Below are 57671 nucleotides of genomic sequence, written 5' to 3'. Positions count from 1 at the left end.
CCACCACCAGTTCGCCCCGCCTGATGAGGCCCCGGTTCACCGCCCGGGCCAGGCCAGCGAACCCCGCTGCGGCCGCCGGCTCGGCAAACAACCCCTCGGTGGAACCCAAAAGACGCATGGCCTCCAGGATCTCCCGGTCGCTCACCGTGATAATCTCCCCGCCCGAACTCCTCACCGCTCGTAGGGCTTTCACCGGGTTTCGCGGTACCCCCACGGCGATGCTGTCGGCCAGCGTCTCCTCCGGTTCGGGCACGATTTCTTCCCGCCCCGCCCGGAAGGCGCGGTAGATGGGGGCACAACCTTCCGCCTGCACACCCAGCAATCGGGGCAATCGGTCGATAAGGCCACAGGCCAGGAGGTCTGAAAACCCTTTGCCTACACCTGCGATGGTGCACCCATCCCCCACGGAGACTACCACCCAGTCGGGTACCCGCCAGCCCATCTGCTCGGCGATCTCCAGCGATACTGTTTTCTTGCCCTCCACCAGATATGGGTTCAGGGCAGCATTACGGTTATACCACCCCCACCTGCGGATGGCCTCCATGGAAAGGCGAAAGGCGTCCTCGTAGTTGCCCTTTACGCTCACCACGGTGGCTCCGAACAAAAGAAGTTGCGCCAGCTTACCCTTGGGAGCCCTTTCCGGCACGAAAATGTAGCTGCGGAGCCCCGCCGAGGTGGCGTTGCCAGCCAGGGACGAGCCGGCGTTACCCGTGGACGAGCAGGCGATGGCCGTAGCCCCCGCTTCCTGCGCCTTCACCACCCCCAGGGCGGAAGCACGATCTTTAAGCGAGCAGGTGGGATTGAGACCGTCATCCTTGACGTACACCTCCCCCAGGCCGAGAGCGCGGGCGTACCGCTCCACCCGGTACAGAGGGGTCCACCCCACCCGCAGGGCGGGACGCGGGGAGGACGGTGCGCAGGGTAAGAGGGGCAGGTAACGCCACATGGTCAGGTCCTGATTGGCCCGCAGGGAATCGCGGGTCAGGCGGGAGCGCACGTAATCGTAGTCGAACAGCACGTCCAGGATGCCCCTGTCCCCGCAATAGGGGCAAGTGTAGACGTCGGGTGCAGCCTGGTGCACACGCCCGCACAGGGTACACTGCAGCCCCACCACATTTTCGGCCAAGGCGGTTCCCTCCCTGGTAAGCGTCACTTAACATCCTCCAGGCTAATTCAACGCCCCCATCGGGATTCCTCCCGGAAGGAAAGCACGGGGGGGACCGCGAATCATTCAGGCGATGCATATGCAGGCCTGCATAAAATGGGAGGGAGAGGAGAAATCGCCATGTCGCAGACAAGAGTCATCATCATGGGAGCAGCCGGTCGCGACTTCCACGATTTCAACACGGTCTTTCGGGACGACCCCCGGTACCAGGTGGTGGCGTTCACCGCCACCCAGATCCCGGACATCGCCAACCGTACTTATCCCGCCGAGCTGGCGGGGGCACTGTACCCGGACGGCATCCCTATCTACCCGGAAGAGGAACTTCCCCGACTGATCCGGGAGCTCCGCGCGGACGCGGTGGTGTTCTCGTACAGCGACGTCAGCCACCAGTACGTGATGCACCGGGCGTCGCTGGTGCTGGCCGAAGGAGCTGACTTCTGGCTGCTGGGCCCCAACCGCACCATGCTGCGGTCTCGGTGCCCCGTGCTGGCCGTGGTGGCCGCCCGCACCGGCTCGGGGAAAAGCCAGACTTCCCGCAAGCTCGTCCGCCTCCTCCGAGAAGCGGGATGGCGGGTGGTGGTGGTCCGTCACCCCATGCCGTACGGCGACCTGCGCCGCCAGGTCTGCCAGCGCTTTGCCTCTTATCAGGACCTGGACGAGCACCGGTGCACCATCGAAGAGCGCGAGGAATATGAACCGCACCTGGACCGGGGGGCCATCGTGTACGCAGGGGTGGATTACGGCCGCATCCTTCGCGCCGCCGAAGAGGAGGCGGACATCATCGTCTGGGACGGTGGCAACAATGACCTCCCCTTCTTCCAACCCGACTACACGGTGTGCGTGGTCGATCCTCATCGCGCCGGTCACGAGTTGAGCTACCACCCCGGCGAAACCAACGTGCGGCGGGCACAGGCGGTGGTCATCAACAAGGTGGATACCGCCCGCCCCGAAGATGTGCTGGCCGTGCGCAACAACGTGGTCGAGGTCAACCCTGGGGCCCTGATCATCGAGGCCGCCTCCCCCATATTTGCCAGTGACTCGTCCCGCGTACACGGCCGCCGGGTTCTGGTGGTCGAGGACGGGCCCAGCGTCACCCACGGGGAGATGCCGTACGGTGCGGGGACCGTGGCCGCCCGGCGCTGGGGCGCAGCCGAACTGGTGGACCCTCGCCCCTTCGCTACCGGGAGCATCCGGGACGTGTACCGCAAGTATCCACACCTGGAGCGGGTTCTGCCGGCTATGGGATACAGCCCGCAGCAGGTGCGGGAACTGGAAGCTACCATCAACGCCACGCCCGCGGACCTGGTAGTGGTAGCCACCCCCATCGACCTGGGTCGCCTGATCAGGATCGACAAGCCGGCCGTGCGGGTAAGGTACGAGCTCCAGGAAGTCGGCAAGCCCGACCTGAGCGACGTGGTGGCAACCTTCGTGGAAACGCACCTGGCCCAACCGACCGCCGTTAGAAGCGGGCAGGGGTCATGACGGATACCACGACCAGTTCCTCCTCACCCCCGTTACGGATCAGGTGAGGCAGGCTGGCGTGGTAGTAAATGCAATCGCCTTCCTCAAGGGTGTACGTCTCATCGGCCAGATGGATGACCATCCTTCCTCTCAGGACCATCGTCCACTCTTCGCCCTCGTGGCTAATGGGCACTTCTGAGGTTTGGCCCCCCGGCTGCACGGTGGTCATGATGGCCTCCATCTGGCGGTTCAGGTCAGGTACCAGCAACTGGTAGGTGAGTCCGGAGCCGGGCAGGTGCACCATGCGGCGCGTGTGCTTCCGCACCACAGGGCTCTGCCCGGCTGAGTTCACGAAAAGGAGAAATACCGGCACGGAAAGCGCCTCGGCGATACGGCGCAGGGAGGTAATGGAGGGTTCAGCCAGGTCTCGCTCCACCTGACTCAGGAAGCTGGGCGTGAGTCCCGTGGCCTGGGCCAGGGCACGCAGGCTGATCCCCTTCTCCAGGCGCAGCCGCCTGAGCCTGGCCCCCAGACTGCCCTCACCGCCCTCTTTCACCGCGCCCGACAGCGGTTCCAAGGCCTCCCCCTCCCCCCTGTCTTACGTCACCAACAAGCGCGCGTGCCTTTGGCCGCCCCCAGCCTGACTGCGTCGATCACATCGAATGCCATCCCCTCAGACCTCCTCCTCTCCGGTCTGCGGGGACTCCCCCTGTTCCTGCCGGCAGCGGGGGCAGTACCCGTAGAAGCAGGAATCCTGGGCCCGGATGTCCCAGGCGGACCGGGCTGCCACTGCCCGTCCCAGCTGTTCGAGCAGGGGTCCCAGGTCGCCGTCACAATCTTCCACCCGCCCGCAGCCGCGGCACACCAGGTGCACGTGGGGAGCTACATTGGCGTCGTACCGGTAGACGTTCTCCTCCATGCTGATGCGCCGGAGCAGCCCCGCCTCCTCCAGGGCGTGGAGGGTCTGGTACACCGTGTTAAGACTCAGCCCCGGATAGACGGGCTTGAGTTCCCGGTACACCATCTCCGGGCTGGGGTGGGCCTTGCTGCCCCGCAGGAACCCGAGGATCGCCACGCGCTGAGGGGTGACGCGCAGACCCGCTGACCGCAAGATGCTCTGTTCAGCCCCTGCCGGCAATCTCATGTGGGATTACCCCCTCAGAACGAATACTGCCCTGTAACTGCACCAATACCGACGGGCGGCCACCCGTGAAACCCCATGGCAAGGTGGTCACCACATAGATGTTTGACAGCAGGGGCCCGAGATCCTGGCGATCAGGCGGGAATTTCTACTGCCACCGCGTGGGCGACAGCCGGAATCTCCTGACCCTGCTTCCACGAGGTCGTGCTGAACAGCGCCCCCGTGGGCACCAGCAGAAGCCGCCTGATTTCCTTTGCCACCAGCCGGGGGACCAGGTATGAGGCAAACACCACCGCCGAGCAGCCACAGCCGGAACCGCCCGCGTCCACCCGCTGTTTTTTGCGGTCGTAAATGAGGAGCCCGCAGTCCGTGAAGTTTTCCCCCAGGGCAACTCCCCGGTCGGCCAGCAGGCGCCCGCAGATGGGATGACCCACCGCCCCCAGGTCTCCGGTGGCGATGAGATCATAGTCGGCCGGCAGGCGGCCGGTGTCCTGCAGGTGCTGCCAGATGGTCTCCGCTGCCGCCGGGGCCATGGCCGAGCCCAGGTCGGAGGGGTCCTTCAGCCCCATGGAGATAACCTTTCCCACGGTGCAGTGGGTCAGCCGGGGGCCGGGGCCGGACAACCCGAGCAGCACCGCTCCCGCCCCGGTAACCGTCCACTGGGCGGTGGGAGGCCGCTGCACTCCCAGCTCGGTGGGGTAGCGGTACTGCCTCTCGGCGGTATCGTGGTGGCTGGCGCACGCGGTGAGCACGCAGGTGGCAAATCCCCCGTCCAGCAGCATCCCCCCCAGGGCGAGCCCTTCGGCCAGGGTGGAACAGGCCCCGAACAATCCCAGGAAGGGGACACCCAGGGTCTGGGCGGAAAAGCTGGCGGTGATGATCTGGTTGAGCAGGTCACCGGCCAGGAAAAAATCCACCCGCTGGGGAGTAAACCCCACCTTCTTGATGGCAAGGTCGCAGGCTTCCTCGCACAGCAGCTTTTCCGCCAGTTCCCACGACTTTTGTCCCAGCAGTCGGTCCTGCTTAACCACATCGAAATACTGACCCAGGGGGCCGTTACCCTCTTCGGGACCCACTACGCTGGCAGCGCTCAGAATGATCGGTGGTTGGGAAAACACCACCGTCTGCTGTCCCAGCCGCTTGGACAAACCGCCGACCTCCTCCCGCCATCCCCGCTTCAGGGGTGGCCCGTGATCAGCCACCTGGCCAGAACCACGAAGACAGCCGAAACCAGACCGTAGACGATGACGGGGCCCGCTACCGTGAACAGCTTGGCCCCCACCCCCAGGACGTAACCTTCCCGTTTGAATTCAAGGGCCGGGGAGACCATGGAGTTGGCAAACCCGGTGATGGGGAGAGCAGCTCCCATTCCTCCCACCCGGCCGATGACGTCGTACACGCCCAGGCCGGTCAGCAGCGCCCCCCAGAACACCATGAATCCGGAGGTGGCCGCCAGAGCCTCTTTCTGGGGCAGGCCACGGGCCGTGAGGTAGGAAAGGAAAAACTGGGCCAGGCCACAGATCGCGCCCCCTACCAGGAATGCCAGCACTGTGTTCTTAAAGATGGGACGTCGGGGCTGCATGGCCCGCGCCGTCTGCTGATAAACTTGCTGCGGGGATCTGGCCTGGCTCATGTTCAGGTTCCCGGCCTGATCTTCCGCTTTTGATTGTCCACCACGAAAGCTACCTTGACATTGGCCCGGTACTCGGAGACCTGCTGCCCCTGTACCTCGGCGGTCCAGTTGACCACCTCGACTCCCGTGATGTTTTCCACCGTGCGGGCAGCCTCCGTCACCGCATTCTGCACCGCTTCCTGAAAGCTGTTAGGCGAACTACCCACCAGTTCCAAAACCTTGACCACCGGCATGGCCATCACCCTCCTTTGCGGCTAGTAGTTTGTCTCGGTTGCAGCCGCTGGTATGCCATGCCAGCAGTTCGCGGAGTCGGAGCAGGGCCTTTCGCTCCAGCCGCGAAACCTGGGACTGCGAAATCCCCAGGCGGGCCGCCATCTCCTGCTGGGTGAGATCTTCGAGGTACCGCCCCTGGACGATGGCCCTCTCCCGCGGCTCCAGCCTGCCCAGGGCCAGGGCCAGATCGAGGCTGTCCTCATCGCCCGGCTCTCCCGGCCCAGGGACCGACCGCCCCCCCTCTTCCAGCGGACGGGGTGGGAGGCAGGCTTCCTGGGCGGCTACCAGGTCAGCCGGGTGCACTCCCAGAGTGGCCGCTACTTCCCCCAGGGAGGGTTCCTCTCCCCTTTCCTGGGCCAGACGGGCGCGGGTCTGCCCGGCCCGCAGCACCAGGTCCCGGGCCGACCGGGGGACCACCACCCCCCTCGACCCGCGCATATGGCGCCGCAGCTCCCCCAGGATAAAGGGTACGGCGTAAGTGGAGAAAGCAGTGCCCAGGTCGGGGTTGAATCTCTTCCAGGCCTTGACCAGCCCGAGGCAGCCGGCCGCGAAGAGATCCTCGCGCTCCGGCCCCCTCGCCCCCAGCCGGTTGACGAGCGACCACACCAGCGGGAAATGCTGCTCGATACCGGGCCATAACTCCCGTTCCACGATACCGGCTCACCCCTGACTCCGGCTGGGCCGCTTGGCCAGGGACACCCGCGTGCCCCGTCCTGGCTCCGACCATACCTCCACTTGGTCCATGAAAGACTCCATGAAGGTGAAGCCCAGGCCCATGCGCTCCGGATCGGTGGTGAAGCTGGTCTGGCGGGCCTGGGCCACGTCCGCGATCCCCACCCCCTGGTCCTCGACCTCGACGGCCAGAATCCCCCCGTCCAGCTGGGCCCGCACCTTCACCGGTCCTGGTCCCTTCGGGTAGGCATGGACCACGGCATTGGTGACTGCTTCGGATACGGCCACCTTGACCTCCTCCAGTTCGGCCCAGGTGAATTCTAGCTGGGCCGCGAAGGAGGCCACGGCCACCCGGGCCACTCCCACATTGGCGGGCAGGGCCGGGAATTCTATGTGCAGGTAGTTGTGCTGCCCGGCCTCCATCAGACCACCTCCCCCCCGCCTTCCCCGCCCAGTGCACCGGCCGCCTTGCGTTCCGAATCGAAAAGCGGGATGAGCCTGGATACCCCCGACACCTCAAGTACCGTCCTAACCCGTCCGGCCGCCCCGGCCACCACCATGCGCCCCCCCCGCTCCTGCAGCCAGCGATAGCGACCCAGGATGGCCCCCAGGCCCGTGCTGTCCAGGAAGGTCAGGTGGCGGCAAGCCAGTACCACCGCCCGGGCGCCCGCGTTGCGCATGGCCTCGTCAGCCTTCTGCCTGAAGGTACCGGCTGTGTACACGTCCAGCTCGCCGGACAGGCGCAGTACCAGCACCCGTCCCACCAGTTCCTCCTCGACCTGCAGGCCCGCAACTGTCAAAAACAACTCCCCCGTAGCGGGAGAAGTTCTCTCTCCGGAAAGTTTTTCCTGCTAGGGGTTGTCCGCTGGCGGCACAGGCAAGATGGGCTCGGGCCTTCCGCGCGGGAACGGCGAGTGGGAAAGGACTACGATGTCCACCCGGCGGTTGCGGGCCCGATTGGCCTCCGAATCGTTGGGAAACATGGGCTGGTATTCCCCGTAGCCCACGGCCAGGAACCGGCGGGGATCCAGGCCGTGCCGGTCGACGAAATAGCGCACCACGGTGGTGGCCCGGCGTACGGAAAGCTCCCAGTTGGTCGGGAACAGCGCCGTGTTGATGGGAAGGTCGTCCGTGGACCCCTCCACGCTCACGTAATTGGGGATGCGTGCCAGGGCGGCGGCCACCCGGTCGAGCACGGCTTCGGCCTGGGGTCGGATGTCCGCCTTGCCCAGGTCGAATAGCACCGCCCCGTACAGGCTGATCACCACTCCTCGCTCGGTCCGAAACACAGCCGCCTGGCCCTCCAGGCCCATCTCCGCCAGGGCACCCGCCACCTCCCGTCCCATAGCCTCAAGCGGCTCGGGCCGTGTTTCCGTACCCTGCAGGGGCAGATCGAAAAAGGAATTCCCGGCCAGGGCGCCGCGCAGGGAATGAGCCAGGGCCCGGTACTTGCCCACGTCTACGCTGGACATGGCGTACATGACCACGAAGAAGGCCATGAGGAGAGTGATGAGGTCGGCGTAGGTGAGCAGCCACCTCATCATGCCGGTGGCCCCGTGGTCGCCACCGCCTCCCCCTTCCTCCCCAAGCCGGCGAGACCGCCTCAAGCTGCTTCCTCCCTGTGGACCGGACGCGAGCGGCCGTCCCGGGCCGTCTTCCGCCAGAACACCTCCAGCTTCTCCCTCACCATGCGCGGGTTTTCACCCGCCTGAATGGAGAGTATTCCTTCCAGCATGAGTTCCTTCTGAGCGACGAGCTTGCGCGCCCTTAGCTTGAGCTTGGCGGCGATGGGCAGCCAGATCAGGTTGGCGGAAGCAATGCCATAAAGCGTGGCCAGGAAAGCCACCGCGATGGCCGGCCCCAGCCGAGAGGTATCGTGCAGGTTGCCCAGCACGTGCACCAGCCCCATGACCGTGCCGATGATGCCCATGGTGGGGGCGTACCCCCCTGCCGTTTCGAATATGCCCGCCTCGGTCTGATACTCCTTCTCCTTGACGGCCAGATCAGTCTCCAGGATGCTGCGCACCATCTCGGGATCGGCACCGTCAATGACCAGGTTGAGGCCGCGCACCAGGAAGGGATCGTCACCCTCGTGCACATACTCCTGCAATACCAGCAGCCCCTCCCGCCTGGCTTTTTCCGCATATCCCACCAGGGTATCGATGACCTCTGCCATGGGTGGATCGCGGCCGAAGAAGGCCTGGGCCACCAGAGAAGGGATCTTGGCCAGTTCCGCGGGAGAGTACGACATCACGGTGGCCCCCAGCGTACCGCCCAGGATGATGACCAGAGCGGAAGGATTTAAGAGAGCCCCCAGGTGACCCCCTTCCATGAACACCGATACGATCAGCGCAGCGAAGGCAACCACCATACCCAGTCCGGTGGTCACGTCCAAGCGGCCAGCCTCCCTCCGGGCGGCAGACGCGAAAAGGCCCGGGCCGGACCCCGGGCCTGGGAAACCGCCCCTCTCTGGGCTGTTATCGGATGGAGAAGAAACGGGCGATAGTTTGCCCTATCATCCCCAGGAAGGTACTCTTTTCCACGCCCCGCGCAGCCACAAGGGGGATGCGGGCCAGTTCCCTACCCTCCAGATGGAGCGCCATGCTGCCCAGTTCGTCTCCGGCGCGCACAGGGGCATTCGCCCGGGGTTCCACCCGAACCACCTTTTCTACCTTTTCCGCCTTGTCCTTCTCCACCGAGAGGGCTAGGTCGGCGGCTGCCACCACGGGAAGCCACCGCTCCTTGCCCCGCACCACCTTCACCTGTGCCACCTCTTCCCCCTTCCGGGCTGCCACCACAGGGGTGAAGGTAGCGAAGGCGTAGTTCAGCAGTTGGGTGGCTTCCCGAAAGCGCGTGGCCGGATCCGGAGCCCCCAGGATGACGGCCAGGAACTCGCGGTCATCCCTCTTGGCCGAGCCCACCAGGCAGTACTGGGCCTTCGAAGTATGGCCGGTCTTGAGCCCGGTGGCACCCGGATAAGTCACCAGGAGCCGGTTACGGCTCACCAGCCAGCTCTTCTTGGGCGCATCCTGTCTGATCCAGGCTTCCCGCAGGGACGACAGCCGCACCACCTCGGGCAGGCCGAGGGCGTACCGGGAAATAAGGGCCAAGTCGTAGGCGGTGGTCTGTTGGCCTTCCTCGTCCAGGCCGTGGCTGTTCATGAAGGTGGTGTTCTGGCAGCCCAGGGCCCGCGCCTTCTCGTTCATCCACTCCACGAACTTTTGCTCAGAGCCGGCCAGGTACTCGGCCACTGCTACCGCCGCATCGTTGGCCGAACCCACCGCCACCGCAAGCAGGAGGTCCGAGAAGGGCATCTCTTCACCGGGCTCCAGCCAGATCTCCGAACCCCCCATTTCCCAGGCGTTTTCGCTGGCCACCACCACGTCCTCGGGCTTGACCTTCCCCTGCTCCAGGGCCTCGCAGGCCAGGGCCAGGGTCATGATCTTGGTCAGGCTGGCCGGCGGCCACTTCTTGTGGGGCTCCCTGGCGTACAGCACCTGCCCGGTGACCACGTCCATGAGGACCGCCGCTTCTGACTTGAGGGGGAATTCTATCCTGGTCGCGGCCTCGGCTAGTTCCCCGGTGGCCGTCTGGCCCTCTTCTTCGCCGGGAGGGCCGTCGGCAAGGCCAGTCTCGAGCGGCCACCAGGCACAGCCCAGAGATACCACCAGCAGCGCAATACCCACTATCGCGTGAAGGCGCACTTTCGCGCGCAATACCGCCACCTCCCCGGGCCTTTTTCCTTAGCTTGCCCGGGCACGGGAGCACGTACACCCGCGGAACAGCCGCCGCCGTGACGCCGCCCCCCCTTAGGCCAGGCTCACGGCGGCCATCTCAGCCGGGGTTGAACACTGCCACTGCCCCCGGGTGCCCGGTCAGAACGGCCGGGCGCCCGCGGCCGATAACCAGTCCACCTGGAATTGGCGGGCCAGGGTAGCAGCCACGTCGCTGAAGGTGTGCCTCACCCCCAGGCACCCTCGCTGCCGCCAGCCGGGGCCGGTCACCAGCACCGGTACCAGCTCCCGGGAATGATCCGTGCTGGGGGTGGTGGGATCACACCCGTGATCTGCAGTGATGACCACCTCGTCCCCTTCATCAAGACGAGGCAGAAAGTCCCCCAGCCAGACATCCAGTTCCTCGAGGGCGCGGGCGTACCCGGAAACGTCGTTGCGGTGACCGTAAAGCATGTCAAAATCCACCAGGTTGGCTACGATGAGGCCTCGCTCCAGGCCGGCGAACGTCTCTTCCAGGGCAGCCAGGATCTCTCTGTTGCCGCCAGCCGGGACGCGCCTGGTGATGCCCCGCCCCGCGTATATGTCGGGAACCTTGCCGATCCCCACCACCTCGTACCCCGCTTCGGCGAGGGCGTCCAGTACGCTACGCCCGGGAGGGGGCAAGGCCCAGTCGTGCCGGCCGGGTGTGCGCCGGAAGGAACCGGGGCTCCCGGTGAAGGGACGGGCGATCACCCGTCCCACCCGCAGGGGGCCCCGGTCGAGCAGGGCCCTGATCTGGGCACACCACTGGTAAAGGAGCGACGGGGGAACTACTTCCTCATGGGCAGCGACCTGCAGCACGCTGTCGGCGGAGGTGTAGACGATGGGACGTCCCGTGCGTAGGTGTTCTTCGCCCAGTTCGGAAATGATTACCGTCCCGGAGGCGGGCACGTTCCCCAGCACCGGGCGGCCAGTGATACGCTCCACTTCATCTATCAACCAGCGGGGAAAACCTCGGGGGAAGGTATCAAGGGGGGCGTCGATCACCACCCCGGCCAATTCCCAGTGGCCAATCATGGTCTCCTTGCCCGGGGAAAGGGGAGCCATGATCCCCCAGGCACCTGCTACCTGCCCGGCTGGCACCAGGGGGCTCCCCGGCACTTCGGTGCAATGGGTGAGGCCGAGGCCGGCCAGATGGGGGATGCGCAGCCCTCCTGCGGCGCGGCCCAGGTTCCCCAGGGTGTTAGAGCCCCGGTCGCCGTAGAAATCGGCGTCGGGAAGAGCCCCGACGCCCAGCCCGTCTATCACCAGCAGGATGGCACGACGGCAGGGAATCATGCCCTCGGGTGGGTGCGTGAGTATACCTCCTTCAGTCTCCCCTTGGTTACCTGGGTGTAAATCTGGGTGGTGGCGATATCGACGTGCCCCAGCATCTCCTGCACGGAACGCAGGTCGGCCCCGTTCTCCAGCAAATGGGTGGCGAAGGAGTGCCGCAGGGTGTGCGGGGTGATGTTCTTGCCGATGCCCGCCTGCTGGGCGTACTTCTTGATTATTTTCCAGAACCCCTGCCTGGTGAGGCGGGCACCCTGATGGTTCAGAAACAGGGTGTGCTCACCGGGATCACCCAGCAGCCGGGGACGCCCGTAGGTGAGGTATTCCTTCACCGCCTTGCGGGCCATACGTCCCAGGGGGATGATCCTCTCCCTGCCCCCTTTGCCCAGGCAGCGCACGTAGCCCAGGTTCAGGTTGACGTCTTCTACGCGCAGGTTAACAAGTTCGGAAACCCTGATCCCAGTGGCGTACAGAAGCTCCAGCATGGCCCGGTCCCGCAAGCCCGCCGGTGTGGCCGGGTCCGGCTGGGCCAGCAGCCTTTCCACTTCCCTGACCGTCAGCACGCGCGGCAACTTCCGTTCCAGGCGGGGAGACTCCAGGTTGTCCGTGGGATCGCTATCTATGTAGCGCTCGCGCACCATGAACTGGTAAAAAGCCCGCAGCGCAGCCAACCGCCGCGCCACAGTGGCCGTAGCCCGCCCCTGCTTTTGCAGCCACACCAGGTAGGAGACCACCGTGGCCCGGCTGGCGGTGGCCAGGCTCTGCCCCAGCTGGCTCAGGAACTGCTGGTACTGGTCCAGGTCGCAGCCGTACGATGCCAGGGTGTTCTGAGACAGGCCCTTCTCGGTCCGCAGGTAGTCTACAAAATGGGCGATCAGGTCGGGCACCGACATCGCCTTACCACCCTTTGTGCTGCGCCCTATGCTCCTCTGGGCCGCCTCCTGGGTATTCGGCGTAGGCAAGGGAATTCCTTTCTGCTTTGCCATCAGTCCCCGCCCCTCATAGCAATGTTCCCAACTCATAGTTATGTATTCCCCCGGCCCCCCAGAACGGGGGCCGGGGGCAGAACGGCCACGGTCGCAGGTCGACCCGGAAGATACCGGTGGGAATGCAGAATTCAGAGCAGCTCGGTCAGGGGCCGGCTCTGCAGGCCATGGGCCTCGGCCACCGCTGGGTATGTGATGTGGCCTAGGCAAACGTTGACCCCCCGCGCCAGGGCAGGCTCGTCCTGCACCGCGCGCCTCCAGCCCTTATCCGCCAGTCGTATGGCGTAAGGAATCGTCACGTTGGTGAGGGCCAGGGTCGACGTGCGGGGCACAGCCCCCGGGATGTTGGCCACGGCATAATGGACCACTCCGTGCTTCACGAACGTAGGATTGGAATGGGTGGTAACCCGGTCCATGGTGGCTACGATGCCGCCCTGGTCGATGGCCACGTCTACGATCACTGACCCAGGCTTCATGGACCTGACCATGTCTTCGGTCACCAGGTGAGGAGCGCGGGCCCCCGGTATGAGCACGGCCCCGATGAGCAGGTCGGCCCGGCTGACAGCTTGTCCGATGTTGTAGCTGTTGGACATGAGGGTGGTAACCTGACCGCCGAACAGGTCATCCAGATAGCGGAGCCGCTCGGCGCTGATGTCCAGGACGGTGACCCGGGCTCCCATGCCGAAGGCGATCTTGGCGGCATTTGTCCCCACCGTACCTCCGCCCACGATGACCACGTCCGCTGGGGGTACACCGGGTACCCCACCCAACAGCACTCCCCTTCCTCCCTGGCGCTTCTCCAGGAAGTGGGCCCCTATCTGCACCGCCATCCTGCCCGCCACCTCGCTCATGGGCGTCAGGAGGGGCAGGGAACCGTCCTCAAGCTGCACCGTTTCGTAAGCGATCGCGACCACCTCGCGCCTGGCCAGGGCAAGGGTGAGTTCACGTTCGGCGGCCAGGTGGAGGTAGGTGAACAGTACCTGGCCGGGCCGGAAGAAACCGTACTCTTCCGGCAGGGGCTCCTTCACCTTGAGAACCATTTCCGCACTCCAGGCCTCTTCCCGGTTGACGATGGTTGCTCCCGCCGCGCGGAAGTCCTCGTCAGAAAAGCCGCTTCCCTCTCCCGCACCGGACTCCACCACTACCCGATGCCCGTGCCCGGTCAGGGCCATGACCCCGGCGGGCGTGATGGCCACCCGGTTCTCATCTGCCTTGATCTCTTTGGGGACCCCGATTACCACGTGCACATCCCTCCTCACATTGGCACATCCCTGACAGCGGCCGTTGTTCCGCATGGTGAACCTCAAGAACAATACTTCCCTGCCGACCCGGATTCCTGCTTCCGGCAGGGAAAGCACCGGGTGACACCGGCACGGGATACCGCAACCGCATCAGCCCTTAACCAGCCCCCCCAGCAGCCTGATGAGGGCAGGGGTGATGTAGGCTTCTGCCAGGCTGGCCAGGCCCAGCAGGCACGCCACCACCATGCCTATCCCCAGGTAGGCCACCACGTCGCCTGCCAGAGCGCCTGTCCACCGGCGTCTGCGGGCACCCCACACCCTGCCGGCAAAAGAAAGGGAGCCAACGGCCGCCGCCCAGAGGGCGGGTACGGCCAGCAGGCTGTGGGGCAGCACGGCACCCAGGCTGAAGACCACCCCTCTCCAGCCCGCCTCACTGGCCAGGAAACCCACCGTGAAACCGATGGCAAACCCCCGCACCATGACGAGAAGGAGGGCCAGGGGAACGCCGATGACCAGCAACCCGCCCAACCACATGGCCGCCAGTGTGCGCAGGTTCTGCACAAGGGAAGCTCGCAGGATCTCCGGCCCGCTCTGGCCACCGGCGCCGTCTCCGATCACACGACCCAGTTCCTCTAGATATGTAACCAGCTCGGCACGCTGGGCGGCGTCCAGGGCCCGGACCGCCCACGCCCCCGCTCCCACACCCAGCGCGAACATCACCACCACCAGGACCGTCAAGCGCAGGTGGGCAACGAAGAAAGAGGCCACACCGCTGCGCGTGGCGGTTCACCCCTTCCCCCCGGGATTCCAGTAGAGGTTATGCCCCCTCTGCCGGTGGTATGTCCCCGTCCAGGTAGGAACGAGCCAGCACCAGTCCCAGGATGGTCTTGGCATCCCGGAAACGACCCTGCCTGATCCCCTCGAGGGCCTCCTCCCAGGGAACTTTGCTCACCTGCAAGTCCTCGTCTTCTTCCGGGCAAACCGTCCCCTCGGTCAGGTTCCTGGCCAGGTACAGCACCATTTTCTCCGTGCAGAACCCGGGGGTGGTATAGACCTCCGCCAGTTTCACCCAATTTTCCGCCCGGTATCCAGTCTCCTCCTCCAGCTCACGCCGGGCGGCTACGAGGGGTTGCTCGCCCGGTTCCAGAGTCCCGGCCGGGATCTCCCACAGCCACGCGCGGACGGCATGCCGGTACTGGCGCACCAGAACCACCTCACGCGCGGGCGTGATGGCCACCACCGCCACCGCCCCCGGGTGATGCACCACCTCTCTCTCCAGGGTGTGACCACCCACCCTCACCCGGTCCACCTGCACCTGCAGGAGCTTCCCGCGGAATACGGTCTTGCTTGAGCGGGGCAGAGGTGTCAACAGGGGACGGGGACTGGGCCCCACCACCCGGACGGGCTGGGCCGGGTCGGGACGGCGTACGTGCACCTCGGTGCCGTACGGTTCCACCGGCGGGATCTGGGGCTTGGGAATGCGGATGCGACTTCCTCCCCTCCTGATGGGTGAACGCGGACACTCCCGCGGGTGCGGCGGCTTTCCGGGAGATGGCAGCACGTCATCTCCGTCCCGGTCAGTCGTCATTGCCTTCTTCCCCTCCCGGTACCTCCGACCAGCGTCGGCGGGATTGTTGAGCACATGCCTTACCCAGACGCCGGTTGGCAGCGTCCAGGGTGGCCTTCACGAATGCTTCCACCCGTTCACCTCGCACCACCGCTGCTCCCGCCAGGGTCTCCTCGTCTCCGCGGGGCGTGAGCAAGACCAGCGATACTACGGCCACCTGCTCGCTCCCCGCCTCTACGCACGTAGCACCCTGAGGGGCAAACTCCCACCCCGGGTCCGCAAGTTGGTTGAGAGCCTGGACGGTGGCGCTGACCGCCGTGAACCAGATGGCCTGGGGCATATCCCCTCCTTCCGCACTCCCCCGGTATGTGAACACGGGCTCTCCGGTGGCCGGGTCCATGAGCCCCAGGCTAGTCTCTACCCGACAGGTGTGCCGAACGGCGTCGTTCAAAATATGAACGCCCAGCAGGCGAACACGGACGCCGAAAGGGGGTGGCTCCCTTGGGGTTAACTGGGCCACGCTGATGCACTTGTGGTCCACCACCAGCCCCCAGCGGGCCATAAGGCAGGATTCCACGTCCCGCACGATCTGTTTGGCAGGACGCTCACTCCCGGCCAGCACATGGATCTCCTCAATGGCCCCCCAGTCGGAGACCACCACCCGCACCGCCTGAACGGAGGGCAGCTGGCGGATGAGGTCCTCCACTTCTTCCACCGTGATGATCCGGCGCGGTTGTTCTTCCACAGTCTTCTCCCCGTTCCCGGCCCCCTCTATTACATTTTTCGCGGACTGTCGAGCGGCTCCTCTAGTGTCCCTGGGCCAGCTCTCTGCCGCGGCGCAGGGCGGCTTCGTTGACGGGGATGAGGTCGTGCCGGTGAACGGGAAGTACCTTCCGCAGGGATTCGCACACCGCTTGCACGGACACCGCCCCCGTGAGGGCCAAAAAAGCACCCAGGCACACCATGTTGGCCACCCGGCCTGAGCCCAGTTCTTCCGCTATCTGATTGGCGGGAATGGCAACCACCCTGACGTCGGTCCGCACCGGCTGCCGATCGATCAGCGAGGAGTTGTAGACCAGGATGCCGCCGGGCCGCACCGCCTTCTCGAAGCGGTCCAGGGAAGGGCGATTGAGGACGATGGCAGCCGTGGGTTCCGTCACCAGGGGGCAGGCCACCGGTTCGTCGGAAATCACCACATGACAATTGGCGGTGCCTCCCCGCATCTCGGGCCCGTAGGAGGGCAGCCAGGATACCTGCTTGCCGTCCAGCATGCCCGCGTACGCGAGCAGCGAACCCATGGCCATCACTCCCTGGCCTCCAAACCCGGCCATGAGCACCTCGTGCACCATGAGATCATGCCTCCCCCTGCCCGGGCGTCTTGAACTCCCCCAGGCGGTAGTAGGGGAGCATGTTTTGCTCGACCCAGCGGAGGGCTTCCACCGGTGTCATCCCCCAGTTGGTGGGACAGGCGGAAACAACCTCCACCAGGGAAAAGCCCAGGTTGTGAATTTGCACCTCGAAGGCCTTGCGCAGGGCCCGCTTGGCCCTGTTCACGTGCCCGGGGCCGTGCACCGAGACCCGGGCCACGTAGGCGGTTCCATCAAGGAGAGCCAGCATCTCCGACACCCGCACGGGATGGCCGTGGTAAGAGGCATCCCGGCCCCGCGGGGTCGTGGTGGTCTCCTGCCCCACCAGGGTGGTGGGGGCCATCTGACCGCCTGTCATGCCGTAGATGGCGTTGTTGATGAATACCACCGTGATGCGCTCACCCCGGGTGGCAGCGTGGATGATCTCCGCCGTACCGATGGCAGCCAGGTCCCCATCTCCCTGGTAGGTGAATACCACCGCGTCGGGTTGGGCCCGCTTCACCCCCGTGGCCACCGCCGGGGCGCGCCCGTGAGCGGCCTGGATCATATCGCAGTTGAAGTAGTTGTATGCGAATACGGCGCATCCCACGGGGGCGATCCCCACGGTTCTCTCCCTGACCCCCAGCTCGTCGATGCACTCGGCCACCAGACGGTGCACGATCCCGTGGGGACACCCGGGACAGTAGTGAAAGGGAACATCGGTCAGAGCCTGGGGACGGGTGAATATGCGCTGCATCAGAGCTCACCTCCCCGGCCTTCCACGATCATCTTCAGGCGGGACATCACTTCCTGGGGAGTGGGCACGGCCCCCCCGGTGCGTCCGAAGAAATACACCGGGCACCGCCCCGCCACAGCCAGCCTGACGTCCTCGACCATTTGCCCCGCCGACATTTCCACGGCCAGGAACGCCCGTGCCCGCTCCACCACCTGCTCGATGGCCACCTGGGGAAAAGGCCACAGGGTGATGGGACGCACCATACCCACGCGCAGCCCTTCTGCCTGCGCCCGCGCGATCACCGCCCGGCAAATGCGGGAACCGGTCCCGTACGCCACCAGGAAGTATTCCGCTTCGGGATCCACAAGCTCGTATCGGACCTCTTCCCGCTCTATTCGCCGGTACTTCTCCTGCAGGCGCTGGTTGTGGCGCTCACAGGCTTCTGCTTCGATATACAGGGAGTTGATGATATTGGGGTGCCCCCGTCCCCTGGTGCCGGTGGTGGCCCAGGGTTTAGGTTGGGGAGAAGGCGGTGGAGTATCGGGGAACCGCACGGGTTCCATCATCTGCCCCAGCATCCCGTCGCCCAGCACCACCACCGGGTTGCGATAGCGGTCGGCGATGTCGAAGGCCAGCATGGTCAGTTCCACTGCCTCCTGGATGCTACCCGGGCCCAGTACCACCGTACGGTAGTCACCGTGGCCTCCCCCCCGGGTGGCCTGAAAGTAATCGGACTGGGCGGGCTGGATGCTCCCCAGCCCAGGTCCCCCCCGGACCATGTTTACGATTACCCCGGGCACCTCCGCCCCGGCCAGGTAGGAAATTCCCTCCTGCTTGAGGCTTATCCCCGGCGAAGAAGAGGAGGTCATGGCTCGGGCCCCCGCCGAGCCAGCCCCGTACACCATGTTGATCGCCGCGATTTCCGACTCCGACTGGATGAAAGTACCCCCCACCTCGGGCATACGCCTGGCCATATATTCGCACAGCTCATTCTGGGGGGTTATGGGGTAGCCGGCGTAAAACCGGCACCCGGCCCGGATGGCCGCTTCGGCAATGGCCTCGTTTCCCTTCATGAGAACCAGTTCCGCCACCATCCCACCCCCTCACCGGTATACCTCGATCACCACATCCGGGCACATGAGCGCACATATGCGGCAACTGGTGCAGCGCTCCTGCTCCACCACCTCGGCCGGGTGGTACCCGGACGGGTTGATGCGGTCGGGAGCCAGCCGGATGATCTTCTGCGGGCAAAAGTGGACGCACAGCTCGCAGGCTTTGCATCTCTCTTCCGCAAAAACCACCCTCTTTTCCGTATCCACCGCCTCCCTTGACTTACTCCCACGGCAGAACAAGGTACCGCCGCAGGGGGAATACTTCCCGGCCCAGCATCTTCTCCACGGCAGGCGCAATGTCCTGTAACGCAGCGAGCATGACCACGGGCAGGCCCAGCAGGTGGGCCGCCTGTTCCACAACCAGGTGTCCCCGACCCACGGTCTCCACCGTGGTATGGGATCCCAGGTGAGGATTGGACACCACCCCGATGGGGTTAAGACGGCTGCTTTCGGCCACCTCGCGGGCCAAGGCGGCCAGCCGGGAAGGAGAATCGCATCCGGGCCGGTAGGGGTTGAACACCATCAAGACGCGCTGGTGACTCTCGACGAGCGGGCGCACGGATCCCAGCACCCGCGCCCCCGCGTCGCCTCCCCCCACGTCCACCACCCCGGGGCCCCCCTTCCGCAAGAGCCCGCTCAGGCCGGGGGGCAGAATGGGGAGGTCCCCGTCGCCCCAGGCAGGGTCGGCGGCCACCACATGCACTCCTTCCCGCTCCAGGCTATCTCGGGCGTCGCGGGCCCGGAAGTACGGGGTCACCAGGTCCAGGTCCGCCAGCCACACCGCCGGCACCTGACGGGCCAGCCAAACCGCATAATTGAGGGCGATCTCCGTTTTGCCGCTGCCGTACGGGCCCAGGAACACGGTCACCTGGTCCTGCGCCATCCCTCATCGCCCCGGCACGTATATCCGGTGCAGGCGACGGATGGCTGCGATGCGCTCCTCGGCCACCCGGTCCGCGGCCAGGAAAGTGGGGATCTTCTCCTCGCGGGCAACGGTGAAGATCCGCCACAGCTTGTCATAAATTGTTGCTATCTTAGCAAATGCCCGGTCCCGGTTGTAACCCCCTTCTTCGAACTCGTCGCTCACGTTAATTACGCCTCCGCCGTTGATAACGAAGTCGGGCGCATACAGGATGCCCCGCTCCTCGAGGGCGTAGCCGTGGCGCGGTTCGGCAAGCTGGTTGTTCGCGGCGCCCGCGATTACGGAACACCGGAACCTCCTCAGGGTGTCGTCATTCACCACTGCTCCCAGGGCGCAGGGGGAGAAGATGTCACACGGTACGTCGTAGATGGCGTCGGGCTCCACCACTTCCGCTCCCAGTTCTTGGCCGACGGCGCGGACCCGCTCGGAGTCCATGTCGGTGATCACCAGGTGGGCCCCCTCGTCCCGCAGGTGACGGGCCAGCACCGCACCCACCTTCCCCACTCCCTGCAAGGCCACGGTCTTACCCCGCAGGGATTCCGACCCCCACAGCCAGCGGGCGCAGGCCTTCATCCCCCTCCACACCCCAAAGGCGGTGGCGGGAGAAGGGTCGCCCGACTTCTCGCTCAGGCCGGCCACGTAAGGCGTCTCGTACCGCACCACGGCCATATCCCAAACCGTGGTGCCCACATCCTCGGCGGTGACATACCTTCCCCCCAGGGTGTGGACGAAGCGCCCGAAAGCCCGCAGCAGCGCTTCGGTCTTATCCCGGCGGGGGTCGCCTATGATGACCGCCTTACCCCCGCCCAGGTTGAGACCCATGGCCGCGTTCTTGTAGGTCATCCCCCGGGACAGCCGCAATACATCCCAGAGGGCTTCCTCCTCACTGCGGTACGGCCACATGCGACAGCCCCCCAGGGCCGGCCCCAGGGAAGTGTCGTGGATGGCGATGATGCTCCTCAGCCCCGACCCTTCGTCGTAACAGAACACGACCTGCTCATGCCCGTACTCGTCCATGGAGGTGAAAACTTCCATGGCGCCACCTCCTCACCTTGATGCGGCCCGGGGCACCAGGATGCGGCCCAGGGCCCCGAGCATCTCTAGCCTGCGTTCGATGTACACGTACGCCGCCCGGGCAGGGGAGATGTCCTGCTCGCGAGCGATCCGAAATACCTCCAGCAAGTGGTCGTAGATACCCGCCGCCTTGCGCAGGGCGCGATCGCGGTTGTAACCCCCCAGTTCGTCGGCGGCCTGGATCGCGCCGCCGGCGTTGATGATGAAGTCGGGCGCATAGAGGATGCCCCGCTCCTTGAGCATGTCTGCGTGCCGCAGCTCCTGGAGCTGGTTGTTGGCCGCCCCCGCCACCACCCGGCACCGCAGCCGGGGGATGGTGTGGTCGTTGAGGATCCCGCCCAGGGCATTGGGAGAGAAGATATCGCATTCTACGTCGTATATCTCCTCCTGGCTGATCTTTTCCAGCGGGATCCGGGACGCCACCTCGTCCAGCCGGGCCGGGTTGGCGTCACATGCCAGCAGGAGTGCCCCTTCTTCGTGCAGTTGACGGGCCAGGTGCCCCCCCACCTTGCCCACTCCCTGCAGGGCCACTTTCAGCCCCCGCAGGGAATCGGACCCGAAGACCACCCGGGCGCATGCCTTCATGCCCTTCCAAACAGCAAAGGCGGTGATGATCGAGGTATCCCCGCTCCCGCCGTACTCCTCCGGAAGAGCGACCACATATCGGGTTTCCGCAGCCGCCCACACGAAGTCCGCAGGGACCGTGCCCACGTCGGTGCCCGTGATGAACCGGCCTCCGAACCCTTCCACGAAGCGCCCCAGGGCCCGGAAGAGGGCCTCGCTCTTGTCCCGGGCCGGGTCACCCCAGATTACGCACTTTCCTCCCCCGTAATTGAGGCCCGCCGCCGTATTCTTTTCCGTCATCCCCTGCGACAGCCGCAGGACGTCGCGCACCACATCCTCCTCCGTCTCGTACTTCCACATGCGACAGCCCCCCAGGGCAGGCCCGATGGTACTGTTGTGGATCGCGATGACGGCCCGCAGCCCGGAAACGGGCTCCCGGCAAAAGGAAAGTTGCTCGTGGCCTGCCCGGGCCATGGCTTCGAAGATACCCATGCCACCACCTCCGCCCAAAAATTAGAGCCGCTCCTCTCGGGAACGGCTCTCAGGATATACACTGACCCCGGGTGCGCATCGCCACCAGGGGCAACAGCACAGGGAGCAAACTGCATCAGCTCCTCTTCGCGCCGTCTGACCAGTTACCTATTCTCCACTCCGCGGTCGTTTCCCTTCTCACCCGGGGTCGCCGGGCTTCGCCCTCACACCCCCTTTTGCCCTTTTCACACCGGTGGCGGCGTGCATGCCGTACTCCTGCGCATGCCACCTTAGCTGGCGCGCAGGGCGACGCGCATGCGGTCGGCCACCATGGCGATGAACTGGGCATTGGTGGGCTTGCCCTTGTCGCGGCTCACGGTGTAACCGAACATCTCCTCGATGGCCTCCAAGTTCCCCCGGTTCCACGCCACCTCGATGGCATGCCGGATCGCCCTCTCCACCCGGGAAGGCGTGGTGCGGTACTTTTGGGCGATCGCCGGGTACAGGCTCTTGGTCACCGCGTTGATGAGTTCCATGTCTTCGATCACCATGAGGATCGCATCCCGCAGGTAACTGTAGCCCCGGATGTGGGCGGGAATGCCCACCTCGCGGATCACCGAGGTAACCTCGGCATCCAGGTTCCGCGCCCGCGCTTGGGGCGCCGGCCGCGCCGGGGCACCTCTGGCTACTTCCCGGATGCGCGCTGCCAGCACGTCCAGGTCGAAGGGTTTCAGTACGCAGTAATCGGCCCCCAGTTCCGCGGCGCGCCCGGTCACGTGTTCGTGCCCGAAGGCGGTAAGCACCACCACCCGCGGCTTCCGGGGCAGATCGACCAGTTTCTCCAGCACGCCGATGCCGTCCAGGTGAGGCATGATGATATCCAGGAGGAGCACGTCCGGCCTGGTGTCCTGGAGGGAGACAAGCACCTGAGAGCCGTTGTGCACCATCTGCACGACCTGGAGGTCAGGCTGCTGGTCTATGTACTCGCGCAGCAGTTCGCAGAATTCCCGGTTGTCGTCGGCGATGAGAACCCTGATCTTCTCCATAAACGTGACCCCCTTCCCCAAACTCACCCTCGTGACCGCGCCCTCATCATTTCGCCGCCAGCGGGGTCGATTCCTACTTATTCCAGAAAAAACCTTTCGTCACCAACCGACAAAAGGGTCCAGCGGGACGTACGCGCCCGGCGCTCACAGAGGGTCTATGCGGGGCATGCCCGTCCGCGGGCACGCCGGTCTCACCGAGCCTGCCCGTCAGCACGCACGGTGGCCGCCTGCACCATCTCTTCCCACATCCACTGGGCCAGCACGCCGTACCCGCGGGTGGGGTCATTGACGAAGACGTGGGTCACCGCCCCTACCAGCCGGCCGTCCTGGATCACCGGACTCCCGCTCATGCCCTGCACGATACCCCCTGCCTGCTGCCGGAGCCGGGTGTCGGTGATCTTGACCACCATGCCCTTTCCCTCATAACGCCGATCCGCCCACACCTTCTGGATCTGGGCACTGAACGACTCAATAGTCTGGCCATCGACCACGGTGAGTACCTCCGCCGCTCCCTCCCGTACCGTGGCAGCGGCCGCCAGGGGCACCGGAGCGGCATAGAGGAGGTTGGAAAGGGGGCGTTGCAGTTCCCCCATGATGCCGCAAGGGGTGTTACGATCGATGCGGCCCAGGACATCCTGCTCGGGGAGGAACACGCCCACCTTCTCCCCGGGGTGACCCCGTCTGCCCTGGTGGACGGCCAGAATCCCCGCCAGGACGATGTGGCCCTCGTCCAGGCGCACGGGCCGCCCCGTCTCCGCATCCGTGACCATATGCCCCAGAGCGGCGAACCGCATGGTGGCGGGGTCCCACATGGTGAGGGTGCCCACGCCGGCGGTGCCGTCTCGCACGGCCAGCCCAATGCGGAAAGTGCCATCGGGCAGGGCCACGGGGGTAACCGTCACCGTGAATCGGCGGTCATCTCTTTCTACTTCCAAAACCAGGGCCTGTCCGCTCCTGCCCGCCTGCCCAACGCGGCGGGCCAGGTCTTCTTCGTCACGCACGGGTGCTCCGCCCGCGCTGAGGATAATGTCGCCGGGCAGGATGCCGGCATCCTGGGCGGGAGAGCGTACCCCTGCCGTCGTCCGCACTGGCCTGATCCCGGTGACCACCACCCCCCGGCTGGAGACCACCACTCCGATGGAGTGCCCTCCCACCATGACCCTGGTGTCGGGGATCACGCTCACCAGGACGGAACGCACGGGTAATACACCCAAAAGGCGGAATTCCAGGCGGGCCTTTCCCTGGGCCCGAGGACTCAGGGTGAAGCGGGTTCCACCCGTGAGCCAGCCGGCCAGGCTGTCGGGATACCCGGCAGTCACCTGCACCTGACCAGCGGGGTCAAGATACCCCCGAATACCGGCGGGCAGGCGCAGGTCGTGGGGTTGGCCAGCTACCAGCGCCAGTTCTTCCGGCAGTTCGGCCAGGGGGCGCACGGCGAAGCTGGCCAGGGTGGACAGGATTAGGGCAAGAAAGACGAGCGTTCTCTGGGCCACCCAGAGCCTTCCCGGCCTGGATGGGAAAAAGGTTAAGGGCCTGCGTTTCTCCACGACAGCAACCTCCGGAACTGTCAAATTCCGCTTGGAAGCGGGTTTGGTCCGGCTTAAGGTTGCCGCGTCGACACGTACATATGAAGACAGCTTATGCCTGCGGGGCCGCTTCCTGGCGCAGGCGGCGGGCGTGCTCCAGGGCTTCCCTGGTGACCTGGGCTCCTCCCAGCATGCGGGCCAGTTCCTGCAATCGCTGTTCTTCTCTTGCCAGCACGGTCACTTCGACGTCCGTGCGCGCGCCACTTACGGTTTTTTGCACGACAAGATGGTGACGGGCAAATGCCGCTACCGGGGCCAGGTGGGTAACCACCACCACCTGGCGGTGACGGGCCACTCGGGCCAGCTTGGCCCCCAGCACGTGGGCCGTCTGCCCCCCGATACCGGCGTCCACCTCGTCGAAAACCAGGGTGGGTATGCCGTCCAGGTCGGCCAGCACTGTCTTTAAGGCCAGCATCACCCGGGCCAGTTCTCCCCCCGAGGCCACCTTTTCCAGCGGCCGGGGTGGTTCACCGGGGTTGGCAGAAAAGAGAAACTCAACCTGGTCCATGCCGTGAGGTCCCATGGCCAGCCGCCGCCCACCGCAGGGGAGCCCTGCGGGATCCTCCCGCTGGGATACCGCCACCAGGAACTGGGCAGAACCCATGGCCAGCTCCCCCAGTTCGCCGGTCACCCGTTCGGCCAGACGGGAGGCTGCCTGGGAACGCAAAGATGAAACTTGCTGGGCCAGCCCCACCAGGCGGGTTTCCACCCGGGCCAGTTCCTTCTCCAGTTCCTGAGCCGATTCTTCCCCGTGGAGGAGCACATCTCTCTCCCGGGCGGCTTCGTCGCGAAACGCCAGGATCCCGGCCACCGTATCGGCATACTTTCGCTTCAACGCATCTATGATGGCGAGGCGAGCCTCCACCTGGGCCAGACGGGCAGGATCTCCCTCCACCCGGTCGGCATAAGCGGCCACCTCGCGGGATACCTCATCGACGGCCGTCAAGAGGTCTTCCACCTGCGCTGCCAGCGGACGCAGGCCCTCGTCAACACGGCAGGCTTCCCCCAGCAATGAGGCAGCCTCGGCCAGACGGTCGTGTACGGTTCCCTCCGTCCCTCCGTAAAGCAGTTCGTATACCTGCCGCGCACTGGCGACCAGCTTTTCGGCGGCTACCAGGATCTGACGCTCCCGCACCAGTTCCTCATCTTCGCCCACCCGCAACCGGGCGGCATCGATCTCCCGGATCTGGAACTCCAGCAGGTCCAGGCGGCGGGCCCTCTCCCGGGCCGAAGAACGGAGGTGCTCCAGATCACCCCTGATCTTAAGCCACCCGCGGTAAGTCTCTTCCATCTCCCGGCGTAACTGATCCAGCCCGGCGAAGCCGTCCAGAAAACCCAGGTGGCTGGAACGATCGAGCAAAAGTTGATGCTCGTGCTGGCCATGGAGTTCTACCAGGTAGCGGGTGAGCGCCCGCACCATGGCGACCGTGGCCGGACGACCGTTGATCCGGCAGAGGGAGCGCCCCGTGCGCTGCACCTCCCGGCTGAGCACCAGTTCTCCCGCCGCCCATCCCATTTCCTTCAACGCCGCCGCCGCCCGGGGATAGTGATCGGCATCTACCTCGAAGAGAGCCTCCACCAGCAGGCGGTCTTCCCCGGTACGGACGAGGTCGGGGGAAGCCCGCCCTCCCAGCGCCAGTTCCAGGGCGTCGATGACGATGGATTTGCCGGCTCCAGTCTCCCCCGTGAGCACATTGAGGCCGGCGTCCAGACTCAGCCGGACCCGGCCTATGATAGCCAGGTTCTCTATGTACAGCTCCCTGAGCACCAAGGGTCCCCCTACTCGATGAGTTGCCGCATCCGTTCCATCACCGTCTGTGCCCGCTCCCGTCCCCGTACCACCACCAGCACCGTGTTGTCCCCGGCCACCGTACCCACTATCTCCTGCCAGCGCAGGTTGTCCAGGGCTTCACCCACCGCCGGCGCCGCCCCGCTCAGGCACTTCACCACGATCAGGTTCTCCGATACATCCAGGCTCAGTACGCTATCGCGCAGGACGCGCCGCAACCTGTCGGTGTACCCGCTCATCACCTGCTCCTGGGGAAGGGCGTAACGCTGGCGGCCGTCCCCCGTGGGCACCTTGACCAGGTTGAGGTCCTTGATGTCTCGGGAGACGGTAGCCTGGGTCACGGGCATACCGAGCTTGCGCAACTCCTGGGCGAGTTCCTCCTGGGTCTCCACCGGGCGCTCCCGGATGATCTCCAGGATTTTCATCTGGCGTCGGGCCTTCATGCCTCCCTCCCACCCCAGCCGGTCCGACTATTACTTCTTCTCTTTTTCGTCATTTCCTGCTCGCCCACGTCCCCTTTAGGCCCTTCCTTCAACTTGCGCCGCAATACTTCGTAAAAGCTCCAGCCTCTCTGCCTGATAAGACGGGCTGTTTCCGACGCCTTGCTGACCTCCAGTTCGTCGCCGGGTTCCAGCCGGTAACCCCGCTGCCCGTCGATGGTCAGCGCCAGCTCGCGGTGGTTGGCCCATACCCTCACGCGCACCTGCTCGCGCTGGGATATGACCAGGGACCGGGAGTAGAGGGTGTGGGGGCAGATGGGCGTTATGATGAGCACTTCCAACTGGGGGCTCACGATGGGACCGCCTGCAGAAAGGGAGTAAGCCGTAGAACCCGTGGGGGTGGCAATGATCAGGCCGTCCGACCAGTACTCTTCCACGGGGCGGCCCCCGACGAGAAGCTCGAGCTGGATAAGGCGGGCGAATACCCCCTTGGATACGACCACCTCGTTGAGGGCCAAAAAGCGGGCTTCTTCCCGGCCCGAGCGCAAGACCCGGGTCTCGAGCATCATGCGCTCTTCCACCTCGAAGTCGCCGGCCAAGATGCGGGGGAGCACCTCCCACAACTGGGGTACTTCCACCTCCGTGAGGAATCCCAGGTGCCCCAGGTTGACGCCCAGAATCGGGGTTTCCGCCTGGGCCACCGCGCGCGCCGCCTGCAGCAGAGTACCGTCCCCACCCAGGACGATCAAGAATTCCGCTTCTTTGGCCCAGGCCGGCACTTCTCCGCCCAGCTCCGGCCGACCCAGCAGAAGTGCCACCTCCTGGGGGAGTAAGACCCCGACACTCCGGTCTTCCAGCCACTTAACCAGGCGACCCGTCACCTCGAGGGCGCCCGGCTTATCCAGGTTTGGGTAAATACCTGCCCTGCGCACTTCAGGCTTCCCCGCCTGCCGCAGCCTGGCGGTGAGAAACCAGCCCCCGTGCCGCGGCCGCCACGCCCGCCGGAGTGAGCCCGTAATGCTCAAGCCACTCCGCCCGGGTGCCATGGGGCACGTACTCGTCCGGGATACCCAGCACCCTCACCGCTACGTGCAGCCCGGCCCGGGCCAGCGCTTCCAGCACGGCGCTTCCGAACCCTCCCTGGCAGGCGTGCTCTTCCACGGTGACCACGTGCCCGGTGCGACCGGCCCAACCCAGCACCAGGGACTCGTCCAGCGGCTTCACGAAGCGGGCGTCGATGACCGCGGCCCGGATGCCTTCCCTTTCGAGCAAGCGGGCTGCCCCCAGGGCCACCTCCACCATGGTGCCCACCGCCAGCAGGAGAACATCGCTGCCCGTCCGCAACACTTCTCCCCGGCCAGGAGCGGGGATGCGCCGCTCCGGACTTCCCAGCGGTGGCGGGGTGACTGCACGGGGGTAGCGCACGGCCAGAGGGCCATCCAGTTGCAGCCCCAGTTGCAAAAGCGCCTTGAGGTCGGGTACGTCCCGGGGACAGGCCACGGTCATGCCGGGAATGTGGCGCAGGTAGGCCAGGTCGAACAGGCCCTGGTGGGTGGCGCCGTCTTCACCCACCACCCCGGCCCGGTCCAGGCAGAATATCACGGGGAGACGTTGCCGAGCCACATCGTGCACCAGCTGATCGTAGGCCCGCTGCAGGAAGGTGGAATAGATAGCCACCAGGGGACGCATGCCCGCGGCGGCCAGGCCGGCGGCAAACGTAACAGCGTGAGGTTCGGCAATCCCCACATCGAAAAACCTGTCGGGGAAACGCCGGGCAAACTCGGCCAGCCCGGTACCGTCCCGCATCGCGGCGGTGATAGCCACCGCACGGGGGTCCTTGTGGGCCAGTTCGCAGGCGATGGTGCCAAATGCCTGGCTCCAGGTGGTACCGCTCCCTGCCCTGATCTGCCCCGTCTCCAGGTCATAGGGCCCGGGCCCGTGGAACAGGCTGGGTTCCGCTTCTGCCGGCCCGTACCCGCGGCCCTTACGGGTAACGGCATGGACCAGCACCGGCCCGTCGAGCTGGCGAGCCTGCCGCAGCACCTGCTGAAGGGCGGCGATGTCGTGCCCGTCCACCGGACCCAGGTAGGTGAACCCCAGGGTTTCGAAGAATACGCCCGGCAACAGCAGGTACTTGATGCTGCCTTTGATGCGCTCAAGCGCCGCGATCAGGTCAACCGGCCCCACCCGTTCCAGGATCTTTTTGATTCTGGCTTTGGCTCCGCGGTAAGCGGCCGCCGAGCGCAATCTGGCCAGGTAGCGGGCCATCGCCCCCACGTTGGGAGAGATAGAAAGCGAGTTGTCGTTCAAAATCACGATGAGGTGAGTTCCATCCTGGCCGGCGTGGTTCATGGCCTCGTAAGCCATGCCGCCCGTGAGGGCCCCGTCTCCCAGGATTGCTACTACCTGCCGGGGTTCACCGCTCAAGTCGCGGGCTTTCGCAAATCCCAGGGCTGCCGATATGGACGTGGAAGCATGACCGGTACCGAAGTGATCGTGTTTCGACTCATCACGGTCGGGGAAGCCCGAGATGCCCCCCTTCTGTCGCAGGGAGGAAAATACCTCCCGGCGGCCGGTGAGTATCTTGTGGGCATAGGCTTGGTGACCCACGTCCCAGATGATGACATCGCGGGGACTGGAGAAAACGGAATGAACGGCCAGAGCCAATTCTACTGCCCCCAGGCTGGGGCCCACGTGTCCGCCGGTGCGGGAGGTCACCTCGGTGATGAGACGCCTCAGCTCCGCGGCCAGGCCCTCCAGTTCCGGCACGCTCAAACTCTTCAGATCCTGGGGACCCCTTATCTTTTCCAGCCCCACGGTCCCGCCCACGCCCCTCCCCCTGGGCAATAATACAGAGGGGGCAGGTGGCAACCGGGTGGGTAAAGGTTGTGGCTTAGGTCCAGCAGGCTTTCCCTACGGGACACCCGGGCGTCGCCACCCGGGCGGTTTCCCTTTATGTCCCGCCCCGTGACGTCACCGACCACGGCGCTGGATCACCACTTAGCGCACACTGCAATCCCCACCCGGTCTCCCCGGTGGAAACAGCCTAGGAGTTTTCCTCGACAGCACCCATCATCCCCTAGCCTCTTTTGCAGACGGAGTTTCGGGCAGCACCGCTCGTGCCGGCGGGCCCACCGGCAAGAGGCTGAACCTGCCATCCCCCCGCCCACTCAAGGCGGGCTACACTGCACCCAGCCCGCCAGCCGGATGCAGGTTAACCCCGGGCCGCAGAAGGCATCTGCGCACCCGGGCCTCCCCGGGGATAGGGTCTACGCCTACATGCCGTTGTAGATCGCCCCTTCCCCTTTCCCCCAGCCCCAACCCATGACTGGGCGTCACAAGCCGGAACCAGGGGCTTCATCGATGTGCCCGCGACGGATTTTTAGGCCCGTCTTCAGAGATGGGGGCACCGACTAGGATACTGCGCCACCTGCCGCAAAAGTTGTGCACTCTCAATATAACACGCGGGGCCCAGCCAATCAAATGGGCGCGTCGGGCATGGGAATCACCTGCGTGACCAGGTGAGCGAGTACGCCCGCCCCTTCCCCCAGCGACCCCAGTATGCTGAACAGCGTGCCCGCTTCCTCCACGGCACGCCGTCGGGCGCGCTCTTCGCCCCACACCGCCACCGCGTTCATGCCGCCGGCGTCCTGCCCGGAGACCCAGTCGTCCAGGTCGTCCCTGATCTGGAACGCGCGACCCAGGTGCCGGCCGCACCTGTCCAGCACCGCCATGGTCTCCTCGGGCACGCCTGCCACCAGGCCGCCCATGCGCAGACAGGCCCGGAAAAGGGCGGCCGTTTTGGCATCGGCCACGAACAGGTAGTTCTCCGGGGTTGCCCGCCATAACAGGTCGCCCACCTGTCCACCTGCCAGCCCCAGTGACCCGCAGGCCTCTGCCAGTTCCCGTACCACTCCCCGGACCAGGTCTCCCGGATAGGAGGTGAGGACCCGGAAAGCCAGCGAGAGAAGGGCGTTCCCCGCCAGGAGGGCCACCACCTGGCCGAACACACGGTGGCAGGAAGGCCGCCCCCGGCGCATGTCGTCGTCGTCCATGCAGGGCAGGTCGTCGTGGACCAGGGAATACGAATGCACCAGTTCCACCGCGCAGGCTGCATCCAGCGCCTCATAGGCGCGGCCTGCCAGGTGAGCAGCCGCCATCACCAGCAGAGGCCGCAACCGTTTGCCACCAGGGAACACCGCGTACCTCATGGCGGCATGGAGCTCCCGAGGCTCTGCATCCTCAGCGGGCAGGAGCTGACCCAGGCGCTCCTCCACCCGGCCCTGCCACTCCCCGATCAGCCGGGACGCTTCCCAATTCCTCATGCCAGGGCTCTTCGCCAAGCTCACCATCTTCACCCCGTATCAGTTTGGCCACCCGGCCTTCTGCCTCGTCCAACCGGCGGTGGCAAAGCGAAAGCAGCCGGGTCCCCTCCTCGAACAGGCGCAGGGATTCCTCCAGACCCGCGTTGCCCTCTTCCAGCGCCCGTACGATCCTTTCCAGCTGTGCCAGCGCTTCTTCAAAAGTGAGTTCGGGAGGCTCCTTCACCGCGCATCCCCCCACGTCGTCTCCACGCGGCATCCCAGCTCCCCGTCCTTAAGTTTCACCGCCACCTGATCCCGCACCGCCACCTGATCCACGCTCCCCACCACCAGTCGCTCGGGCAGGCGGTAGCAGATGGCGTAACCCCTGGCAAGAACCGCCCTCGGGTCCAGAGCAGCCACCCGCCCGCTTAGACCCTCCAGCTCCAGGCGCCAGGCCCTGAGGTGGTTTTCCATGGCCCGCTCCAGCCGGCCGGCCAGGATGTCCAGGGCCTGGCGCCGCTGCCATACCGTGTCGGCGGGACGGGCCAGACACGGCCGCCGGGCCAGTTCCTCCAGCCGCTGTCTTAACCTGCTAACCCGGCCCCGGAGGGCCAGTTGCAGGCGAGCCCGCAGCGCGGCCAGTATCTCTTCCTGCTGAGTGCGATCGGGGACCACCATCTCCGCGGCATGGGACGGGGTGGCAGCCCGCACGTCGGCCACCAGGTCGGCGATGGTGACGTCCGACTCATGACCCACCGCCGAAACCACAGGGATGGCCGAGCGGTATATGGCCCGGGCCACCTCTTCGGTGTTGAAGGCCCACAGTTCTTCCATGGACCCACCCCCGCGCGCGACGATGATGACGTCGGCCAGCCGGTGGCGGTTCACCAGATCGAGAGCGGCTGCGATCTCGCCCGGTGCGTCGATGCCCTGCACCTGCACCGGCACGAGCAGCAGGTTGAACCGGGGGAAGCGGCGGGTAGCCACCCTGACGATATCCCGGATGACCGCCCCCGTAGGCGAAGTGATCACCGCCACCCGCCCCGGCACGCGGGGGAGGGAACGCTTGCGAGCCACCGAGAACAAGCCCTCCCGCTCCAGGCGCCGGCGCAATTCCTCCAGGGCCTGCCAGAGAGAGCCTATTCCGTCCGGCTGCATCTCCTCCACGTAAAGCTGATAGACACCGTCTCTCTCGAAAACCCCGATCGACCCCCGGCAGAGCAAGCTCATGCCATTGGCAGGGGCAAATGCCAGGTCCATCGCCCGGGAAGAGAACATGACACAGGCCAGGCGGGCTTCACCATCCCGCAGGGAAAAATAGAGATGGCCTCGAGAGTGCCGCTTGAAATTCGCCATCTCCCCCCGCACCCAGGTATCCCGCAGGGGGGCCTCACTCTCCAGCACCTGTTTGATGTGGCGGGTGATCTCGCTCACCCGCCACACCTTCTGGCCGGGTTGACCGGTTGTCAGTTTCCAGGCCATCAGCGCACCCCTGGGTCCCGCGAAATGCCACACCACCCCGGGGCTACTCCAGGCCGGCCTGCCTCCTGGCCGCCTCCAGAGTGTTCTTCAGTAACATGGCGATGGTCATGGGGCCCACTCCCCCCGGCACCGGGGTGATGGCGGATGCCACCTCCACCGCCGACTCGAAGTCCACGTCACCTACCAGCTTGCCGTCCTCGGGATTCACGCCCACGTCGATGACCACTGCCCCCGGCTTGACCATGTCGCCCCGGATGGCGCGGGCCTTACCGATGGCCACCACCAGTACGTCGGCCGCCCGGGTCTCGGCAGCCAGGTCCTGAGTGCGGGAGTGGCAGATGGTCACAGTGGCGTGCCGGGAAAGAAGGAGCAGAGCCACGGGCTTACCCACGATGTTGGAACGCCCCACCACCACGGCCCGCTTTCCCTTCAGGTCCACTCCCGTACGATCCAGAAGGTGCAGGATGCCCCGGGGGGTGCAGGGGACGAAACACTTCTCGCCGATGAGTAACCTGCCCTGGTTTACGGGGTGAAAGCCGTCCACGTCCTTTTCCGGGCTGATAGCGTCAAAGCAGCGCCGCTCATCGATGTGCCCCGGCACCGGGTGCTGGAGCAGGATGCCGGAGATCTCCGGGCGGGCGTTCAGTTCACCGATCAGGCGCAGAACCTCGTGCTCGGGGGTGTCTGCGGGCAGACGGTATACCTCGGAATGGATGCCGGCGTCCCTGGAGGCCCGCTCCTTGTTGCGCACATAGGTCTTGGAAGCGGGGTCGTCACCCACCAGGATCACGGCCAGGCCGGGCAAGATTCCTCGCTCCTTCAGGCGGGCGACCTCTTCCCGGACTTCCTGGCGCACCTCCTCCGCGATGGCCTTGCCATCTATGATGCGCGCGCTCAACCTTCTTTCCCCCCTTCGGAAAGATAGCGGTCGATGCCGGCAGCAGCCCGGCGCCCGGCGCCCATGGCCAGGATTACCGTAGCTGCCCCGGTCACGCTGTCACCCCCTGCGAAAACACCCGGCCGGCTGGTCATACCCGTCTCCTCGTCTATTATCAGCCCTCCCCAGCGCGTCGTGTTAAGGCCCGGGGTGGAGCGGGACACCAGCGGGTTCGGGGTGGTGCCGATAGCCACGATCACCGTGTCCACGTCCAGGACGTACTCGCTGCCCGGGATGGGCACCGGCCGCCTGCGTCCGGAGGCGTCCGGCTCTCCCAGTTCCATGCGCTGGCACACCATGCCCTTCACCCAGCCGTTCTCGTCGCCCCGGATCTCCACCGGAGCAGTAAGGAGGTGAAACTCGATGCCCTCCTCTTTGGCGTGGTGGATTTCCTCCCGCCGCGCTGGCATCTCCTCCCACGTACGCCGGTATACAATATAGACCTTGTCCGGCCCCAGGCGCAGGGCGCAGCGGGCGGCGTCCATGGCCACGTTCCCCGCCCCGATCACTGCTACCCGCCGCCCACATTTCACCGGGGTATCGTATTCGGGGAAGAGGTACCCCTTCATGAGGTTGATGCGGGTGAGGAACTCGTTGGCGGAGTAGACCCCGCACAGGTTCTCGCCCGGGATGTCCAGGAAGTTGGGCAGCCCTGCCCCCGTGCCCAGGAAGACCGCCTGGTAACCGTCGGCGAACAGGTCGTCCACGGTCAGGGTTTTCCCCACCACCACGTCCGTCTTTATCTCGACCCCCAGGTCGCGCAGGCCGTCGATTTCCGCCTGCACCACAGTCTTGGGCAACCGGAACTCCGGGATGCCGTACATGAGCACCCCGCCGGGTACGTGCAGGGCCTCGAAGATCGTCACCTCATATCCCTTCTGGGCCAGGTCACTGGCACAGGTGAGTCCGGCCGGGCCCGATCCCACCACAGCCACCCTCTTGCCGTTGGGACGGGCCTTCTCGGCCAGGCGCAGGCCCTGCTCGCGCGCCCAGTCCCCCAGATACCGTTCCAGCCGGCCGATGGCCACCGGCTCATTCTTCTTGCCCATGAGGCAGTACTTCTCGCACTGTTCCTCCTGGGGACATACCCGTCCGCAGATGGACGGCAGGATGTTGGTGGACCAGATGGTGCGGTATGCTCCCTCCAGGTCTCCCTCGCGGAGCTTGCCGATGAACTCCTTGATACGTACGTTAACCGGGCACCCCTGCTCACAGGCGGGATTCTTGCACTGCAGGCAGCGTTCCGCCTCCTCTCTTGCCAGTTCCGCCGTAAGGCCCAGCGCCACCTCCCGGAAGTTGCGGATGCGCTCCTGGGGATCTTGCTCGGGCATCGGTACTTTGGTCTTCCGGAGCGGCATCAAGCCTCACCTCCACACTGGCAACGGCATTTCTCGTAGTGCTCGAGCGCCCGTTTCTGCTCGGCGTCGTACATGTGTCCGCGCCTCACCGCCAGGTCGAAATCCACCTGGTGGGCATCGAAGATGGGGCCGTCGACGCAGGCGAAGCGGGTTTGGCCACCCACGCTCACCCGGCACACTCCGCACATTCCCGTCCCGTCCACCATGATGGGATCCAGGCTCACCAGGGTGCGGATGCCGTGTGGCCTTGTCACCTCCGCTACCGCCCGCATCATCACCATGGGACCTATGGCGATCACCTCGTCCAGACGCTCTCCCTGGGAGATGAGCATCTGGAGCACGTCGGTGACCATTCCCTTTATCCCCCGCGACCCGTCGTTGGTGGACACCAGGTAGCGGTCGCTCACGGCCCTGAGCTCTTCTTCCAGGATGAGGAGATCGGCGGTGCGGGCACCGTTGATGGCGATCACGTTTACGCCACGGTCATGCAGGGCCCGGGCAATGGGGATGATGGGGGCTACGCCGAATCCCCCTCCCACCACCGCTACCGTGCCGCTGTCCCGCAGGGGGCAGGGCTGCCCCAGGGGTCCCACCACGTCCGCCAGGTGGTCTCCCTCGTTGAGGGCGATCAGTTCCCGGGTGCTCTTGCCCACCGCCTGGATGACGATGCTCAGCACCCCATCCGGGGTGGCATCCATGATGGTGAGCGGGATGCGTTCCGACTTCTCCCCCAGCCTGACGATGACGAACTGCCCCGGCTGAGCGTGCCGGCAGACCAGGGGTGCCTCAACCTCGAACAATACAGTAACCGGTGTCAGCACTCGCTTTTTCCGAATCCGAAACACCAATCCACCCCTCCCGACTTACAAGTTACACCTGTCACAATGCCAACGCAAAAAAGCCGGGGCCCGACCCCCCAATCCCCACCGCTATTCGACGCTTGCACCGCCAAGTCCTTTCAAATCATCTCCGTGGACAGGGGCTTGGGCCCGTTGCCACGCCCAGCGACCCACTCCCACTGCGTTATCGGTGCACAGCTCAGGCGGGGGGAAGTGGAGTTCCATCCCCACGGCGGGATGAGCGAGGCGGTGCCGCAGCCTCTCCCGCACCAGGGAGGAGGCAGCTACCCCGCCCACCACCAGCACCACCCGCGGTTCCCCCGCCTGAATAGCCGCCAGCACCATTTTTTCCAGTGCCCGCGCCACACAGAGCAGGGCAGCCCGCGCCACCAGCGGTGGTGCCGTACCCCGCTCGATCAGCCGCATGGCTGCCGCCTCGGGTCCCGCGAAACTGGGACGGTAACCGCGGACCGTCACGGGGATGGCCACCTGCTGTGCCCCGGTTTCCCCATCCGCGTCACGGGGGTCGGCGCCGGGGGGCGCTCCCGCGGTCACCGCATCCTCCGCCTGCCCCCCAGCCAAACGATCGAGGGCAGGCCCGGCCGGGAAGGGGAGCCCCAGGGCCACACCTACCCGGTCCAGGAACTGACCAGCGTGCAGGTCGAGGCTTGTCCCCAGCGACACCACTTCCCAGGGACAACCGCCCTGCAAACGGAGGAGCTCCGTCGTCCCCCCCGACACGTGCACGGCCAGCAAGGTGTCCGGCAGACCTGCGTGCCACCCCGCCGCCAGGTGTCCTTCCTGGTGGGAAGCATCGCCAAAGGGAACACCCAGGGAAGCAGCCAGGGCACGCCCGAATCCTTCTCCCACCCGGAACACGGGGAGGTATGAATCCCGGGGCGGACGGGGGCGGGTACTGGCGGCCACCCCGACCACCTCCCAACCCCGGGTGCGGGCCACGTCCATAGCCTGCCCCACCAGCCCGGGCAGGCGGATCAGGTGGGCAAATACGGCCTCTGCCTGGCGCAGCCCGCGCTGCCCCGGCGGCACTGGCAGGGGCAGCCGCAAATCAACGATGGCCTCTCCGGCGGCACCCACCAGGGCACACGAGGTGGTGTAACACGACGTATCCAGCGCTAAAATGGCGCGTCCGCTCATCCCGCCGGGTTAGCCACCCGCCCCAGACGCCGGGCGAGTTCCCCCAGTACACCGTTGACGAACCGCGGCGATTCCTCCGTCCCGTAAACCTTGGCCAGCTCTACCGCCTCGTTGATGGTGGCGCTGGCGGGGATGTCGTGCCGGTAAAGCAACTCGTAAACGGCCAGCCTGAGGATATTGCGATCTACACCGGCCATGCGACTCACTTTCCAGCCCTCGGAACATTCCGACAGCAGGCGGTCGATTTCCTCCAGGTGGGAAGCTGCCCCCGCCGCCAGTTCACGGGCAAATGCCGCCGACCCCTCCGGCAGGGCTTCCCCCTCCACCGCCAGCGGCCAGGCCCCTTCCAGAGTATGCCTTCCCAGGTCCATCTGGAAAAGTACCTTGAGCGCAACCTCGCGCGCTTTGCGCCTTGCCATGAGACAGGCTCACGTCCTTCCCGGCGGCAGGTACCTTTCCAGGATCTCCAGCCAGCGCTCCTTGTCTTCATCGATGCGTTTCCCCACGAAGTACCCCGCCGCCGTGCAGATGGCGATGAATACCGCCCACAGAAACCCGTAGTGGTGGACAAAAAGGGCAAAGGCCAGGCCGCACCCAGCCCCGATCAACCTTCCCTTGTGGGGCCGGATTATTTGCCACGCTTGCCGGAGCCACTCGGGAGCCACACCCGCCACCTCGCTCCCGCCCTCATTCTACGCGACGCCGCGGCTCGGTGCTGATGTTCTCCACCATCACCTGGACCTCCGCGACCCCCACGCCCACCACGTCCCGCACATACTGGGCCACCGTCTTCTGGACCTCATCCGATACTTTGGGAATGCTCACGTCCGGGCTTACGGTCAGGCGGAGGTGCACGGAGAGCCCGGCCGCTCCGTAGCGTACCCACCCCCGCACGTCGCGCACTCCCGCGCATTGCCGGGCCACCCGCCGCACCAGGTTGTCGATTGCCACCAGGGAGACACTCACGTCCCCCATGGCCGTCTCGTGCACCACGCTCCTTGACCCCCGCTGGCTGCGTACCCCCAGGGTGAGAAAACGCACCGAAAAGGCGAAGAATATCACCCCCAGTGCTCCCAGCACCCAGCGCCACTGGGGATCGGCCAGACTGGCCTGCAGGCTGGTAACGGGTCCCTGCCAGCCCGAGGCTACCGCCACCACCACCAGCGAGACCACCGCCAGGCACAGACTATAAAAAGTCAAGAACACCCTGTCGGCCAGACTCATGCCGGACCCCCCCGCTCCCCTTTCCGCACCGGCGGAAATACCACTCCCTGGACGTGGATGTTTACCTCCACCACCTTGAGGCCGGTCATCTCTTCAATCGACTTCTTAACCACCTGCTGCACGCGGTGCGCCACTTCCGGTATGCGCACCCCGTACTTCACCACCAGGTACAGGTCCAGGGCTGCCTCCCGCTCACCCACCTCTACCTTCACACCCTGGGGACCACCCCTCCGTCCCAGGGCGGAACTGAGGTCGCCCACCAGGCCGGCAGAGAGCCCGGCTACCCCTTCCACGCTGGTGGCGGCAACGGCAGCCAGGGTTGCAACTACCTCGTCCGAGATCTTGACGGTGGCTTCGGGCCTGCGCACCTCGGCCACGGTTTCCCCCCCGTCCGCTCCCCCGCCCCGCCTAATGATAGCATACCGGTTCAGGGATCGGCACCCCGGTCGAGGTAAACCGTGCTTGTTTCGCCCCGGCGGAAAATGGGATCATCCAGCAACCTGAGGTGCAGGGGAATGGTGGTCCGCACCCCCTCTATCACATACTCTTGCAGGGCGCGTCGAGCCCGGGTCACAGCCTCCTGCCGGTCCCGGCCCCACACGGTGAGCTTGGCCAGCAGGGAATCGTAGTGGGGCGGGATGGTCCACCCCGCGTATACACCATCGTCCACCCGCACCCCCGGTCCTCCGGGAGGCCGGTAGGCAGTGATCGACCCCGGGCAAGGGAGAAAGTCCTGGTCGGGATCTTCGGCGCAGATGCGCATCTCCAGCGCCCACCCCCGCGGTCTCAGGTCGGTCTGAGAAAAGCGCAGTCGCTCTCCTGCGGCCACCCTGAGCTGCTCCTGCACGAGGTCCACTCCCCACACCACTTCCGTCACCGGATGCTCCACCTGGATGCGGGCATTCACCTCCAGGAAGTAATAGGCATTGCCGGCCACCAGGAATTCCACCGTCCCCGCACCGCGGTAACGGGCGGCGCGCATGATCTTCAGGGCCGCCCGCGCCAGGGTGCGGCGCATACCCTCGTCCAGCGCAGGCGAGGGACATTCTTCCAGTACTTTCTGCCGCCGCCGCTGCAGCGAGCAGTCCCGTTCCCCCAGGTGGACCAGGTTCCCGTAAGCGTCGGCCAGCACCTGGATCTCGATGTGGCGCGGGTGCTCCAGGTACTTCTCCAGGTACAGTTCCGGTGAACCGAATGCGTTCCTGGCCTCTTCGGCCGCCAGTTCCCAGCGCCGGCGCAAGCTTTCCGTGTCGCGCACCAGGCGGATGCCCCGCCCTCCGCCACCTGCCAGGGCCTTGAGCAGGACGGGGTAACCCAGCTCACGGGCAAGGTGGCAGGCTTCCTCCAGGGACGCCAGAGGTCGGCTACTACCGGGCACCACGGGAACCCCCGCCCGCACGGCCAGTTCCCGGGCGGCGATCTTATCCCCCAGTGTGCGCAGGGTCGCGGAAGAAGGCCCCACGAAGGTGATCCCCATGGCCTCACACACCTGAGCGAAAGCGGGGTTTTCCGAGAGGAACCCGTAGCCCGGGTGGACGGCGTCACACCCGGTGTCAATGGCCACCTGGATCAAGCGGGGTATGTTCAGGTAGGAACGCAGGGCCGGCGGCGGCCCAATGGCCACCGCCTCGTCGGCCAACCTCACGTGCAGCGATGCGGCGTCTGCCTCCGAATATACGGCCACCGTTTCCAGGTTGAGTTCGCGGCAGGCGCGGATGATGCGAACCGCGATCTCTCCCCGGTTGGCAATGAGGACTCTGCGCACGGTCTGACCTCGCTCTCCGAGAAGGGAGTATGGAGGCTCGTTGTGTGGAGGTTCATTCGGCAGCATCCTCCGCCATTCCTTGTGACCAGGGGAGGCCGACCGGTACTATCGCCCCGGCATCGGGGTCACCAGGCGGTACTATCGCCCGGCCACCGGCGCCACGATGGCCACCTGCTCGGGCCGGCACCCGGTGACCCGGCACACGGCATCGGCGATGCGGGTGGCATCGGGTCCCTGCAGCGCATCCGGTACCACCACCGTCACCGACCCGTCCCGCACGTAGGCAAGGGCATCCCGGTATCCCTTCGACCTGAGAATACCTTCGATCTCAGCTTCCTTTCCCATGGCACTGATGATGGCCAGCATCTGTTCCTGCGCCCTGGCCCTGATCTCCGGGGCCGTGTCGCGGGAAGCGATCATCCGCTCCAGAAGCTCGAGCTGCTGACTGCGTACCCGCTCCCGTTCCATGCGCGCTTCCGCCAGTGAAGAACCGGGCTGAAAGGGTGCCATAACCTCCTTGCTCTCTGCTCCGGCAGGGACAGGAGGGGTGCTGCCGGGTACGTGAGTAGCTCCCAGGCGGGGCCCGTGGCCCTGGCTGCGCAGGTAGACCGCTCCCAGCGCCAGCAGGGCCAGGACCACGAGCAGGGTCAGGAACCTCTTCAGTTCCCGTCTGCCAAGCACTCTTATGGTCGCCGTCTTGCCGGACACCTCCATCCCTCCCTAACGGCTGGGGACTACCTGCACCCGGTGGGCGGGAAGCCCGAGCAGGGTCTGCACGGCCCGGGTAAGCATTTCACGCACCTGGGGATCCCGGGCCCCCGTGGCCACCACCAGCACCCCCGCTATCTCGGCGGCTTCCTGTCTGGAGATGACCGGCTGATCCTGGCCCTGGGGCCGGGCCATAACCGTCTGGACGGTCTCCTGTTCCTCCTCGGTCACCCGCGTGGTCCCGCTGGGTTCCTTTTCCTCCGTGCGACGGCTGGTGTGGGAAACGTCCTGCACCACGTCCTGACGCGGTCCTGACCGGTAGGTGATACTCACGGCGACCTCACCTGCCCCCGCTATCAGCGACAACACGCCTTCCAGATCCCGCGCCGTCACTTCCCCCCCGCCGGCCACACGGGCCATCACTTCCGTCTCCTGCCTGGTGGGAAGCGGTGGTTCCGGCCGGCGCTGCCCCAACCACGATCCCGCCAATACGAGGATCAGTCCCACTGCCCCTGCCACCAGCAACCAGGGATTCGGACGTGAACCCTGTCCCCACAGTTTCCAGAAGGGCGAACCATTATCCAAAACTATCCCTCCCCCACGGTAACACGATCGGGGGATATGCCCAGGTAGGCCGCCACTGCTCCCCGCAGGCGCTCGCGCTCGGTGGGCGACAGGGTACCCCCCGCCCGGGCCCGCACCCGGGCACGGACCCCCGTGATCTCAAAGCCGTCACCCCCCAGGACCACCTCTACCCATGCTTCCGAAACGCTGCCGGAGCCAAGGAGGACTTCCCTTACCGCTGCGGCCACCCGCTCCCGGAACGCTGCCCGCACCTGGCGGTCGACGGCCGCCTGCACTTCGCGGCGGAGATTCCCCGCCCCGCCAGGGCCTGCGGGCACGGAGGGAAACCAGCCCGGGGTAAGACCCCCGGGTGGGGAGCCCAGGCTGGGAACTTCCCCGCCTAACCAGCCCAGTACCGGCTCGAGCACCACCAGCACCAGGATCATGCCCGCCACCAACCGCAGGTATTGCCGGAACGCCGACCGGGGCATGAGCAATTCCACGCCCAGGATCACGAGCAGGAGCAGCACTATTCCCCGCACCCAGACCCAAAGCACCGTCACCGTTCATCCCCCCGCAGGGTCCTGCCGGCTAGGCCGGGCGAGCTGCCCCCACCAGGATGGCAATGCAAACCAGAAAGGAAAGGGCGATCATACCCACGATTACCCCCAGCCACCCCAGGGCCGAGGCGATACCGCGCAGGCACCCCGCCAGTTCCCGGGCGTCAAGTACTGCCACTAGGGCTCCCGCCAGGCGAAAGCAGAGTACGAGAAGCAGGATCTTCACCAGGGGCAGCATGATGACGGCCAGCACGGCCAACACCCCCGCCACTCCCAGGCCTGCCATCACCAGCCGGGTGGACGCAAACACCACCTCGGTGGCATCGGAAAACATCTTGCCGACCACGGGCACGAAGGTGCCGGACAGGAACTTGGTGGTGCGTACCACCACCCCGTCCAGGGCCCTGCCAGCGGCGTTCTGCACCACCGCCACACCCAGGAAGGCGGCCATACCCAGGCCAACCGTCCACACGCTGCCCTGTCGCAAGAGCGTGCTGAGGCCCTCCAGCCGCCTCCGTTGCGCCAGGCCGTCGACCAGTTCGATCAAGGCGGAAGCAAACAGCAGGGGCATGGCCACCGCCGCTCCCAGCAGCCCCGCTCCGTTGACCGCCAGCATCAGGGCCGGGTGCAGCAGCCCGGCACTGGCTGGGGTACCGCTGGCCACGGTGAGGGCCAAGAAGGGCGGGATGAGGGCCAGCATGAGGGCCACCAGGCGGTTGACCACCGCTCGTGCGGCCGCAAAGGCCGCCACGAAGCTGGAAATGGCCAGGCCCATGAAGGCCAGGAAAGCCACCAAGTAAGCCACCCGAGCGACCTGCCCCCCGCCGCAGGCCTCCCCCAGTTGCACCAGCAGACCTGCCACCAGAGCCAGGAGGACCAGCTTGCCCAGGAGCGAGACGGTGGAGGGGACCTCGCCCCAGAGCACCTGGGCCAGCCGCCGGCCCAGGGCAGGCAGGTCCACCATGATCCCGCCCTCGCGCAGCCGCGACACGATGGCGGGCACATCCAGCGCTCCCGGCCGCCCGAGTTCCTTCTCTATCTGCCGTAGCAACTCGTCCAGTTCCGGGGACCGGGCGGCCTCCCACTGTTCTTCTGCCCCGTGCAGCGGATCCGGACACAGCCCTTCCTGGCGCTGGTCATTCTCGCCCGGCCCGGGTGCCAGTTCCACCACGCCGGGTGCCCGCAATTCTCCTTCCGCCCGCACAGGGAAACCCGCCCGTCCCGCCACCCCCAGGACCACGAGCGTGATGGCCCACCCCGCCCGCCATCCCCGGCCCAGCACCACCCGCCACAGCCGGCCCAATCCCATCCTCAATTGTGATGCCACCCGGAATATGCGGCCCATGGTCCCCACCTGACTCAGCGGGTGGCCAGGGGAATGGCGCCCAGGACAGCGTCGGCCAGGGCACGCACAATGGGTATGGCCAGGATGAGGATGATGATCTTGCCCGCCATCTCCACCTTGGTCGCCATGGCCCCTTCCCCGGCGTCCCGGCACACCTGGCTGCCCAGCTCCGCCAGGTACGCGATCCCCATCACCCGCAGCAGGATCTGGACGTACGTATCCCGGACGCCGGCGCGCGCCGCCAGATCCTGGAGCAGTCCGACGGCCTGCCAGATACGATCCACCAGGAAAAACAGGATGGCGGCCGCCGCGGCCACCGAAAGTAACACCGCCATGTCCGGTCGCTGCTGGCGCAAGACGACCAGGATGACCGTGACCACCAGCGCAAACCCCACCACCTGCACAAGCTCCACGGCACACCCTCTCAGTACAGGCGAAACATGGTGCGGACGGTCTCAAACAGGCGCACCACCAGTTGAATGACCATCATCAGGACCACTACCACTCCCGCCAGGGCCACCAACTGCCCCTGCTCCTCCTTACCCGCCTGCTTGAGGACGGTGTAGAGGACGGATACCAGGATGCCCACCCCGGCTATCTTGAAGATGAGCTCCACGTCCACGCTTCTGCCTCCCCGTGTCCCTCACCACAGGGCCAGGAGCAGGGCCAGGGGCACCAACACGCCCAGGTAGCGGTAAAGTTTGCCCTGCCGCTGCTCCTCTTCGCGGGCCGCCTGCTCGCGGGCAGCCAGCCGCTCCCGCGTCAGGGATATGTGCCGCACCTGGTCGGCTCGCCCGCTCGATCCCAGGGTCACGCCCAGCCCCCGCAGTACCTCCAGGTCCGGCGCCGCCAGAGAAAGGGATACCTGCCCCAGGGCTTCTTCCCAGGCCTGTCGCGCCGTACGTCCGCTGCCGTCCGAGAGGCGAGCCGCCACCTCCCCGAGCAGGCGGGCAACGGAGGGTTCCGCCACCTGGGCCGACCGTTCCAGGGCCACAGGCAGGGGGGTCGCACCCACCGCCACTTCCTTCTCCAGGACCCGCAGGGACACGACGAGGGACCGCAGTTCCCTCACCCTGTGCTCCAGGCGAGCTGCCGACTGCCACCCGAGCCCTATCCCCGCTGCCAGGAACAGAGCAGCTCCCAGGAACTTAAGCCCCACCTTGTCCCTCCTTCCTGCATGATATGGCCGGCCCCGCAGGGATATGCCCCCGGGTCCACGGCCCCGGCGGCAAAGGTTGCGGGAGCAAGTTTTCTCCCTCGGCTGACCACACCGCTTCCGCGGTCCCCGGACCCAGCCGCCGGCTGAGGAGGATGACCCGCGGGAAAGCGCCCCGGGCCATGAGCCCCCCGAGATGAGGCCGGGATCGCGCCTCTGCCAGTGAGGAAGCGTGAGCCGTGGCCAAAACGGCTACCCCCGCATGCAGGGCTTCCTCAACTGCCGCCACGTCGGCAGCACCCCCCAGTTCGTCGGTGGCCACCACCTGAGGAGACATGGCCCGCACCGCCATCATCAACCCCGTGGCTTTGGGAACACCGTCCAGCACGTCCGTGCGCAGTCCCACGTAGCGCTGGGGTTCCCCGTTCCAGCACCCGGCCACCTCCGACCGCTCGTCCACCAGGCAGACTTTCGCCCCCGGAAACCTCAGGGCGGGGACCCCATCGGAGAGCTGGCGGACAGCATCACGCAGCACGGTGGTCTTGCCTCCCAGGGGAGCCGACAGGATCAGCGCCCCCACGACCCGGCCGTCAACGACCAGAAAAGGGATGATAGGGTCGGCAGCTCCGGGCACCTCCCGGCAAATCCGGAAACTGAGTGACGATATGTCCACCAGGCCGGCAATGTGCCCGTCTTCCAGTACCGCCCGCCCGCAGAATCCCACCCTGTGTCCGCCAGCCACGGTTACGTACCCCTGGCGGAGCTGTTCCTCAACTGCGTACAACGAGCCGCGGAAGAGAAGCTGCAAGGTGGCCTCCACATCGCCGCGGCTCACCCGGTATGCTTCTTCGGGCCGGCTGGTGAAACGCCCGTCACTGCAAACGAAGGTCTCCCGCCCGTAGCTACCCACCGCCAGCGGCCGGGCCACCCGCAACCGGATCTCCTCCAGTTGCGCCGCCGTTTCTGGCGCCAGGCGGCGCAGGGCGGAACGCACCGGCTCAGCCACCAGGGGCAACAAGTCTTCCTCCCACGCTCGACCCACATCCAGCCCTCCTGCAGGCGCCCCCTGCCTGCCCCACCACCCCGCCCCGGCCTGCGTGCCGCCGGCCGACCATACCCGGCACCACGACAACGCCCACCATCCATGACCACTATATGCCTCCCGAACCATGTTATGCCAACCTGAGCGAGCCCGATGGTCACGGGGGAACGGTACGTACCCCGATTTACAAGGGTTTAGCACACCGCTCCGCAGGAAATGGTAGAGCCCCGCCGCCCGGGAGCTTCCTTGGGGGGCCCGAGAAGTTCCGGGGCTGTTGCGGGGCTCGTTGCTATAGTTTCCCACGGCTGGGCTCTCTATGCGTCACTCCGCCAGGATCCCGCGCGCAAACACAGGCGGTGCCCGCACGTGGAGAGGCGGGCACCGCCCGGGGACCCACCTCCTGGCGAAACCTGCCTGGCGGCAGAGCCCGTCAACGGCGGTCGGGAGGCCCTTCTTCTTCCTCGTCGTCTTCCTCATCCCGATAGATGAGTTCCCCGCAGTTGGGACAGCGCAGTTGCATGGGGCCCTCTTCCCCCAGCTCTTCCTCCGCGTAGGACACGGTCTCCCCGCAGTGGGGGCACTGCACTTCCAGGAACTCTTCCTCTTCCTCCGTCTGCATGACGCGCTCTTCCAGTTCGGCTACATCCTCGTCCAGGTCTTCCAGGTACTCCTCCTGTTCGTCCAACCGCGAGCGCAGGTTCTCAACCTCTTCCGCGAACTCGCCCAGCACGTCCAGAATGGCCTTCAACAACCGGCCTTCCTTGGATTCGGCCTCCAGGTTCAGCCCTTCTGCCAGTCCTTTGAGGTAAGCCACCCGAGAGCTCAGGTCGCCCACCTGCCCCACCTCCTTCCCCGGCGCGGGTTGCCGCCCGGAAGATGTTATGCGCCCGCGCGGTTTCACGCTATGCGCCCGGGTGATGTCACGGTACACCCGGGTCACACGTGCCACTAAACCCGCTCAAGGTACTGGTGGGTGCGGGTATCCACCCGGATGATGTCCCCCACTTCCACGAAGAGGGGAACCTTCACCACCGCTCCCGTTTCCAGCCGGGCGGGCTTCGTCCCCCCGGTGGCAGTATCCCCCTTTACGCCGGGCTCAGTCTCCACCACTTCCAGTTCTACGAAGTTGGGGAGTTCCACCCCGATGGGATTCCCCTCGTGCATGAGCACATAGAGGATGGAATTCTCCTTCATGTAGAGGATGGCGTCGCCCAACCGGTCCTTGCCCAACTGGATCTGATCGTAGGTACCAGTATCCATAAAGAAATACTGGTCTCCGGTGCTGTACAGGTATTGCATCTCCCGCCGCTCCACGTGGGCCTGGGGGAACCGTTCCCCTGCGGCAAAGGTACGGTCCAGAACTGCCCCCGTCTTGATGTTCTTCAGCCGGGTGCGCACGAATGCGGAGCCCTTACCGGGCTTGACGTGCTGGGCCTCCACCACCATCCAGATCTCGCCGTCCACCTCGACGGTGATCCCGGGCCTGAAGTCGTTGGTCGAAATCACTCCTCGTTACCCCCCGCATCCCGGACCTCACAACTCTATCAGTTGCTTGTCAGCCCGGGACAGGATCTCACAGCCTTCCTGCCGTACCACCACCAGATCCTCGATGCGGACCCCTCCCCACCCGGGTATGTATACCCCCGGCTCCACGGTCAGCACCATGCCGGCCTCCAGGAGAGGTTCGTCCGGCCCGGCCGCCTGCGGGGAGAGTCGCGGTGCCTCGTGCACCTCCAGGCCGACCCCGTGACCCAGGCCGTGGCCGAAGTGGTCGCCGTGACCGGCCCGGATGATTACCTCTCTGGCTTCGGCGTCCACCTCTGAGCCCCGCCGCCCCGCCCGCAGGGCTTCCAATCCTGCCCGCTGGGCCCGGGCCACGAGTTCGTACACCTCCCTCTGTCTCTCGTCCGCCCTTCCCACCACCACGGTACGGGTGAGGTCCGAACAGTAACCATCCACCACGCACCCCAGATCTATGGTCACGAAATCCCCGGGCTCGATGCGTCGGGAAGAGGCCCGCCCGTGGGGGAGAGCAGAGCGAGGACCGGAGGCCACGATAATGTCGAACGCCGCCGCGCTGGCCCCCGCCCTGCGCATATGATACTCCAATTCCAGCGCCACTTCCTCTTCTTTCACTCCCGGCCTGATCACGGAGAGGACGTGGGCAAAGGCGGCGTCGGCCAGGGCTGCGGCCACGCGGATGGCTTCCAGTTCACCCTCGTCCTTGGTCATACGCAACTTTTCTACCAGGCCGGCCTGGCCGACGAGCTCGAGCCCGAGTTCGGCCAGGCTCTCGTACTGGGCGTAAGTGACGTGCTCCTTCTCGAATGCCAGGCGCCGGATCCCCTGTTCCCTGAGCAACTGGGCCAGGGCTTCCGTAAGCCTGCCCTTCTGGGGGTAAAGTTCCCAGTCGGGGGCCTGCTGGCGGGCCTGCTCGAAGTAGCGAAAGTCGGTAACCAACCAGCACCGGTCAGGGGTCACCAGCAGGACTCCCGCCGAACCCGTGAACCCAGAGAGGTAGCGGCGGTTGGCCGCTCCCGTCACCAGAAGGAACTCCAGTTCCCGCTCGGCCATGTTGCGCCTCAAGGCCTCCAACCGCTTCAACGGGCCTCCCCCTTTCCGCTCCCCTTTCGGCTCCCCTTTCCGCTCCTGCTCTGCATCCTTAACGCACCCTGACCAGGTGGATGGACTGCCCCGCGGCCCCTTCCGCCGCCTCCATCACCGTTTCCGCCAGGGTGGGATGGGCGTGAGCGATTTCGGCCAGATCGCGGGCGGTGGCACCCATCCTGATGGCCACGGCCCCCTCGTGGATGAGGACGTCCGCCCCGGCCCCCAGGATGTGCAGGCCCAGCACCTGCTGTGTCTCCTCGTCGACCACTATCTTGACCAGCCCCTCGGTCTCGCCCAGGGCCTGGGCGCGGCCGTTGGCCGAGTATGGAAAGCGGGCGACCTTCACCCGGTGACCGGCTTCCCGGGCGGCCCTTTCCGTGAGGCCCACCCCGGCGATCTCGGGCAGGGAAAACACGCAGTAGGGGGCACTGCGATAATCCATCTGCCGATGCTCACCCATGATGTTGTCCACCGCCACGAGGCCCTCGTGGGAGGCCACGGAGGCCAGGAAGGTGCGTCCCACCACGTCCCCAATTGCCCACACCCCGGGCACATCCGTGGCCATGTCCGGGCCCACCCTGATCCCCTTGCGGTCGTACTTCACCCCCAGGGTATCAAGGTCCAGCCCGCCGAAGTCGGGTACCCTGCCCATGGCCACCAGGACGCACTCAGCATCAAAGTGCACGTCCCGGCCCTCCTTGTCCTTGGCGACGAGACGACGTCCCCCGTCGCGCTCAAGGACCCGCTGCACGTAGATCCCCGTGTGCACCGTGATCCCCTGCCGGCGCAAGATGGCCATCATGCGTCGGGACAGCTCCTCGTCCACCGGCGGCAGGATGAGGGGAGAGCGCTTGACCATGTCCACCTTGCAGCCAAAAGCCCGGTAGAGACAGGCGAACTCGACGCCCAGCACCCCTCCTCCGATGATCACCATGCTCTCCGGGATGTGATCGGGGTCGAGAGCGTCGTCCGAGGACATGCACAGGCGAAGATCTTCTCTGGGTATGGGCGGCTGCTCGGGGGCCGATCCGGTGGCTATGATGACGTGACGGGCCGAGAGCACTTCCCGCCCGCCTCCCGGCAACTCGACCTCCACCACTCCCGGCCGGCTCACGCGGGCAGTCCCCCTCACCAGGGTAACCCCCCAGGAGGCGAAAAGCCTCTCCACGCCGTCGACCAGTTGCCTCACCACCTGCGCCCGGCGCTCCCTGACGCGGGGCAGGTCGATTTCGGGAGCAGAAACCCTTACGCCGAACTCGGCCGCCCGGCGGGTCATCTCCAGCACCTCGGCCGACCTCACCAGGGCCTTGGTGGGGATGCAGCCCCGGTTGAGGCACGTGCCTCCCAATTCCCGCCGTTCCACCACGGCCACCCGGGCTCCCTTCTGGGCAGCCCGGATGGCAGCCACGTAACCACCCGGACCGCTACCGATCACCACTATGTCGTACACCGACGGCATCCTCCCTTACGAGTTTACCCAGCAGGTTCCAGTCCCGGGTTGCGTACTTCTCGGCCCGCAGCCGGGCCACCTGCTCATCTTCCCAGGCACTTAGCACGCCAGGCTCAAGTTCCAGCCCCAGGGCGCGGCGGAATCCTTCCGTCATGGCCGCCGTCACCTCATCAAACGTTAGCGGCTTGCCGAACTGGGACAGACCCCCGGCGTGGTCAGCCAGGTCCTGTTCCAGGCGGGCCCGCCACCCAGCGGGTACCCGGAGCAGGGAAACGACCTGCGCCGGGGAAAATTCCAGCAGGATGGAGCCGTGCTGGAGCAATACTCCCCAGCGCCGCACCTGGGCACTCCCCACCACCTTCTTGTCGGCAACCACCAGCTCGTACCAGGAGGGACTGTCAAAACATGCCGCCGACCGCAACCCCGGTCGTGGGGGCCCGTCCTGTACACCCGCCGGCAACCCCAGGATCCGCAACCCCTCCACCAACCCGGCACTGAGCCGGCGGTATGTCTCCACCACGCTCCCGGGAAAGAGGTCCGTGGATATGACCACGCTGTACGTGACCTCGCGGTCGTGCAGGACTGCCCGCCCCCCCGTGGGCCGCCTGACCACGTCCACCCCGGCCCGCCGGCACGCCTCCAGGTCCACCTCTCGCTCTGCGTGCTGGGCGTAACCCAGGGACAGCGCGGGTGGGCGCCAGCCGTAAAACCGCAAAGTGGGAGGGACGCGCCCCTCGGCATGTGCCCGCATGATGGCCTCGTCCACCGCCATGTTGGTGGGGCCATCGTGGTATCCGTCCCGGATCAAACGCCAGCGCACCGCGGACCACCCGCTTCCGCCCTGCCGGAACGGTCGTCGGCCACCGCGAGGGAACCCAGCAGGCACTCCACCTCGCGCCGGGCCTGCCCTGCATCCAGGGGGTGGGGATAGTTGTAAGGCACCGGCTGGCCCGGACGCTCGTTGTAATAGGGCCGGTTACAGTCGGGGCATCCGGTGGTCCGGAACGCCTCCCCCTCTCCCAGCACTGCCTCAAGGCGCGACGGAGGGAAGGACGTTCCGAAACTCACCAGCCGCCCCTGATCAAAAGAAAAATCCGCTGGCCGAGCCATCCCCCGCCGGATGAGATAGTGAGCGGCCTGCACCCGCCGGTAGCTCTCCAGCGGCGGAGGCGGGTTATGGGCCATCGGCGTACCGGGCACAGGGGTGAAGGCAAACAGTCCGATCCGCACCCCGGCGGTCACCAGACGGCCGATGAGCCCTACCATTTCCTGCTCGCTTTCCCCCAGCCCGACGATCAGGTGGGTCCCCACCCGCCCCGGGAAGGCCCGCGCCGCCTTCTCCAGGTGGCGCAGGGCGGCGTCGAGGGAGCCCCCCTTGACGCGGCGGTAGGTTTCCCGGGAAGCAGCGTCCAGGGGAAGCGTCACTCCATCGGCGCCCGCGCGCAGGATGACCTCCGCCAGGTCCAGGGAGGGCAAAAAGCAGGAGACGCACACCGGGAGCCCACAGGAGGCAAGTTCCGCCACCAGGGGGACGAGCCCCCTCTCCAGCTCCCGGGGCGAGCCAGGCTCCACCACCTGCACGCACACCCGGCGGAGGCCGGAGCGGGGCAGGCGGGAAAGCACCTCACCCACCGGAAAAGCCGGCCAGGTAACCCGGGACAGCATGTCCGCCCGGCTGCTCGCCTCCCGGGCCTGGGCACAAAAGGCACAGTTGCGCCGGCACTTTTCCCCCCACATGAGGTAAGCCGTGGTGGGGGGATGAGGCTGCCTGATCCGGCGCAACCCCAGCACCTCGGCCGTGCCCAGGGACACCCGCAGCATCATGGCGACACCATCCCCAGGGCGCAGCACTCCCGCGTCTCCTCCAGGGACAGGCCGCGCCTGGCCGCCTCCTTCAGGGCGGCCGGCGCCGGCATCACGATGCGGTTCACCCCCGCCGCTACGGCGAGGGGATCGAGCCGGTGCCGATAGCTGCCTCCTGGCCGCATGCATCCCAGGGCGATCTGCGTACGGGGCAGAAGGATGCGGGCTCGGGCCAGTACCCGGGCCACCTCCTCGGCGGGAGGAGGAGAACAGGCCGCATAGCGCGTACCCGGTGTGGGTATGAACACCAGGAATACCGCCGCCCCTGGCTGCAGTTCCGCCAAGAGGTCGAGGGCCTCCCACTCCCCCTCGATCCGTCCTCCCCGCAACCCGATGCACAGGTGGGGTACAACCGGCAAATGACGTTCCAGGGCCCGATAGGCACGCAGGTAGCCTTCCCTGCCCACGGGAAGACCGCTCACTTCCCGCACAGTGGGGCCGTGCACCACCCAATCCAGAGACGCCACCGCCGCATAGGGGGCCAGGAGGCGGGCTTCCTCATCGCCCACCAGGCCCGTATGCAGGTTCAGGCGTGCACCAGTGGCCCGCAGCCGTGCCAGCACATCGAGGTGGCAGTGGAGGGGGACCCGGCCGCGGAGGTCGCAGCCGCCGCTCACCAGGTAACTCCGGGCGCCGGGCACGGGGACCTCCCCGGTGCCCCGCATACCTCTCAGGTAATGGCCGCCGCAATGGGCACATTCCAGCCCGCAGGCGGTGCCCGTCACACTCACGGGCACCGTGTCCCGGGGACGGTCCACGGCCAGCACGGGCGAGAAGGACTGCCGCACCTCCCATGCACGCGCCAGGACCTCCCCCGGGACGGGTGCCACCTCAATCATCAGCCGCCTCGCCTCCAGCGCAGCACGGGCCGGCGGGCCGCTCCCGCCTCGTCCAGACGACCCACCGGGGTGGTGTGGGGGGCCGTCTTGACCTTCTCCGGCTCCCGCTCCGCTTCTTCGGCAATCTGCCCCAGGGCCCACACGAAGTAGTCCAGGCTCTCCTGGCTCTCCGTCTCGGTGGGCTCCACCATGAGGGCCTCGTCCACAATGAGCGGGAAGTACACCGTGGGCGGATGCACACCGTAATCGAGCAGCCGCTTGGCGATGTCCAGGGTTTTGACGCCGGTCCGGTCCTTGATGCGGCGCGGGTTGACCACGAACTCGTGCTTGCAGTGGCGGTCGTAGGGCAGGTCGTACCACTGCTGGAGCTTGCGCATCACGTAGTTGGCGTTGAGCACCGCGTTCTCCGACACCCGCTTGAGGCCCTCGCCACCCAGGGCCCGGATGTAGGCGTAGGCCTTCACCGCCACCCCGAAGTTGCCGTAGAAGGCCTTCACCTTCCCGATGCTGAGGGGCCGGTCGTACTCCAGGAAGTAGCGCTGGCCATCGAAGCCCACCGTGGGCACGGGGAGGAACGGGATCAGCTTTTCCTTCACCCCCACGGGCCCGGAACCCGGACCCCCGCCCCCGTGCGGCGTGGAGAAGGTCTTGTGCAGGTTGAAATGCACCACGTCGAACCCCATGTCCCCGGGTCGGGAGAAGCCCATGATGGCATTGGCGTTGGCTCCGTCGTAGTACAGCAGGCCGCCCTTCTCGTGCACCATGCGGGCTATGCGTACGATGTTCTCGTCAAACAACCCCAGGGTGTTGGGGTTGGTGAGCATGAGCGCCGCCACCCGCTCGTCCAGGACCTTTTCCAGTTCACCCAGGTCCACACCGCCCCGGCTGTCCGACTTGACCTCCACGATGCGGCATCCGGTCATGGCCGCCGAGGCCGGGTTGGTGCCGTGGGCGGAATCGGGGATGATGATCTTGTCGCGCTGCTCGCCCCGGTGCCGGTGGTAGGCCTGGATGATGAGCAGGCCGGTCAGCTCGCCATGGGCGCCCGCCGCCGGCTGCAGGGATACCTTGTCCACCCCGCCGATCTCGGCCAGGTACTGCTGCAACTCGTACATGAGCTGCAAAGCCCCCTGCACCAGTTCCTCGGGCTGGTACGGGTGCAGCCAGGCCAGACCGGGCAGGCGCGAGGCCCACTCGTTCACCTTGGGACTGTATTTCATGGTGCACGAGCCCAGGGGGTAAAAGCCGATGTCTACCCCGTGGTTGAGCTGGCTCAGGCGGGTGTAGTGCCTGACCACATCCACCTCGGACACTTCCGGCAGGTCGGGTTCGGACGTGCGCAAGAATCCGGAAGGGATGAGGGACTCTGGGTCCTTCTCCGGCACGTCACAGGCGGGGAGGGAGTGTGCCTTCCGTCCCGGCGAACTGAGTTCGAAAATGAGGGGTTCCGGGCCCTTCATGCGCATCCCTCCAGTACTTTGGCCAGGGCGTCGATCTGGGCCCTGCTCCGTTTTTCGGTCACCGCCACCAGCAGGCAGTCATCCAGTTCGGGATAGAAGCGACCCAGCGCCACCCCGGGAAGGATGCCCCTGGCCGTCGCCCGCTTGACCAGTTCGACGGGCGAGCAGGGGCACCGCACCACGAACTCCATGAAGAAGGGGGACCCGAAGGCGGGCGTGAACCCGGGCAGGGCCGCGATGACATCCCGGGCGTAGTGTGCCTTCTTCAAACACAGTTCGGCGACTTCCCTGACCCCCCGCTTCCCCATCATGGCCAGGTAAACGGTGGCCGCCAGGGCGTTGAGGGCCTCGTTGGAGCAGATGTTGGACGTGGCCTTCTCCCGCCTGATGTGCTGCTCCCGGGTCTGCAGGGTGAGCACGAACCCCCGCTGCCCGCGGGAATCCACGGTGGCACCCACCACCCGCCCGGGCAGGCGCCGCACCAGCTTCTCGGTCACGGCAAAGTAACCGAAGGTGGGCCCTCCGAAGGACGGGGGATTGCCCAGGGCCTGCCCCTCGCCCACGGCGATGTCCGCCCCGTAGCTGGCGGGCGGGGCCAGGAGGCCCAGGCTGATGGGGGAAGCCGCCACCACAAACAGGCCACCCCGCCCGTGGATCAGCCCGCTCATCTCCTGCACCGGTTCCAGGCAGCCGAAGAAGTTGGGATGGTGCACCAGCAGGCAGGCGGGGTCGTCCGCCAGCACCCGCTCCAAGTCCTCCAGGTCGGAGACGCCGTCCCGGTAGGCCACTTCCGTCACCTTCAGGTTGGCGCCCGCGGCATAGGTGTGCAGCACCCGCCGGTACTCGGGGTGAACGGTGGACGATACCACGATGTGGCGCCGCCCCGTGGTGCTGCACGAGATGAGCCCCGCTTCAGCCAGGGCGGTGGCCCCGTCGTAGTGGGAGGCCTGGGACACATCCATCCCCGTGAGTTCACAAATCATGGTCTGGTACTCGAATATGGACTGTAGCACCGCCTGGCTGACCTCGGGCTGGTACGGCGTGTAAGCGGTGTAGAATTCCGAGCGCGAGATGACGTGGTCAACCACGGCGGGAATGTAGTGGTCGTAAATGCCCGCCCCCGCGAAGCATACCAGGTGCCCCAGGTGGGTGTTCTTGTCGGCCAGCTCCAGCATGTGCTGCTGGAGTTCCAGCTCCGCCATGGGCTCCGGCAGCCGCAGGGGGCGGTCCAGCCGGGCCTCCGGAGGGATGTCGGCGAAGAGTTCCTCCAGCGACCCCACCCCGATGGCCCGCAACATCTCCTCCCGGTTGCGGTCCGTGTTGGGGATGAAGTCCATCAGTGCGCCTCCTCCTCACAGTGCTTCTCGTAGGCGGCCACGTCCATCAGATTGTTCAGCTCGGCGGGGTCGGACATGCGGATGACCACCATCCAACCTTCCCCGTGGGGGTCCTGGTTGAGGGTCTCCGGCTTGTCGGCCAGAGCCTCGTTGATCTCCACCACCTCGCCGCTCACAGGGGCGTAACAGTCCGACACCGCCTTCACCGACTCCACTACCCCGAAGGCCTCACCCTGCTTGACCTCGCGTCCCACCTCGGGCAACTCCACGAACACTATGTCCCCCAGGTGTTCCTGGGCGTAATTCGTGATGCCCACCCGCACCAGGTCACCCTCCACTTTGGCCCACTCGTGGGTCTTGGTGTAACGGAACTCCTTCGGATACATCACTGTTCCCTCCTCCTGTAAAACGGGGTCTTCACCACGCGCGCGTCCACGCCCCTGCCCCGGATTTCCACCTGCACCGCGGTGTCCACTTCGGAAAGCCCCGGCGGCACGAAGGCCAGGGCCAGGTTCCTGTCCAGGGTGGGCGCGTACGAGCCGGTGGTCACGTACCCCACCTTTTCCCCATCCTTCAACACGGGATACCCCGTGCGTGCGATCCCCCGGCCCACCATCTCCAGGCCCACCAGCTTCTTGCGCAGGCCAGTGCGTTTCTCCTCCAGCAGGGGCTCCCGTCCCACGAAGTCACCCTTGTCGAACTTCACGTACTTGCCCAGCCCCGCCTCGAGGGGGGTGGTGTCGTCGTCCATCTCCTGCCCGTACAGGGGCATGGCCGCCTCAAAGCGCAGGGTATCCCGGCAACCCAGGCCACAGGGCCACAGCCCCAGCTCGTCTCCCACCTCCAGCAGGGTATCCCAAAGCCCGGGCGCATCCTCCGGGGAGCAGAATATCTCGAATCCGTCCTCCCCCGTGTACCCGGTGCGGGAAACCATACACCTGACTCCGCCCACGTCCACGCTCTGCTGGCACCAGTAGTAGCGGATGGCGGAAAGGTCGGTTTTCGCCAGCTTCCCCAGGATTGCCTCCGAGTTGGGGCCCTGCAGGGCCAGTTCCGCCACCCGGTCGGAGACGTTCTCCACCTTCGCCCCGGGGAAGCGGCCGGCCAGATCCCTGATCCAGTTATAGTCCTTCTCGATGTTGGCGGCGTTGATCACCAGGAAATAGTGGTCCTCCCCGAGCCGGTAGACCAGGAGATCGTCCACCACCCCGCCCCGGTGGTTGCACATGGGGGAGTAACGCACCTGGTTGACCGCCAGTGTGGACATGTCGTTGGTGAGGGCGTACTGGATCAGGTCCAGGGCCTGCGGCCCCCTGATGTCCAGTTCCCCCATGTCCGACACGTCGAACAGACCCGCCGCCCGCCTCACCTGGTGGTGTTCCTCGATGATGCTACGAAATTGCACCGGCAGCGCCCACCCGGCAAAGTCGATGATCCTGCCGCCGTACTTCAGGTGGTTGCCGTACAAGGGAGTCTTCTTCAGTTCCTCCACACCCACAGCCGTCACCCTCCTTTCTGGTTTACGTAAGCCTGCCTCGTCCCTGCCGTCCCCCCGCCGCCGCGGTACTTCCGGGCCGCTTCGCCAGGGTATATACTCCCCGAAAAGAGGAACAGGGGAACCCACCTCAGGAAGTGAGCTCCCCTGTCCTTGCACCTGAGAGTTTCCTTCTCCTCGAAGTTGCCCCTTCGGTGGCGGTCCCCCGCCGTTTTCGCAGCGCACGGGTACCGCGCCTCTCCAGAGGACGGTCTGGTTGCGGCGCACCCCTCACCCGCCTACGCTCGTGCGCGCCCGGGCCGGCTTCCCGCAACCATCATCCCCGTTATTCCGTTGTCGCCCGGGCTGGTTCCGCAGCCCAACCCATTGTATTCTACCTCCGGCCCCGTTTTCCTCCTGCGCCTCAGCCCACGACGATCGCTCCCCAGGAAGGTTCCACACCCGGCAACTCGTCATAGAAGAGGCAGTCATCTGACCGGGCGACTACCGCCCTGTGCAAGACGCTCCCCCGGGCTGCAGACGTCGTACGCAGGGTCGCAGCTTGCATCCCTTACTCTCGCCCGCACAAACAGCAGCCAGCCAACCCCTTCACCCACCTCTCACCGCCGGGCGCATCTTTTTTCCACCACACTGGCGTCAGCGTGTGCACTCAGATGCACCTCCGATGTCCACCAGACCAGGTACACGGGAACAACCACCTCCACCCACACCGACACGGTGGGATCGCGGATGAGCCGGCCCGTGCGGGGGTGGGCGGTGGGGCCACCCGCCACGTTGATGACGTACACGTGCACCCGGCCGGTTTCCGCCGCCACCCCACCGAGCTCCCTCAGGTTCTCTCTCGTTATCCGTTCCGCCTCTATCCGCGCCCGCTCCTCGTCCAGGTATCTCTCTCCTTGTGCCAGCCGATCGAGATCTACCTCCTGGGCACCCGCCAGCGCACCCAGGTCGCAGGCCGCCTGCACCCGGCGGGCCGCCACGAACAGTCGCCCCGTCTCCACCACCAGCGCCATGGTCGCCACCAGCACGGGCAAGAACGCCACCACCAGGACCAGCACCGCCCCCGACTCGCAAGTCCGGCGACCGTATCCCCGCCGCCCTGGTACGGATTCCACAGCAGCTCTTGTGTCCTGCCCAAGCCCGCCAGGCATCAGCGCACCTTCTCGCTGCGAGTGACCGCTTCCGCCTTAAGCTCCAGCACGCGGCCTCCCACCCACTCCAACGCGTGTGTGAGGAAAGTATAAGGGTAGCAGACGCGCGCACGCACCACCGTACCGTAACTCGCCTGTCGGGGCCAGATCTCCACCGTGGCCAGCGCCGGGTCGAGTGCTCCCAGCTGCAGCGTCTGCTCCGCCCGTTGGTACGCCTTGTCGGACGCTCCCCCGTCCACCGCCGCCTGGCGGGCGGCTTCGCGGGCGGCCATGCTCACCACCAGCTGCGCATCCAGCACCAGGCCCAGCTCGACCATGGCCAGTAGCAACGTGAGCAACAGTCCCGCCACCAGGGCGAATTCAACTGCCGCCGCCCCCCGCTCGCCCGTCAGTTTCCGCCCTGGCGGTAGCAAGCGGTAAATACGTGCTGAAGGTTGCAGGCCAACCACCCCCGGGCAACTCAGCCGGGGGAGGGTATGGGTGCGCCCCGAGACGGACCCATCCTCCCGGGATCTTGCGGGAACCGCTCCACCTTCAGCGGCGCAGTTCCTGGATGACTTCCTGCAGCTTCGAGGCGAGGGCATCGCGCAGCTGTCCGAGGGTACCCATCAGGGCGATCACGACTAAGTAAGCGTCAAATAGCGCCCACCTCGAGAACGCCCGAGGTGAACATCACCAGAAGCAGGGCAGGCCGCCCTTGACCTGATGGTTGCCGCGCTGGCGCAAGACAGTCAGTTTCGTCTGCCGATCCGGC

Annotated in this window: 65 protein-coding genes and 1 riboswitch (1 of these 66 running past the window's edge); of the genes, 1 reads left to right on the top strand and 64 read right to left on the bottom strand. The window is 66.1% G+C overall.

All coding sequences use genetic code 11. From position 1 onward, the window contains the following. Window positions 1–1153, bottom strand: partial view of a threonine synthase gene (locus AB1446_02030; GenBank protein ID MEW6545683.1) — the 5' portion only. The gene continues 134 nt to the left of window position 1, outside the view; the window shows 1153 of its 1287 coding nt (coding positions 1–1153); it begins with the start codon at window positions 1151–1153; the stop codon falls past the left edge of the window. A gap of 132 nt (window positions 1154–1285) precedes the next feature. Between AB1446_02030 and AB1446_02025 the strand changes: the two genes are divergently transcribed. After that, complete coding sequence (locus AB1446_02025) at window positions 1286–2647, top strand: cyclic 2,3-diphosphoglycerate synthase (GenBank protein ID MEW6545682.1); 1362 nt, start codon at window positions 1286–1288, stop codon at window positions 2645–2647. On the opposite strand, the gene AB1446_02020 is transcribed toward AB1446_02025, so the two are convergent. The 63 genes from AB1446_02020 to AB1446_01710 form a co-directional block, all read right to left on the bottom strand. Beyond that, complete coding sequence (locus AB1446_02020; protein ID MEW6545681.1) at window positions 2625–3203, bottom strand: XRE family transcriptional regulator; 579 nt, start codon at window positions 3201–3203, stop codon at window positions 2625–2627. The genes AB1446_02025 and AB1446_02020 overlap by 23 nt on opposite strands. A gap of 96 nt (window positions 3204–3299) precedes the next feature. After that, entirely contained in the window at window positions 3300–3770 is a 471-nt protein-coding gene (locus AB1446_02015) for a Fur family transcriptional regulator (GenBank protein MEW6545680.1), read from the bottom strand. A gap of 131 nt (window positions 3771–3901) precedes the next feature. Continuing rightward, window positions 3902–4915, bottom strand: coding sequence for a stage V sporulation protein AD (gene spoVAD / locus AB1446_02010; GenBank protein MEW6545679.1), 1014 nt, complete (start codon window positions 4913–4915; stop codon window positions 3902–3904). 29 nt (window positions 4916–4944) lie between these two features. Then, on the bottom strand, window positions 4945–5400 hold the full coding sequence (locus tag AB1446_02005; protein MEW6545678.1) for a SpoVA/SpoVAEb family sporulation membrane protein: 456 nt from the start codon (window positions 5398–5400) through the stop codon (window positions 4945–4947). 2 nt (window positions 5401–5402) lie between these two features. Beyond that, entirely contained in the window at window positions 5403–5633 is a 231-nt protein-coding gene (locus AB1446_02000) for a dodecin family protein (protein ID MEW6545677.1), read from the bottom strand. Next, window positions 5599–6324 (bottom strand): sigma-70 family RNA polymerase sigma factor, encoded by a 726-nt coding sequence (locus AB1446_01995; protein MEW6545676.1) that lies wholly within the window; start codon window positions 6322–6324, stop codon window positions 5599–5601. The genes AB1446_02000 and AB1446_01995 overlap by 35 nt, the downstream gene beginning before the upstream one ends. A gap of 9 nt (window positions 6325–6333) precedes the next feature. Next, window positions 6334–6768: an anti-sigma F factor gene (gene spoIIAB, locus AB1446_01990; protein ID MEW6545675.1), complete on the bottom strand. Its 435-nt coding sequence runs from the start codon at window positions 6766–6768 to the stop codon at window positions 6334–6336. Further along, window positions 6768–7145: an anti-sigma factor antagonist gene (locus AB1446_01985; protein ID MEW6545674.1), complete on the bottom strand. Its 378-nt coding sequence runs from the start codon at window positions 7143–7145 to the stop codon at window positions 6768–6770. Before AB1446_01985 ends, spoIIAB begins: the two co-directional genes overlap by 1 nt. Before the next feature lie 51 nt (window positions 7146–7196). Next, window positions 7197–7952 carry a flagellar motor protein MotB gene (locus AB1446_01980; protein MEW6545673.1) on the bottom strand — a complete coding sequence of 252 codons (756 nt, stop codon included), beginning with the start codon at window positions 7950–7952 and terminating at the stop codon, window positions 7197–7199. After that, window positions 7949–8734, bottom strand: coding sequence for a flagellar motor protein (locus AB1446_01975; protein MEW6545672.1), 786 nt, complete (start codon window positions 8732–8734; stop codon window positions 7949–7951). Before AB1446_01975 ends, AB1446_01980 begins: the two co-directional genes overlap by 4 nt. 88 nt (window positions 8735–8822) lie before the next feature. Next, complete coding sequence (locus AB1446_01970) at window positions 8823–10061, bottom strand: D-alanyl-D-alanine carboxypeptidase family protein (protein ID MEW6545671.1); 1239 nt, start codon at window positions 10059–10061, stop codon at window positions 8823–8825. Window positions 10062–10220: 159 nt separating this feature from the next. Beyond that, a complete protein-coding gene (locus tag AB1446_01965; protein ID MEW6545670.1) occupies window positions 10221–11396 on the bottom strand; it encodes a phosphopentomutase in 1176 nt (391 codons plus the stop codon). After that, complete coding sequence (xerD, locus tag AB1446_01960) at window positions 11393–12277, bottom strand: site-specific tyrosine recombinase XerD (GenBank protein ID MEW6545669.1); 885 nt, start codon at window positions 12275–12277, stop codon at window positions 11393–11395. The genes AB1446_01965 and xerD overlap by 4 nt, the downstream gene beginning before the upstream one ends. Window positions 12278–12507: 230 nt before the next feature. Then, window positions 12508–13617, bottom strand: a complete 1110-nt coding sequence (gene ald / locus AB1446_01955) for an alanine dehydrogenase (protein ID MEW6545668.1) — start codon at window positions 13615–13617, stop codon at window positions 12508–12510. A 150-nt stretch (window positions 13618–13767) separates the two neighbouring features. Continuing rightward, a complete protein-coding gene (gene spoIIM, locus AB1446_01950) occupies window positions 13768–14385 on the bottom strand; it encodes a stage II sporulation protein M (protein MEW6545667.1) in 618 nt (205 codons plus the stop codon). Between the two features lie 49 nt (window positions 14386–14434). After that, the gene (locus tag AB1446_01945) at window positions 14435–15205 is read right to left on the bottom strand and encodes an NUDIX hydrolase (protein ID MEW6545666.1); all 771 of its coding nucleotides are present in this window, start codon (window positions 15203–15205) and stop codon (window positions 14435–14437) included. Next, window positions 15195–15929, bottom strand: coding sequence for a hypothetical protein (locus AB1446_01940; protein MEW6545665.1), 735 nt, complete (start codon window positions 15927–15929; stop codon window positions 15195–15197). The genes AB1446_01945 and AB1446_01940 overlap by 11 nt, the downstream gene beginning before the upstream one ends. Before the next feature lie 61 nt (window positions 15930–15990). After that, window positions 15991–16533: a 2-oxoacid:acceptor oxidoreductase family protein gene (locus AB1446_01935; protein ID MEW6545664.1), complete on the bottom strand. Its 543-nt coding sequence runs from the start codon at window positions 16531–16533 to the stop codon at window positions 15991–15993. Window positions 16534–16537: 4 nt separating this feature from the next. After that, entirely contained in the window at window positions 16538–17287 is a 750-nt protein-coding gene (locus AB1446_01930) for a thiamine pyrophosphate-dependent enzyme (GenBank protein ID MEW6545663.1), read from the bottom strand. Further along, window positions 17287–18357 (bottom strand): 3-methyl-2-oxobutanoate dehydrogenase subunit VorB, encoded by a 1071-nt coding sequence (locus AB1446_01925; GenBank protein ID MEW6545662.1) that lies wholly within the window; start codon window positions 18355–18357, stop codon window positions 17287–17289. Before AB1446_01925 ends, AB1446_01930 begins: the two co-directional genes overlap by 1 nt. 12 nt (window positions 18358–18369) lie before the next feature. Then, the gene (locus AB1446_01920) at window positions 18370–18585 is read right to left on the bottom strand and encodes a 4Fe-4S binding protein (protein MEW6545661.1); all 216 of its coding nucleotides are present in this window, start codon (window positions 18583–18585) and stop codon (window positions 18370–18372) included. A gap of 13 nt (window positions 18586–18598) precedes the next feature. Next, entirely contained in the window at window positions 18599–19261 is a 663-nt protein-coding gene (locus AB1446_01915; protein ID MEW6545660.1) for a hypothetical protein, read from the bottom strand. Between the two features lie 3 nt (window positions 19262–19264). After that, the gene (locus AB1446_01910; GenBank protein MEW6545659.1) at window positions 19265–20335 is read right to left on the bottom strand and encodes a Glu/Leu/Phe/Val dehydrogenase dimerization domain-containing protein; all 1071 of its coding nucleotides are present in this window, start codon (window positions 20333–20335) and stop codon (window positions 19265–19267) included. A gap of 12 nt (window positions 20336–20347) precedes the next feature. Continuing rightward, window positions 20348–21430 (bottom strand): Glu/Leu/Phe/Val dehydrogenase, encoded by a 1083-nt coding sequence (locus AB1446_01905; protein ID MEW6545658.1) that lies wholly within the window; start codon window positions 21428–21430, stop codon window positions 20348–20350. Between the two features lie 269 nt (window positions 21431–21699). Next, window positions 21700–22455: a sporulation transcription factor Spo0A gene (gene spo0A, locus AB1446_01900; protein ID MEW6545657.1), complete on the bottom strand. Its 756-nt coding sequence runs from the start codon at window positions 22453–22455 to the stop codon at window positions 21700–21702. A gap of 191 nt (window positions 22456–22646) precedes the next feature. Then, window positions 22647–23948, bottom strand: coding sequence for a SpoIVB peptidase (gene spoIVB / locus AB1446_01895; GenBank protein MEW6545656.1), 1302 nt, complete (start codon window positions 23946–23948; stop codon window positions 22647–22649). A gap of 145 nt (window positions 23949–24093) precedes the next feature. Further along, the gene (gene recN / locus AB1446_01890) at window positions 24094–25809 is read right to left on the bottom strand and encodes a DNA repair protein RecN (GenBank protein MEW6545655.1); all 1716 of its coding nucleotides are present in this window, start codon (window positions 25807–25809) and stop codon (window positions 24094–24096) included. Window positions 25810–25820: 11 nt separating this feature from the next. After that, complete coding sequence (argR, locus tag AB1446_01885) at window positions 25821–26273, bottom strand: arginine repressor (protein MEW6545654.1); 453 nt, start codon at window positions 26271–26273, stop codon at window positions 25821–25823. Continuing rightward, window positions 26270–27202, bottom strand: coding sequence for an NAD(+)/NADH kinase (locus tag AB1446_01880; protein MEW6545653.1), 933 nt, complete (start codon window positions 27200–27202; stop codon window positions 26270–26272). Before AB1446_01880 ends, argR begins: the two co-directional genes overlap by 4 nt. Before the next feature lies 1 nt (window position 27203). Next, complete coding sequence (gene dxs / locus AB1446_01875; protein ID MEW6545652.1) at window positions 27204–29099, bottom strand: 1-deoxy-D-xylulose-5-phosphate synthase; 1896 nt, start codon at window positions 29097–29099, stop codon at window positions 27204–27206. 650 nt (window positions 29100–29749) lie between these two features. Next, window positions 29750–30595 (bottom strand): polyprenyl synthetase family protein, encoded by an 846-nt coding sequence (locus AB1446_01870; GenBank protein MEW6545651.1) that lies wholly within the window; start codon window positions 30593–30595, stop codon window positions 29750–29752. Beyond that, complete coding sequence (gene xseB, locus AB1446_01865; GenBank protein ID MEW6545650.1) at window positions 30513–30818, bottom strand: exodeoxyribonuclease VII small subunit; 306 nt, start codon at window positions 30816–30818, stop codon at window positions 30513–30515. The genes AB1446_01870 and xseB overlap by 83 nt, the downstream gene beginning before the upstream one ends. Then, window positions 30815–32056, bottom strand: coding sequence for an exodeoxyribonuclease VII large subunit (gene xseA / locus AB1446_01860; GenBank protein MEW6545649.1), 1242 nt, complete (start codon window positions 32054–32056; stop codon window positions 30815–30817). The genes xseB and xseA overlap by 4 nt, the downstream gene beginning before the upstream one ends. A gap of 43 nt (window positions 32057–32099) precedes the next feature. Next, window positions 32100–32954 carry a bifunctional methylenetetrahydrofolate dehydrogenase/methenyltetrahydrofolate cyclohydrolase FolD gene (folD, locus tag AB1446_01855; GenBank protein ID MEW6545648.1) on the bottom strand — a complete coding sequence of 285 codons (855 nt, stop codon included), beginning with the start codon at window positions 32952–32954 and terminating at the stop codon, window positions 32100–32102. Continuing rightward, window positions 32951–34351 (bottom strand): NADPH-dependent glutamate synthase, encoded by a 1401-nt coding sequence (gene gltA, locus AB1446_01850; protein ID MEW6545647.1) that lies wholly within the window; start codon window positions 34349–34351, stop codon window positions 32951–32953. The genes folD and gltA overlap by 4 nt, the downstream gene beginning before the upstream one ends. Continuing rightward, window positions 34351–35196: a sulfide/dihydroorotate dehydrogenase-like FAD/NAD-binding protein gene (locus tag AB1446_01845; protein ID MEW6545646.1), complete on the bottom strand. Its 846-nt coding sequence runs from the start codon at window positions 35194–35196 to the stop codon at window positions 34351–34353. Before AB1446_01845 ends, gltA begins: the two co-directional genes overlap by 1 nt. Before the next feature lie 84 nt (window positions 35197–35280). Then, window positions 35281–36348, bottom strand: coding sequence for an O-sialoglycoprotein endopeptidase (locus tag AB1446_01840; GenBank protein ID MEW6545645.1), 1068 nt, complete (start codon window positions 36346–36348; stop codon window positions 35281–35283). After that, window positions 36345–36767 carry a transcription antitermination factor NusB gene (gene nusB / locus AB1446_01835; GenBank protein MEW6545644.1) on the bottom strand — a complete coding sequence of 141 codons (423 nt, stop codon included), beginning with the start codon at window positions 36765–36767 and terminating at the stop codon, window positions 36345–36347. Before nusB ends, AB1446_01840 begins: the two co-directional genes overlap by 4 nt. A 9-nt stretch (window positions 36768–36776) precedes the next feature. Further along, complete coding sequence (locus AB1446_01830; GenBank protein ID MEW6545643.1) at window positions 36777–37022, bottom strand: DUF2273 domain-containing protein; 246 nt, start codon at window positions 37020–37022, stop codon at window positions 36777–36779. Window positions 37023–37035: 13 nt separating this feature from the next. Beyond that, window positions 37036–37572, bottom strand: coding sequence for an alkaline shock response membrane anchor protein AmaP (amaP, locus tag AB1446_01825; protein ID MEW6545642.1), 537 nt, complete (start codon window positions 37570–37572; stop codon window positions 37036–37038). Then, a complete protein-coding gene (locus tag AB1446_01820; protein ID MEW6545641.1) occupies window positions 37569–37949 on the bottom strand; it encodes an Asp23/Gls24 family envelope stress response protein in 381 nt (126 codons plus the stop codon). Before AB1446_01820 ends, amaP begins: the two co-directional genes overlap by 4 nt. Window positions 37950–37999: 50 nt before the next feature. Continuing rightward, entirely contained in the window at window positions 38000–39337 is a 1338-nt protein-coding gene (gene accC / locus AB1446_01815) for an acetyl-CoA carboxylase biotin carboxylase subunit (GenBank protein MEW6545640.1), read from the bottom strand. Between the two features lie 138 nt (window positions 39338–39475). Further along, complete coding sequence (locus tag AB1446_01810; protein MEW6545639.1) at window positions 39476–40045, bottom strand: SpoIIIAH-like family protein; 570 nt, start codon at window positions 40043–40045, stop codon at window positions 39476–39478. 12 nt (window positions 40046–40057) lie between these two features. Further along, window positions 40058–40630, bottom strand: coding sequence for a hypothetical protein (locus AB1446_01805; GenBank protein MEW6545638.1), 573 nt, complete (start codon window positions 40628–40630; stop codon window positions 40058–40060). Between the two features lie 2 nt (window positions 40631–40632). Continuing rightward, on the bottom strand, window positions 40633–41172 hold the full coding sequence (locus AB1446_01800) for a stage III sporulation protein AF (protein ID MEW6545637.1): 540 nt from the start codon (window positions 41170–41172) through the stop codon (window positions 40633–40635). Window positions 41173–41200: 28 nt separating this feature from the next. Beyond that, window positions 41201–42478, bottom strand: coding sequence for a stage III sporulation protein AE (locus tag AB1446_01795; protein ID MEW6545636.1), 1278 nt, complete (start codon window positions 42476–42478; stop codon window positions 41201–41203). Between the two features lie 50 nt (window positions 42479–42528). Next, window positions 42529–42927: a stage III sporulation protein AD gene (spoIIIAD, locus tag AB1446_01790; protein ID MEW6545635.1), complete on the bottom strand. Its 399-nt coding sequence runs from the start codon at window positions 42925–42927 to the stop codon at window positions 42529–42531. Window positions 42928–42938: 11 nt separating this feature from the next. Next, window positions 42939–43136: a stage III sporulation protein AC gene (gene spoIIIAC, locus AB1446_01785; protein ID MEW6545634.1), complete on the bottom strand. Its 198-nt coding sequence runs from the start codon at window positions 43134–43136 to the stop codon at window positions 42939–42941. A 21-nt stretch (window positions 43137–43157) separates the two neighbouring features. After that, entirely contained in the window at window positions 43158–43673 is a 516-nt protein-coding gene (locus AB1446_01780) for a stage III sporulation protein AB (protein ID MEW6545633.1), read from the bottom strand. Then, window positions 43663–44712: a stage III sporulation protein AA gene (gene spoIIIAA / locus AB1446_01775; protein MEW6545632.1), complete on the bottom strand. Its 1050-nt coding sequence runs from the start codon at window positions 44710–44712 to the stop codon at window positions 43663–43665. Before spoIIIAA ends, AB1446_01780 begins: the two co-directional genes overlap by 11 nt. A gap of 430 nt (window positions 44713–45142) precedes the next feature. Then, window positions 45143–45547 carry a CD1247 N-terminal domain-containing protein gene (locus AB1446_01770; GenBank protein MEW6545631.1) on the bottom strand — a complete coding sequence of 135 codons (405 nt, stop codon included), beginning with the start codon at window positions 45545–45547 and terminating at the stop codon, window positions 45143–45145. 113 nt (window positions 45548–45660) lie between these two features. Then, window positions 45661–46218, bottom strand: a complete 558-nt coding sequence (efp, locus tag AB1446_01765; GenBank protein MEW6545630.1) for an elongation factor P — start codon at window positions 46216–46218, stop codon at window positions 45661–45663. 27 nt (window positions 46219–46245) lie between these two features. Further along, a complete protein-coding gene (locus tag AB1446_01760; GenBank protein ID MEW6545629.1) occupies window positions 46246–47316 on the bottom strand; it encodes a Xaa-Pro peptidase family protein in 1071 nt (356 codons plus the stop codon). A gap of 58 nt (window positions 47317–47374) precedes the next feature. After that, a complete protein-coding gene (lpdA, locus tag AB1446_01755; GenBank protein MEW6545628.1) occupies window positions 47375–48772 on the bottom strand; it encodes a dihydrolipoyl dehydrogenase in 1398 nt (465 codons plus the stop codon). Continuing rightward, window positions 48747–49592, bottom strand: coding sequence for a biotin/lipoate A/B protein ligase family protein (locus tag AB1446_01750; protein MEW6545627.1), 846 nt, complete (start codon window positions 49590–49592; stop codon window positions 48747–48749). The genes lpdA and AB1446_01750 overlap by 26 nt, the downstream gene beginning before the upstream one ends. Further along, entirely contained in the window at window positions 49577–50623 is a 1047-nt protein-coding gene (locus AB1446_01745) for a radical SAM protein (GenBank protein ID MEW6545626.1), read from the bottom strand. The genes AB1446_01750 and AB1446_01745 overlap by 16 nt, the downstream gene beginning before the upstream one ends. Further along, window positions 50593–51474 carry a radical SAM protein gene (locus AB1446_01740; GenBank protein ID MEW6545625.1) on the bottom strand — a complete coding sequence of 294 codons (882 nt, stop codon included), beginning with the start codon at window positions 51472–51474 and terminating at the stop codon, window positions 50593–50595. The genes AB1446_01745 and AB1446_01740 overlap by 31 nt, the downstream gene beginning before the upstream one ends. Then, complete coding sequence (gene gcvPB, locus AB1446_01735) at window positions 51474–52934, bottom strand: aminomethyl-transferring glycine dehydrogenase subunit GcvPB (GenBank protein ID MEW6545624.1); 1461 nt, start codon at window positions 52932–52934, stop codon at window positions 51474–51476. The genes AB1446_01740 and gcvPB overlap by 1 nt, the downstream gene beginning before the upstream one ends. Continuing rightward, a complete protein-coding gene (gene gcvPA / locus AB1446_01730) occupies window positions 52931–54271 on the bottom strand; it encodes an aminomethyl-transferring glycine dehydrogenase subunit GcvPA (GenBank protein MEW6545623.1) in 1341 nt (446 codons plus the stop codon). Before gcvPA ends, gcvPB begins: the two co-directional genes overlap by 4 nt. Further along, entirely contained in the window at window positions 54271–54660 is a 390-nt protein-coding gene (gcvH, locus tag AB1446_01725; protein MEW6545622.1) for a glycine cleavage system protein GcvH, read from the bottom strand. Before gcvH ends, gcvPA begins: the two co-directional genes overlap by 1 nt. Further along, window positions 54657–55763 (bottom strand): glycine cleavage system aminomethyltransferase GcvT, encoded by a 1107-nt coding sequence (gcvT, locus tag AB1446_01720; GenBank protein ID MEW6545621.1) that lies wholly within the window; start codon window positions 55761–55763, stop codon window positions 54657–54659. Before gcvT ends, gcvH begins: the two co-directional genes overlap by 4 nt. A gap of 140 nt (window positions 55764–55903) precedes the next feature. Then, window positions 55904–56020, bottom strand: a riboswitch (glycine riboswitch). A 345-nt stretch (window positions 56021–56365) separates the two neighbouring features. Beyond that, window positions 56366–56917 (bottom strand): pilus assembly protein TadG-related protein, encoded by a 552-nt coding sequence (locus tag AB1446_01715; GenBank protein ID MEW6545620.1) that lies wholly within the window; start codon window positions 56915–56917, stop codon window positions 56366–56368. Then, window positions 56917–57366 carry a TadE/TadG family type IV pilus assembly protein gene (locus AB1446_01710; protein ID MEW6545619.1) on the bottom strand — a complete coding sequence of 150 codons (450 nt, stop codon included), beginning with the start codon at window positions 57364–57366 and terminating at the stop codon, window positions 56917–56919. Before AB1446_01710 ends, AB1446_01715 begins: the two co-directional genes overlap by 1 nt. Window positions 57367–57671: the final 305 nt, after the last annotated feature.

Source organism: Bacillota bacterium, assembly GCA_040757085.1.
In the GTDB taxonomy this organism is placed as follows: Bacteria; Bacillota; Sulfobacillia; order JACIYH01; family JACIYH01; genus JACIYH01.
The sequence above is the reverse complement of the archived record's forward strand: the minus strand, read 5'-3'. Positions and strand labels throughout refer to the sequence as shown.

What these genes read in the sequence shown, in the direction of transcription:
- AB1446_01910 (MEW6545659.1), bottom strand. Translation starts at nt 20,335, where the DNA reads ATGGAAGTTTTCACCTCCATGGACGAGTACGGGCATGAGCAGGTCGTG.
- AB1446_02025 (MEW6545682.1), top strand. Translation starts at nt 1,286, where the DNA reads ATGTCGCAGACAAGAGTCATCATCATGGGAGCAGCCGGTCGCGACTTC.
- gltA (MEW6545647.1), bottom strand. Translation starts at nt 34,351, where the DNA reads ATGCCGCTCCGGAAGACCAAAGTACCGATGCCCGAGCAAGATCCCCAG.
- AB1446_01945 (MEW6545666.1), bottom strand. Translation starts at nt 15,205, where the DNA reads ATGACGACTGACCGGGACGGAGATGACGTGCTGCCATCTCCCGGAAAG.
- AB1446_02015 (MEW6545680.1), bottom strand. Translation starts at nt 3,770, where the DNA reads ATGAGATTGCCGGCAGGGGCTGAACAGAGCATCTTGCGGTCAGCGGGT.
- AB1446_01715 (MEW6545620.1), bottom strand. Translation starts at nt 56,917, where the DNA reads ATGCCTGGCGGGCTTGGGCAGGACACAAGAGCTGCTGTGGAATCCGTA.
- AB1446_01930 (MEW6545663.1), bottom strand. Translation starts at nt 17,287, where the DNA reads ATGCAGCGCATATTCACCCGTCCCCAGGCTCTGACCGATGTTCCCTTT.
- spo0A (MEW6545657.1), bottom strand. Translation starts at nt 22,455, where the DNA reads ATGGAGAAGATCAGGGTTCTCATCGCCGACGACAACCGGGAATTCTGC.
- gcvPB (MEW6545624.1), bottom strand. Translation starts at nt 52,934, where the DNA reads ATGAAGGGCCCGGAACCCCTCATTTTCGAACTCAGTTCGCCGGGACGG.
- AB1446_02000 (MEW6545677.1), bottom strand. Translation starts at nt 5,633, where the DNA reads ATGCCGGTGGTCAAGGTTTTGGAACTGGTGGGTAGTTCGCCTAACAGC.
- AB1446_02005 (MEW6545678.1), bottom strand. Translation starts at nt 5,400, where the DNA reads ATGAGCCAGGCCAGATCCCCGCAGCAAGTTTATCAGCAGACGGCGCGG.
- AB1446_01740 (MEW6545625.1), bottom strand. Translation starts at nt 51,474, where the DNA reads ATGATTGAGGTGGCACCCGTCCCGGGGGAGGTCCTGGCGCGTGCATGG.
- AB1446_01935 (MEW6545664.1), bottom strand. Translation starts at nt 16,533, where the DNA reads ATGGTGCACGAGGTGCTCATGGCCGGGTTTGGAGGCCAGGGAGTGATG.
- AB1446_01870 (MEW6545651.1), bottom strand. Translation starts at nt 30,595, where the DNA reads ATGAGGAATTGGGAAGCGTCCCGGCTGATCGGGGAGTGGCAGGGCCGG.
- AB1446_01840 (MEW6545645.1), bottom strand. Translation starts at nt 36,348, where the DNA reads ATGAGCGGACGCGCCATTTTAGCGCTGGATACGTCGTGTTACACCACC.
- AB1446_01915 (MEW6545660.1), bottom strand. Translation starts at nt 19,261, where the DNA reads ATGGCGCAGGACCAGGTGACCGTGTTCCTGGGCCCGTACGGCAGCGGC.
- AB1446_01965 (MEW6545670.1), bottom strand. Translation starts at nt 11,396, where the DNA reads ATGATTCCCTGCCGTCGTGCCATCCTGCTGGTGATAGACGGGCTGGGC.
- nusB (MEW6545644.1), bottom strand. Translation starts at nt 36,767, where the DNA reads ATGGCAAGGCGCAAAGCGCGCGAGGTTGCGCTCAAGGTACTTTTCCAG.
- AB1446_01795 (MEW6545636.1), bottom strand. Translation starts at nt 42,478, where the DNA reads ATGGGATTGGGCCGGCTGTGGCGGGTGGTGCTGGGCCGGGGATGGCGG.
- amaP (MEW6545642.1), bottom strand. Translation starts at nt 37,572, where the DNA reads ATGAGTCTGGCCGACAGGGTGTTCTTGACTTTTTATAGTCTGTGCCTG.
- argR (MEW6545654.1), bottom strand. Translation starts at nt 26,273, where the DNA reads ATGAAGGCCCGACGCCAGATGAAAATCCTGGAGATCATCCGGGAGCGC.
- xseA (MEW6545649.1), bottom strand. Translation starts at nt 32,056, where the DNA reads ATGGCCTGGAAACTGACAACCGGTCAACCCGGCCAGAAGGTGTGGCGG.
- gcvPA (MEW6545623.1), bottom strand. Translation starts at nt 54,271, where the DNA reads ATGGACTTCATCCCCAACACGGACCGCAACCGGGAGGAGATGTTGCGG.
- spoIIAB (MEW6545675.1), bottom strand. Translation starts at nt 6,768, where the DNA reads ATGGAGGCCGGGCAGCACAACTACCTGCACATAGAATTCCCGGCCCTG.
- AB1446_01905 (MEW6545658.1), bottom strand. Translation starts at nt 21,430, where the DNA reads ATGGGTATCTTCGAAGCCATGGCCCGGGCAGGCCACGAGCAACTTTCC.